Source organism: Achromobacter xylosoxidans A8 (assembly GCF_000165835.1).
Lineage (GTDB): Bacteria > Pseudomonadota > Gammaproteobacteria > Burkholderiales > Burkholderiaceae_B > Achromobacter > Achromobacter xylosoxidans_B.
Window position 1 is genome coordinate 3147147 of sequence record NC_014640.1, and the last position, 55767, is coordinate 3202913.

Below are 55767 nucleotides of genomic sequence, written 5' to 3' on the forward strand. Positions count from 1 at the left end.
GCCAGCGCCGCCAGGTAGGGACGCGCGTCGATCTCGGCCAGCAACTGGCCGCGCGCAACGGCCTCGCCTTCGGTGAAATGCAGCTTCAGCAGTTCGCCATCGATCTGGCTGCGCAACGTGACCTGCGCCAACGGTGTAATGGTTCCGAGCGCATGCAGATCGCGCTGCAGCGGACCGGCGGTGGCTGCCTCGATCGCGACGGCAACCGGAATCTGGCCGTACTCGGGGGGGCGCGCGGCGGGGGAACCCTTGGATCCGGCGTACCAGAACGCCAGGGTGGCCAGGGTTGCCAGCGCGAATGCAGCGGCAATCAGGACCAGGCGTTGACGTGGGGAAGCGGGGCCCGCGGAGGGGGGCTGGGACATCAGGACTGCCAAGCGTGGGGGTTACGGACAGTCGGAATTCTATATGAATAAAAACTATTCGCGTTTTTGCGTCAGGAGATCGTCAGGTTGCCGTGGGCCGCGAGTGATCGACCACGTGATGGCGGGGCCTCGCCCTGGCGCCTTGTGCCTACCTCTTGACCGAATCGCGATACGCGACGGCATACATCGTTGCCACCGCGAACGTAATCGGAATGCAAAGCAGCACGCTCGCCGCGCTCTGCGCCAGCCCGGTGGCCGTGTAGTCGTACGCGAGCATGCGCAAGCTGGAGCCGGCGTGGCCCGCCACCGCGACCAGCAGCAAGAGCGCGAGCATCAGCGGCCAGCGCTTGTAAGGCATCGCGCCCCGCGTGCCGCGAAAACCGTACTCGCCGGTCACTGCCGCGCGCGGCAGTCCCAGACCGTACACCGCAAGCGCGTACAGCACCGGCGCCCAGATCAACGCCAGCGAGGCGAACAGGGCGCCCCAGAACAGATTGTCGTTCGACCCGCCCAGCACCATGTAGATCACATAGGGCAGGTCCCCGGTGGCGCGGGCCACAGCCGTCGCCGCGATGACCAGCACGCCGAGCAGCGCCAGATGGCGGGCTTGCGCCGTGCCGCCGCGGGCGGCGGCGACGCCTGGCGAGGCTGGCAGAGCGACCACGCAATGCCAGGCGAACGTCATGCGCGCCAAGGCGATCAGATTGATCAGTGCCAAGGCGAGAAACAACCAGCCTCCGTACGGGAACAGGTTGGCAATCAACAAGGCGAAGGGCAGCGACAGGGTGAATACCGCCAAGGACCAAGGCGCGGCGGCCAGCATGGCGCGGCCCTGCTGGCGGATGGTGTCAGCCGTCGCTGCGAGGAAGCGGCGTGCTCCGGGTTTGCTCGACAAGGGGTCTGCGCCTTACTTGCTGCGGTAGTTGTTGGCTTCGCGCTCACCGGCCCATTTGCGCAGCGCGGCGATGAACTCGGGGCAGACGTTGCCGTCCACCTGGCTGTCGATGATGATGCTGTTCTGCATGCGCATCACCACGCTGCATTCATAGACCTTCGTGCGGCCGCTGTAGTAGCCGTGGTTGGTATTCTGGAACACGGGCGTGGCGGCGCTGGTCGAGGTGGCGGGAATCATGCCGACCACCTGCTGCGAGGTGCCGGTCGAAACCCATTCTGTATAGGGTGCGGTCTGGTAATCGGACCAGATCAGCTCCATGGTGTTGCCCACCCCGCGCTTTTTCGACGGCTCGCCCAGCGCCGTGATGGCGTCGGCCACCGGACGGCCCTTCATGTTCTTGGCCACGTTCACGCTGGGCGATAGCGACAGCCCCGACGAGAAGATATTGGTCAGCGACGGCAGCGTCGAGCTGCCTCCGGTGGGCATCGGCGCGCAGCCGCCCAAGGCAGCCAGGGCCAGCGACACCGGCAGGGCGCGGCCCAGCCACCAGGTCGAACGGAGTCGCGATGTATTCATGCTGAGCCCAAGCTCCCTCAAAGATCCGGCGTGCCGCAACATAATTCAGCGGCCGCAAGATTTTGTCTTGTTTTGGTTTCGTTTCGTGACGAGTCGTATCGCTCGGCCGCAACGCTGACAGGGCAGCGGAGAACGCGCAAGCGCCCGCGCAACGCTGCGCCGGAAGGGGCCGATGTTACCGAAAAAATAGTGGCACATCAGTTTTCAGGCGCCGCAAAATTGGTTACGTAATACCTGGAAACGCGCCAAACCGGCTCGCGGAAGACAAACTGTAACGTGCTACGATCCGCGCGTTCTGCGCCCCGGGGCGCCTTGGCGATCAGGCATCGCGGGGCTGCGCGGCGCCCTAACCACTGGATATTGCACACCCATGATGCTCGCGCGATTGCTGCTTCAGTTCCGTTCCACAGTGGCCGCACTGGCCGGCGCAGGCGCGCTGGCACTGGGCCTCGCCGCCGCGCCCGCAGCGCATGCCGATACGCTGTACGGCGCCGTGGCCACCGACGAAGCGCACGCCAAGCTGTATTGGGTCATGCCCGAAACCTCCACCAAGGAAGCGCAGGACGCCGCGCTGGCCAAGTGCAACAAAGCTGGCGGCAAGGGCTGCAAGAGCGTCACCTCGTTTTCGGACAGCTGCGTGGCGTTCTCGCGCAATTCGCGCAATGACCTGTTCTGGGGCACCAGCGTGTCGTCGGAAGTCGCCGCGAAGAAGGCGATCCGCACCTGCACCAACGACAGCGCCGACGGCAAGTGCAAGCTTGCCGTCATGCCCTTGTGCGCCGGTCCCGGCTACAGCGAAGCCGAACTGAAGGCGCCCGACACCGCCACGCCCGCCCAACTCGAAGCCCTGTCGGCCAAGCTGGATTCGCGTGGCTACTGGGGCTCCGTGGCCGAGAAGGAGTCGGGCCAACTGACCTACGCCGACGGCTATCCGAGCGAGAAGGAAGCGGTCGACGCCTTGCTCAAGTGGGAAGACTGCGTCGGCTGCCGCACGGTGCTCACCTACACCGACACCTGCGTCGGCATGGCCTGGGGCAAGGGCAGCGAGGGCCGCGGCACCAGCTTCACCGCGAAGAACCCGGACCCCGTGGCCGCGCGCAACGAAGCGCGCGCCATTTGCAACGCCAAGAGCGGCGGCCTGACCTGCGTGGCCTTCGTGCGCTGCTCGGGGCGCGCATATATCAGCGGGTACAAGGGCGAGGACGAGAAGGCCAACTGAAGGAGGCCTTCTGGCGACTCTCCGGCGTGGATTGCGCCTGTAGCATGGCCTGCTGTCGCGTAATGCGGGCCTTATGTAATTACGCCTCAGCAGGCAAAGACAGGTGGTTCAGGCGAGGGGCTCGGCGCTACACTGCAAGCTCCGGGGTCTCTCGCCACCGATGGAGCTTTTCATGAAAAAGTCCATATACCCCAGTACCGCGACGCTTCTTTCCCTGTTCTGCCTGTGCGCCGCCGCACAGACCGTCACTCCGCTCAAAGGGCAGTCGCCCCAAACCACCCAGCAAGACATCAGCGCATGCCAGGCTCTAGCAGGCAGCGGCGCCAGCGCCAGCACGGACGATCCTAAATCCGGCGGGCGCGTCCGTGGCGCAGCAGCCGGCGCGGCAGCGGGTGCGGCGGTAGCCGGCGCGCGCGGCAATCAGCACGAGGAGGTCTACGATCGGATGAGCGATGACGCCAAGCAGCAATACCGGCAGAATCAGGCCAAGGACGCGGCGGCGGCAGGGATGGTCGTGGGCGGTTCGCGGCAACGCCAGGACCGCCGTCAGGATCGAGCTGAAGCGTCGCAGCAGAATTCGGCAGCCGCCTCCACGTATAGCACTTGCATGCAGCAGCGCGGGTATCAAGTGGCGCCGTGATCCGCGAGGGTTGCAGGGCTGGCCGATGAACGGCGCGGGGCGGCTTTGATTTGCGATTGAGAATAGATCTCAGTACAATCCGGCCACTTTCAAACGACCTGCGCCGCATGAGCCGCAACCCTTTGCTGGCGTCCAACACGACGCCCGCATCCGCCGACGACACAAACGGGAACGCCAGCGCGATCGCCAAAGCCTACGCGCGCTGGCGGCTGCCGCTCATGCGTGGCCTGGCCCGGTTCAAGGGCAGCATTGGCAGCGCCGAAGATGCGCTGCACGATGGGGTCGTCAAATGGGTGGCGGCCAGTCCCGCGTTGGACTCCACGGATGAGCAGGGCGCCTACTTGCGCAGGACGGTGTTGAACGGCGTGGCCGACGAGTTCCGCGAACGCAAGGCGGGTCGGCGGCTGCAGACGGTGTCGTTCGACGAGGCCGAAGTGGGCGTGCAGGCGCTGGCGGCGGGCGATGCCTCATGTCCCATGCGCGCGGCGGCGCATCAACAGCGTCTGGAGCGGCTGGGCGCTGCCTTGCAGGAACTCCCCGAGCGCCAGCGCGAAGCCTTTGTGCTGAGCCGTTTCGATGGGCTGACCCAGGACGAAGTCGCCGCCCGCATGCAGATTTCGCGGCGCATGGTGGTCAAGCATCTGGCGCGCGCCATCGCCTACTGCGAGGTCCGGGTGCACTATGCTACGGTTGCGCAAATGCAGCAATTGCATCGGCCCGTCGGCGATGACGCCGGCCTGGACAATAACAACAATAGCGACTCCGCCTCGTCATGACCGATACGTCTTCCTCAGCCTCGCCGGATAGGCTCGCCTTGCATGAGGCGGCCGCCGAGTGGCTGGTGCGTCGCCAGGACGCCAGCTGGTCGGACGCGGATGAGCAGGAACTGCATGCCTGGCTTGCCGCCCGTCCCGCGCATCGGCAGGCGTATTCGCGGGTGTCGCGAACCTGGCAGGACTTGTCGCAGGCGCCGCGGCCTGCGCTGGCCTCCGACGGGCAGGCCACCGCAAGTCCAACCAGATCCTCGCCGCGAAAAGCGCCGGGAAATGCGTCCGGCCGCCGAGCCGTCCAGCCAGAATTCTGGGGGGCGTTGCTGGGGCAACCCGTCTTCTCGAAGGCTTTCGCCGCCGCCTGTGCGGCGCTGGTCGTGGGCGGCGGCTACGGCTGGTATCGCTGGGACAACACGCCCGGCTATGTGCTGAGCGTGAGCACGGCGGCGGGAGAGGTGCGTCAGCTGGACCTGCCCGACGGCTCCCATGTCGCGCTGAATTTCGGCAGCACGCTGGAGGTCCGCTACTATCCGCGGCGCCGCGAACTGGTGCTGAACCAGGGCGAAGGGTTCTTTGACGTGGCGCCGGACACAGGCCGGCCATTTACCGTCGATGCGCGCCAGAGCCGGATCACCGTGGTGGGCACGGCCTTCAATGTGCGCAACACGCCCGATGAAGTCATCGTCAAGGTGTCGCACGGCCGTGTGCGGGTGCAGCCCGATCGCGGCAAGGCTGGGTCGGAGTTGTCGCTGGGCGCGGAGCAAGGCGTGACCGTGGATGCGCGAAACGCCACCTATCAGGCGGTGGCCGCGGTGCCGGACGGCGTCGGCGGATGGCGCAATGGCCGTCTGGTGTACCGGCGCACGCCGTTGGGCGAGGTGGCCCAGGAAGTCGCGCAGTACCTGGGCAAGCCGGTTGCGCTGGCCAGCCCGGGCCTGAAATCCCTGCCCGTCTCGGGCTTCGCCGCGACCAACGCGCCCGCCGCATTCCTGGAAGCCTTGCCGGATTTGCTGCCGGTGCAGGTCAAGCGCGCGCCTGACGGCGGCTATCTCATCCTGGACCGCTGAGCGTCCGGAAATCTAGCTGAAAATTATTTTTGTTTATATGCGGTGCGCGGGTTCCCAATCCCGTCCCGGAATCCGTTTACTCCCGCAAGGCCGGTAGCGGCCAACAACAATGGGAGTGGGAATGGGACGGGGATTGTTGAAAGACGCGCTTGCTGGCGGCGCGTTGACGGCGGGCATGCAGCTCAGGGCCATGCCGGTGATGGTGGCGTGCGCGCTTGCCGTTCTGGCGTCGCCCGTCGCAGTGCAGGCGCAGCAGGCGCAGGCGGATTTCAGCATTCCGGCGCAGCCGCTGGAGCATGCCTTGAGACTGTTCTCCGAGCAATCCCGGCATCAGGTGCTGTTCGACGAGGCGGTGGTGGCGGGCAAGCGCGCCCCTGCGGTCAATGGCCGCTACACGCCGCGGGAAGCGCTCGACCAACTGCTGGCCGGCACGAATGTGCGCGTCAATAGCGCCAGGCCGAACGTGTACACCTTGACGGTGGTCGGGCAATCCTCGTCCGACGCGGTGATGCTGCAATCGGTGACGGTCACCGGCAGCGGCATGGGTGGTCCGACCACCGAAGGAACCGGCTCGTACACCAGCGATGCCATCACGATCAGCAAGATGACGCAGTCGGTCAGGGAGACGCCGCAGTCGGTCAGCGTGCTCACGCGCCAGTTGCTCACCGATAAAAACCTGACCACGCTGGACGAGGCGCTGGCGCAGACGACTGGCGTAACGAAGTCCGCAAGAAACTTTGGCAACCACAAGTTCTCGATACGCGGGTTCACGGTAGACGACAACAACTACCTGGTCGACGGCGTGGCCGGCGTGGTCTACGCCCCGGTGGGCTGGCTGCCCATCGATACCGCCGTTTTCGACCGGGTGGAAGTGTTGCGCGGCGCGGCGGGCTTGATGCTGGGCTCGGCAGATCCCAGCGGCGCGATCAACATGGTGCGCAAGCGTCCGCGCGGCGAAGGCCATTTCGAGGGATTCACGACGGTGGGTTCCTGGGATAACTACCGCATGGAACTCGACGGCGGCGGCCCGCTTAACGAGTCCGGCACGGTGCGCGGCCGCCTGGTCACCGCCTATCAGGACCGCCATTACTTCTACGACGGCACCAAGTCGAAATCGCCCCTGGTCTACGGCGTGATCGACGCCGATCTCGGGAGCGACACGACGCTGACGCTCGGCGCCCGCCACCAAGCCACCGACACGGATGGCTACTGGATTTTCGGCTTGCCGCGTTATACCGACGGCGGCGCGCTGGACGTTTCGCGTTCGACTTCGTTGCTCCAGGACTGGAACCGGCAGAAGGGCCAGGTGAATGAAGTGTTCGCCGAAGCCGAGCACCGGTTCAACCAGGACTGGAAGGCGCGCCTGTCGCTCAACCATACCGAGGTCGACCTGGATCAACGCGTGGCCATTCCGATCGGCGGCGTGGATCGGGCGACCGGCGTGGGCTCGCGCTTCTACACCATCTATTTCAACAATGCGCGCGTCAAGAACGATGGCATGGACCTGAACACCACGGGCAGTTTCCGGGCGTTGGGCGGCACGCACCAGATCCTGCTCGGCACCAGCTGGTCGCGCCAGCGCGTCAACCAGAAGACGGCGAATCTGGACACAGATACGCCCATCAACGTGTACGATCCTGACCATTCCTCCATCCCCGAACCGACGCGTCCGGCCTGGGACAGCAAGGAAACGTCGCGTCTGGAGCAGACCAGCGTGTACGGCAGCATGCGGTTGCAACTGGCGGACCCGCTGCACTTGCTGCTGGGCGGCAAGTTCAGCTGGCTGAAGTACCGGTCCAACGATGGGCTGACGGGCAGGATGACCCGGGACTATGAGCAGAAGCATGAATTTACGCCCTACGCCGGACTGGTCTATGACCTGGACCAGCAATGGTCCGTCTACACCAGCTATGCGGACACCTACCAGCCGCAGAGCACCTACGTAACGTCTTCGGGCAAGCCGCTGGACCCGTCGATCGGCGCCAACTACGAGGCGGGCGTGAAGGGCGAACTCTACGACGGACGCCTGAACGTGTCCGCGGCGGTGTTCGCTGTGAAGAAGTCCGGCATTGCGGTGGAAGACATGGCGGCCACGGGCAGCTGCCCGGGCTCGCTGGCTTCGCCCAATTGCTATCGCAACGGCGGCACGTTGCGTAGCAAGGGCTTTGAATTGGAAGCCAGCGGCGAACTGTCGCCGGGCTGGCAGGTAATGGCCGGCTACACCTACGTCACCAGCCGCGACGACGAGGGCGGGACGATCAGCGCGGAGACTCCGCGCCATCTGTTCCGCCTGTCCACCACGTACCAACTGCCGGGCCGCTGGAATGCCTTCAGCGTCGGCGGCGGCGTGTCGGCGCAAAGCGGCTACTCATACGATGCCTACGACGACGAGTCGGTGCGGATGGGCGCGCCCGGCCGCGCCGTATGGGATCTGCGCGCGGGCTATCGCATCAACAAGCATTGGTCCGCCAGCCTGAACGTGGCGAACGCGTTCGACAAGGACTATTACGGCATGGTCAGCCAGATCCGTCGCGGCAACCATTATGGCGAACCTCGCAACGTGATGCTGACCTTGCGGGGTACGCTGTGACCGGCCATGCGCGGGCCGGTGATTGCAGCGGCCAGCGGGCGTCGGCGTGAAGGGGGGATTCCGCCAGAGCATGTCCTGGCTGCACACCTGGTGCGGCCTGACCTGTGGCTGGCTGCTGTGCGCGATTTTCCTGACCGGCACGCTCAGCGTGTTCCGGGAGCCCATCACGCGCTGGATGGAAGCGGGGCCGCCGCCGGCTCCCGCCGCCGGGGCCGCCGACGCGCGACAGTGGCTGGCGCGCGCTACGCAGGAGCTGTCATCCCGGGCAGCGGCGGCTTCCGCCTGGGATATCTCTTTGCCGGCTCAGCCAGGCTGGTCCGTGCAGCTGTCCTGGCGCACGGGCGATGGCGTTCGTCATGAGGTCTGGCTGGACTCGCGGACGGGCGCGGTGCAGCCTGCGCCCCAGGTGCGCGAGACGGAGGGCGGCCGGCATTTCATGTCCTTCCACTACACCCTGCACGGCGGCCTCCCGGGCTACTGGCTGGTGGGCTGGATATCCATGTGCATGCTGGTCGCGCTGGTCTCCGGCGTGGTGGTGCACAAGCGCATCTTCAAGGACTTTTTCACCTTCCGGCCGGGCAAGGGACTGCGCAGCTGGCTGGACGCGCACAACGCCACGGCGGTGCTGACGCTGCCGTTCCTGTTCATGATCGGCTACACCGGGCTGGCGTTCTTCTACTCCAGCTACATGCCTTGGCCGCTGCATGCGGCGTATGGCGACGACGCCGGCGCCTATCGCCGCTACCAGGCGGAGCTTGCGCCCACGCCGCCGGCGCCTCGCATCGCCGGGCAGGGCGTTGGCGCAGTTCCGGATCTCTACCCCTTGCTGTCGCGAGCACGCGAGCTGACGGGACAGGACGCGGCGCGGATCACCATCGATCGTCCGGGCGACGCGCGCAGCGTTGTCCTGGTGTCCGGCCGCAAGCCCTTGGCCGGCGCCGCGCCGCGCCTGCTCACCGAGAGCAGCCGGGTCGCATTCGCTGCGGCCAGCGGAACGGTCTTGCAGCTTGTGCCCGCCCATCACGAGGAGCTGGCAGCGAAGCAGGTCCATGAGACGATCGAAGCCCTGCACAAGGCGGACTTCGGCGGATGGACCATCAAGTGGCTGTACTTCTTCAGCGGCCTGATAGGCACCGCCATGATCGCCATCGGTACGCTGCTGTTCTCCATCAAGCGGCGCAAGAAGAGCGAGCATGAGTTCGGCGAAGCCACGGCGCGAGTCTACCGCTGCGTCGAGGCCCTGAACGTCGCGGCGCTGGCGGGCATTGCCCTGGCAAGCATCGCCTACTTCTACGGCAACCGGCTGATTCCGGCCGCCTGGCCGGACCGCAGCGCCTGGGAGATCCGCTTCTTCTTCGCCGCGTGGGCGGCCACCTTGGTCCACGCGCTCTGGCGTGCGCCGCGCCTGGCCTGGATCGAGCAATTGGCCGCGGCGGCCGTGCTCTGCCTGGGGCTGCCGATATTGAACTGGGCTACGACGGGCCGTCATTTGTGGGCTTATGCCGTCAGTGGAGAGCAACTGCCGGCGGCTGTGGAGCTTACCGCGCTCGCATCCGGCCTGCTGCTGGCATACATGGTCCGCGCGTTGCGGCGGCACTGGAAGGATGGGCCGGCGGGTGTCGCGCAGCCGCCGCGAAAGGCGCAGGCCGCCAGTGGCGGCGCCGCGGCGCATCGATGGGGGATCGTCAGCCGCGTGGTGGCGGCGGCCGCAGGCGGCTATCTGCTTTCCGCCTTGGCCATGTCGGCGCTGGCGCTGACGTGGCCGGCGGCTGGCGCATCGCCGGCAGTCGGCGTGCTGGCTGCAACGCTCTTGAGCTTTGTCGTGTATACCGCGATCGGGGTGGGCGTATTCGGCGCCCGTAGCGCGGGACGGGCGTGGGCGCTGATCGCGGTGGCTTGCCTGATGTCTGGGGTGGTCGTGCTCGGTCTGCGCGCGTAGAGGCCAGTGGCGCTATCCGCAACCACGGAAGGGGGAAATGTCAAAAATCGTGTCATATCCCTTTCAATCGCGCCTGCATCAACTCCAGTAACCCCCGCACCCGCGCCGTCGCTGAATGCCGGTGGCTATAGGCCCCCAGCAATTGCAGCGGCGCGGGCTGCAGATCCAGCGGCACTTCCACCAGGCGGCCTGCCGCAAGGTCTTCCTGGCAGCCGAAGGCCGCCAGTATGGCGAAGCCTATGCCTTGCCGCGCGCCGGCGCCCGCGAGCTCGCCGCTATTGACGCGATAGCGGCTGCGGACCGGCACCTTGATGATCGCGCCGGCGGCGTCGACAAATTGCCAGGGCTGGCCTTTTAGCGCGTTCAGCGTGGTGATGCAGGGCAGGGACTTGAGTTCCCGCGCGTGGCGCGGCGTGCCGGTCTTGGCCAGCAAGCCAGGCGCGGCGACGACGACGCTGGGCAGGGTGGCCAGTTCGCGGGTGATGAAGGCGCTGTCGTCCTGGCGGCCCCGATGGAAAACGATGGCGAGATCCACGTCTTCCTCCCGCAGCGCCTCCAGGCCGTTCATGCGCGTGTCGCATTCCAGTTCCACGCCGGGGTGCAGGCTGCAGAATTCGGCCAGGATGGGAGCCAAGAGTCTTGGAGCTTCGCCGGGCATGCACATCTTCAGGGGGCCGCGCAGCTCGCGTTGCGCCGCACCCAGTTCTTCCTCGGTGGCGAGCAGGACGTCGAGCAAGGGCTTGGCGCGTTCGTACAGCAGCCTGCCGGCTTCGGTCATGCGCAGGTGGCGGGTGCTGCGTTCCAGCAGGCGCACGCCCAGCTTGCGTTCCAGGGAGGCGACGTGGCGGCTGACGTTGGACGAAGGCAGGGCCAGCAGCCGGGCAGCGCCGGCGAAGCTCTGTTCGTCGACGACCGCGGCATAGACGCGGACGGTGTTCAGGTCCAGGGCATCGCGCATGATTATCCCATTTGAGGTATTAAACCGCCCCATTTTCACACGCTAGTTCTCTTCAGTGGCGAAACCTAAGATGTTGTCATCGTTTGACGTGCCGCCGCCGGTGGTGCGTGCGGGCGGTCTTTACTGGAGCGCTGCAGCGTGGAAATCGGAATATTGGGGGGCGGCATTGCGGGCTTGAGCGTGGCGCTGGCTTTGCGCAAGCAGGGGCACATGCCGCGGGTCTACGAGCGCCGGGCAGGGCCGGCGACCATGGGGGCTGGCGTGACGCTCTGGCCCAATGCCGGCTTTGTGTTGGAGGAACTGGGGTTGCTGCAAGACATCGCGGCGGTGGGCGGGCGGCCGGTTGCGATGCGCCGCCAGGATGCGGCAGGCAATCCCTTGGGCGGCCTTGATATCGCGTTGCTGGACCGGATAATGGGATATCCCAGCCACACGATACTGCGCCGGGACCTGCTGGCAGTGCTGTTGGACCACGTGGCGCGCGCCGGCATCCCGGTGGAATATGGGCATCGGGCGCTGGCGATCGATCTGGACGACGATGGCCGGGCCGTGGCGCGGTTCGAGAATGGCCTGAGTATCCGTCCGGACCTGCTCATCGGCGCCGATGGCCGCATGGATTCGGTGGCTCGCCGATTCGTTGCGGGCGATAGCAAGCCGGTGTATCAGGGCTTCGTGAACTGGATAGGCGTGGCGCAGGCGGACAGCGCGCTGGTCGATGAAATCGCCATCCAGGACTATTGGGGCGCGGGCGAGCGCTTCGGCGCCGTGGCGGTGCGGCCGGGACTGGTCTATTGGGCGGGGGCGCAGGCGCGGCCCTTGCGCGCGGCGGCTTCTGCCGCGGACTTGCGCCAGGAGGTCGAGACCTTGTTTGGCGGTTGGCCCGAGCCTGTCGCCCGCATCATCCGCGCAACGCCGGCGCACGCCATCCACCTGATCGCCGTGCATGATCTGGAGCCCCTGAAAACCTGGAGCCGGGCCAATGTGCTGCTGGTGGGCGATGCGGCGCATGCGCCCTTGCCGACATCGGGGCAGGGCGCGTGCCAGGCGCTGGAGGATGCCTGGCATCTGGCCCGATGCCTGGACGGCGCGGACCAGGGGCTGGATGCAGCCCTGCGGGACTTTGCCCGGATACGCGTTCCCAAGACCACGCAGTTGATCGAACAGGCGCGGGGGTTTGCGCGCGGCCTGTTCGCCACCGATCCCGCAACCTGCCGCATGCGGGACGAGCGCGCCAAGGCGTCCGATCCCGTGCGCGACGCGCAAGCCCTGGCGCGAGGATGGGCTCAAGACTTGCCGATGCCCGGCGGTTTGGATGTATCGGCGGAAGAGGAAATGGGCTTCGGCAGCCTGTATCGCGTCTGAAGGGGACCGCGGGCACGCGGCTTGCTGAGTGTCATGTCCGGTTGGACTGGAACACCACCATGCCGAGCACCCGCATTTCCAAACGGCAGTCACCCGGTAAGCGATCGGAGCGCGCCGAAGGTACTGCTCGAGCCTCAGCCGGCCATGCCGCAGCCGGCCGCGCCAAAGCCGGCAGTGCCAAAGCTGGCAGTGCCAAAGCCCGCCGAGCCGTAGGCCGCCGCGCCTCAGCCGGCCACGCCTCAGCCGGCCGCACCTCAGCCGGCCGCACCTCAGCCGGCCGCGCCAATCCAATATCCCGCTTTTTCGATCATTTCGCCGCCCATGTGACAAGGTGGGCGGGGTCGCCGATCGCGTTCGGGCTGGCGCTCATCACGGTGATCATCTGGGGCGCATCCGGACCTGCGTTTGCCTATTCTGAAGTCTGGCAGTTGGTGATCAATACCGGGACGACCATTGTGACCTTCCTGATGGTTTTCCTTATCCAGCAAAGCCAGAACAAGGACAGCGAGGCGCTGCATCTGAAATTGGATGAACTGCTGATCGCGCTCAAGGGCGCGGACGAACGACTGGTCGACGCCGAGCGCCTGGACGAAGACAAGCTGCTGGCCCTGGCCGCCGCCTGCACGGCGCGCGCCAGGAAGGAACGGCGCCAGCGCATGCATAGCCGGAGAAAGCCATGACCGAAACCAAACCGATGGTGCGCAAGGGGCAATACGCAGGCCCGCTTACGCGCGAGGAGTTCCGCTTGCGCTTCATGCGGCGCTTCTACGATCCCGCCTTCCTGGTTGAGCGCGAGGCGCTGGAACGCCTGGAAACGATCGCCTGGAACGCCTATGAAGAGGGCCGCAAGTCGCCTGTCACCGTCAAGGCCGGGGCGGGCTACGCCGATCCCGACTACGACTTGTCGGTCGAATGGAAGGAAACGCGCGACCGGCTGGAGCGCGCCGCCGTGGCGCAGCGGGATCCAGGTACGGCATCGCGCGTCCTGGTCGTCGTCGGCGCCGCGCGCAATGATGGCACCTGTCCGGGCGAAGTCTCCAAGAGCTGGCGGCTGGCGGGCATCGTCCTGAGCGAATTGCAGACGGCTGGCATGCAGACCGACATGCTGGACCTCAGCCGCCTGACGTCCGAGTACCAATACCAGATCCATCCCTGCAAAGGCTGCGTGTCGACCGCGATGCCTTTATGCCATTGGCCGTGCAGCTGTTACCCGAACCACTCGCTGGGGCAGGACAACGACGCCATGGCCGGCATCTATGAGCAGTGGGTCGCGGCCCACGGCGTGATCCTGATTGCGCCCACCTACTGGTACCAATCGCCCAGCCCCTTGAAGCTGATGATAGACAGGCTGGTCTGCGCGGATGGCGGCAATCCCGATCCCACGCTGACCGGCGGCAAGGATCCGCTGAAGGCCAAGCAGGTCGAATTGGCCGGCTGGCCGTACCCCAAGCATCTGGCCGGCCGCGCCTACGGCCTGGTGGTGCACGGGGACGTGGCGGGGATCGAATCGCAGCGGCGCGCGCTCACCGACTGGCTGGACTGGATGGGGCTGATCGACGCGGGAGCGGCATCGCGCCTGGATCGCTACATCAGCTATTACCGCCCGTATGCCACCAGCCACGACGACCTGGACCAGGATCTGGCGGTGCAGCAGGAAGTGCGCAATGTGGCGCGGGCCATGGCCAATTTCCTGCCGCGCCTGCGGCAGGGCGAATGCGCGTCACAGGACCAGGGCATCCGCAATCCCCGCCCCAAGTAAACCGCAGTAGCATGAAAGCAGGAACAGACAGGAGGCCCCATGGAAAACGCCAAATGGGATTTCGAACTTGAGCGTCCGATCGAGGACCAGGGCAGCTGGAGCATAGGATACGTGCTGGTGCCACCGCTCGCGGGTGCGCCGCAAGAGCGGATAGCCATCGAGGAGCGCTTCGTTTCGGCCCAGGTGGCCATCGATGAAGCGACGCGGCTGGCGCAGATTCACGTGGCGGACCTGAACGGCGACACGGCGTCGTTCGAGAAACCGACGGATACGGAAGTGCCGTTCGGCAAGAATCCGCGCTTCTGAAGCCTCTTGCGCAGGCTTGGTGGCATGGCGCTTGCTGATTCCCGGCTGCGGCGGATTTCGCCGCACTTCCTGATAGGTGCTGCGATGCCCCAGATCCAATTCGAGTTGGCCTTGCATCCGATAACGATGGCGTCCGTGCCGCCACCCGGGACTGCGGCCCATCGTCCGCCGCCGGTGAACCCGGACGATGCCAGCGACAGCGCTCAGGGCGACGAAGTGCCAGACGAGGACATCGAGCCCGCCGACACGACGTCCGAGGACAACGCCGCCGAAGGCTCGGCTGACCGATAGCCTCGAGACCCGGACTGCGCGCCCGCGCAAAGCCGGCGCGCAGGAGCGGCAGCAGTCGCGAGGGCGCATGCCCGGGCCAAGGCAACGAGGCATCGAGGCCTCGGCAGGCGCTGCCGCGTCTAAAATGGCGCTCCGATCATTTCGAGGCGCCCATGGCGCCGCCTGCCCAGGTTCCCCATGCAAGAAAACACGTCCGCCGCGCAGCCGGCATCCGGAACGCCGCAACGCCAGAGATTCGAGTCGCTCACGCAGACGCTGGAGGCGCAGCGCGCCCGCCTGCGCCGGTGGCAGACCGTACAGCCGGAATACCAGAAGAAGTACGAGGACGCGCTGGCGCCGCTGGAGACGGACGAGGTCGAACTGAAGGCCAGGCTGGTGGCCTGCTTTGACCATGCCTGCAAACAGAAGGAACTGACCAAGGCGGAACGCGCCCTGGCGTCCGAGATCGCGGCGCAGCTGGCAGAGGAGACGCTCGACGCCATCGTGCTGGACGGCACGCCGGCAGAATGCGACGTGGAGAGGTTGAAGGCCCTGTATCTCAAGCATGGCGGCTCGGACTACGACGCCGGGCTGGAGGATGAAGAGGACGAGGAAGGCGTAGCGGCGCTGCGCGGACCGGCGGCCGCCGCGCCAACTCCCGAGACGCTCGCGGAAATCGATGCGCTGGTGGCTGCCGGCCCCGATCGGCTGGCCGAAATCGGTGAGGACCGCTACGCGCAGTACAACCAGGCGCTGGAAGCGCAGCTCGCCATCCTGGCCGGCGACATCGCGGCCGAGGAAGATGGCTTCAAAGCCCGGTACCACTTCGATCCCGCGCAATCCATCGACCCGGCCGACCTGATGGAAGACCTGGACGCGGAGATCGCCGACGCCCAGGAATACATAGGCGAACTCGAATTCGAACTATCGCAGTTCGCGGACATGCAGCAGGTCAAGGCCTGGCTCAAGGCCATGAAGCAGCAGCTGGCCGCCACGCGTCGCCGCGAAGGGCGCGGCTAAAGTAAGGATCAGGCCGCCGGACGCCGCGCGACGGGCACCACCTTCATCACCGGCGCGGCGCTCTTGCCCGCATCGGCGCGCGGCCGGATCATCATCGGGAAGAAGCGCCACAGGTATAGCCCGAACGCCAGCGCCCAGGCCGTCGCCGAGGCATGTAGCAAGCCGATGGTGGCGGCGGTCGGGAGCAGGGCGGCCAGGCGCAGCAATGCCGCCAATATCATCAGCGCATAGCTCAAGACCATGCTGCGGTCGGTCCGCAGCGGCCGCCCCAGGTGGCCGAGCGCGGTGCGCGTGACCATGCCCAGGATCAACACCGAGAAACCGGCCACGCCGATCACGTGCGCGGGCCAGGCCGGCCGCAGCACATAGCCGGCCAGTTGCGCCGCGCCCACCAACAGGCCTATGCCCAGGCCGCCATAACCCGCGTACAGGATCCATAGCAGCGGCACCTTTCGCACCGCCCAGGGCTTCCACGATATCCATTGCGCCAGGGCGATCAGTCCGGTGGCGGCCAGCGCCAGCGCGGCCGCCTGCGGCTGGCCCGCCAGCAGGCAGGCGATGGCGACTATGCCGGTACCCAACTGCCAATGGCCGCTGCGGGTGTGGGGCGGAATGTCCAGCCCGGCCACCGCGCGCTTGGCGAAGAAGGGGATGACGCGGCGCGCGATCAGCAGCGTCAGCACCGCCATGCACAGCAGGCCGGCATTGAAGTAGCGCATCAGCGCGAAGTAGTCGCCCTGGACCGAGGCCCAGAGATAGAGCGCGTTGGTCGCGGCCAGGCCCAGCAGCAGAAAGGGAATGCCGTAATTGCGCTGGTTGCGCGTGACGGCAACGGCGCGGCCCAGCGCGCCCGCGGCCCACAGGAAGAACAGCAGGTCCGCCGCAGCGGCCACCACGAAGGCCGTGCGTCCGGGCACGAGATAGCCCGCGCGCGCCACGATCCAGACCGCGCACAGCGCCGCCAGGGGCGTGCCCCGCAAGGGGTTCTTGCCGGTCCAGTTGGCGCCCGCCGTCAGCAGGAATCCCACGGCGATGGTGGCGACGAAGCCCCACAGCATCTCGTGCGCATGCCAGAACATGCCATTCAACACGCCCGTCAGGCGGGCAGGGGCATGCACCCACAACAGCACGGACGCCAGCGCCCAGAAACAGCCGGCCAGGTACAGCGGCCGGAAGCCCATTTCCGTGAAGGCGCGCCATTGGGGGCGCGGACGGCTTGGGACCGCGGCGGGTTCTTCGATGCTAAGCAGCGTGCTCATGAGGTCTGCGCGGTGCCGTTTCGGCATGCGTTTAAAGGTGTATTTGAAATACATATTAATGCGTCCAGCGCGTCCCCGCCAGCGCGGCGGCTTGATCCAGCGCAAGCCGGGCCGGCAAGAAAGGGGTGACTAGTCACATCGGCAAGGGGCTTCTGGTCGGCTGGCGAATGGTCCGCAAGGCTCGCGATGCCTAGGCTAGCCACATGTCTTCGTGAGTAAAGCGAGAGTAACCATGGCAGCAAGTCATTCCTCGGCCGGCGCGCCGATGCGGGTCCTGATTTCAAGCACATTCGCCTTCACCATCTGTTTCGCGGTGTGGATGATCTTCGCGGTGCTGGGCATACCCATCAAGCAGCAGTTGGGCCTGTCCGAAACCGAGTTCGGCCTGCTGGCCGCCATGCCGGTGCTGACCGGTTCGCTGGTGCGGGTGCCGCTGGGCATCTGGACCGACCGCTACGGCGGCCGGCCGGTGTTCTTCATCCTGATGCTGCTGGCCGTGGTGCCGATCTGGCTGCTGTCCTATGCCACCGAGTATTGGCAGTTCCTGGTACTGGCGCTGTTCGTCGGCCTGACGGGCGGTTCGTTCTCGGTCGGTACGCCCTATGTGGCGCGCTGGTTCCCGCGCAACAAGCAGGGTCTGGCGATGGGCGTGTTCGGCGCGGGCAATTCGGGCTCGGCCATCACCAAGTTCGTGGCCCCGGCGTTGATCGCGGCGGCGGGTGGCGCCTGGGTCATCGTGCCCCAGGTCTATGCCGTGGCGCTGTTGGTCACCGCGATTCTGTTCTGGCTGTTCTCTGCTTCCGACCCGGCGCACCGCGTGAAGAGCGGCGCCAGCCTGTCGGCGCAGATGGCCATGCTGAAGGATCCCCGCGTCTGGCGCTATTGCCAGTACTACTCGGTGGTGTTCGGCGGCTACGTGGCGCTGGCGCTGTGGATGACCAAGTACTACATCGGCGAATACGGCTTCGACATGAAGCTGGCGGCGCTGTTGGCGGCTTGCTTCTCACTGCCTGGCGGCGTGCTGCGGGCCCTCGGCGGCTGGATCTCCGACCGCTACGGCGCCTACAAGACCACCTGGTGGGTGATGTGGGTGTGCTGGGTGGCGTTCTTCCTGCTGAGCTATCCGCAAACGGAATTCACCGTCGCGACCGCCAACGGCCCGCGCAGCTTCGGCATCGCGCTGGGACCGGTCGCCTTCACCGTGCTGCTGTTCGTGGTCGGCATCGCCATGGCCATCGGCAAGGCCTCGGTCTTCAAGTTCATCTCGGACGAGTTCGGCGAAAACATCGGCGCGGTTTCCGGCATCGTCGGCCTGGCCGGCGGCCTGGGCGGCTTCGTGCTGCCGATCATGTTCGGCATCCTGCTGGACCTGACGGGCGTGCGCTCCAGCGCCTTCATGCTGCTGTACGGCACCGTCTGCGTCTCCCTCATCTTCATGCACTTCAGTTTCCGGCCGGAAAGCGCGGCCGTCGCCCGGCAACACGCTGCCGCTCCTTCCACCACCTCCTGAGAGTATCCCTATGTCTTCCACTCAAGTCCTTGCGCGCTGGGAGCCGGATAATCCCGGCTTCTGGAAGCAGACCGGCGCCCGCGTCGCCAACCGCAATCTCTGGATCTCGATTCCTGCGCTGATGCTGGCGTTCAGCATCTGGATGCTCTGGAGCGTGGTGGTGGTCAACCTGGACCGCGCCGGTTTCATGCTGTCCAAGAACCAGATGTTCTGGCTGACGGCGCTGCCGGCGCTGTCGGGCGCGACCCTGCGCATCTTCTACTCCTTCCTGGTGCCGGTCTTCGGCGGGCGCAAGTGGACGGCCATTTCCACCGCCTCGCTGCTGATTCCGGCGCTGGGCATGGGTTTTGCCCTGCGCGACCCGACCACCACCTTTCCGACCCTGCTGATCCTGGCGCTGCTGTGCGGCCTGGGCGGCGGCAACTTCAGCTCCAGCATGGCCAACATCAGCTTCTTCTTTCCCAAGGAAAAGAAGGGCCTGGCCACCGGGCTGAACGCCGGCATCGGCAACCTGGGCGTGTCCCTGGTGCAGTTCGTGGTGCCGGTGGTGATTTCCATCGGCGTGTTCGGCGTGGCGGGCGGCGAGCCCCAGGTCATCACCGTCAATGGCGCGCAGCAGAACCTGTGGCTGCAGAACGCCGGCTTCATCTGGGTGATCCCCATCGCGCTGGCGTCCATCGCGGCCTGGTTCGGCATGAACGACATCGCCGACGCCCGCGCCTCGTTCGCGGACCAGGCCGTCATCTTCAAGCGCAAGCACAACTGGCTGATGTGCTGGCTGTACGTGGGCACCTTCGGCTCGTTCATCGGCTTTTCGGCAGGCTTCGCCATGCTGACCAAGACGCTGTTCCCGCAGGTCGACCCCATGGCCTATGCCTTCCTCGGCCCGCTGCTGGGCTCGCTGACGCGGCCGTTCGGCGGCTGGGTTTCGGACAAGCTGGGCGGCGCGCGGGTCACGCTGTTCACCTTTGCGGCCATGATCGCGGCGGTGCTGGGCGTGGTGACGTTCCTGCCGGTGGCCGGACAGACCGGGAATTTCACCGGCTTCCTGACCATGTTCATCGTCTTGTTCGCGCTGACCGGCGTGGGCAATGGCTCGACCTTCCGCATGATTCCCGTGATCTTCCTGCGCGAACGCACGCAGGCGGCCGAGGGCAAGGGCGCCGCGGCGCAGAAGCAGGCCCAGGCGGACGCCGCCAAGGAATCGGCCGCGGTGCTGGGCTTCTCGGGCGCGATCGGCGCGTACGGCGGCTTTTTCATCCCGCGCAGCTTCGGCACCTCGCTGGAGATGACGGGCAGCGTGCAGGCCGCTCTCTATTGCTTCATCGGTTTCTACGCCACCTGCATGGTTATCACCTGGTGGTACTACGCCCGCCGCAATGCGCCGGTGCCTTGCTAGCGCAAAACGGACGCGGTCGGAGTGACTAGTCATTCTGCCGCGCCCCGCCTGTGCCACCGGCGAATGGTCCGGCGGGCGGGCCGCGCCCACAATGGATTCAACAGCATTGATCGCAGTACGCGCCGGCCGGACCGGCGCTCTTGGAGAATAGAGAATGAGCCATTTCCTGGACCGCTTGAAGTTCATGTCGCGAGTGAAGTCCACCTTCGCGGACGGTCACGGCGTAACGGTCAACGAGGACCGCAAGTGGGAAAACGCCTACCGCGCCCGCTGGCAGCACGACAAGGTGGTGCGTTCGACGCACGGCGTCAACTGCACCGGCTCCTGCTCGTGGAAGGTCTACGTCAAGAACGGCCTGATCACCTGGGAAACCCAGCAGACCGACTACCCGCGCACGCGGCCCGACCTGCCCAACCATGAACCCCGCGGCTGTCCGCGAGGCGCTTCGTACAGCTGGTACGTGTATTCGGCGCAGCGCGTGAAGTACCCGATGATCCGCGGCCGTCTCATGGAAATGTGGCGCGAGGCCCGCAAGACCATGGACCCGATCGCGGCCTGGGAATGGATCAGCCAGGATCCCACGCGCGCCAAACGCTACAAGGCGGTGCGCGGCCTGGGCGGCTTCGTGCGCGCCGACTGGGACACGGCGATGGAGATCATCGCCGCCGCCAATGCGCTGACGATCAAGAAGTTCGGTCCCGACCGCGTGATCGGATTTTCGCCGATTCCGGCCATGTCCATGGTCAGCTACGCCGCCGGCGCGCGCTACCTCAGCCTGCTGGGCGGAGCCTGCCTGAGCTTCTACGACTGGTACTGCGACCTGCCGCCGGCCAGCCCGCAGATCTGGGGTGAACAGACCGACGTGCCCGAATCGGCCGACTGGTACAACTCGACCTACCTGATGGTGTGGGGCTCCAACGTGCCCCAGACCCGCACGCCGGACGCGCACTTCTACACCGAGGTCCGCTACAAGGGCACCAAGACGGTGGCCGTGTCCAGCGACTTCGGCGAAATGGTCAAGTTCGGCGATATCTGGCTGGCGCCCAAGCAGGGCACCGATGCCGCGCTGGCCATGGCCATGGGCCATGTGATCCTGAAGGAATTCCACCTGTCGGGCGCTTCGGACTACTTCCGCGACTACGTGCGGCGCTATACCGACATGCCCATGCTGGTGCTGCTGCAGGAGCGCGACGGCTTTTATGCGCCCGACCACTTCCTGCGCGCCTCGCATCTGGACGGCGCCCTGGGCGAGCAGAACAACCCCGATTGGAAGACGCTGGTGCTGGACGCCAAGAGCGGCGACCTGGTTGCGCCCAACGGCAGCATCGGCTTTCGCTGGGGCGAGGGCGCGGTCAACGGCGGCGAAAAGGTCGGCCGTTGGAACCTGGAGTCCAAGGACGGCGGCAGCGGCCGCGAGATCGAGCCCACGCTCAGTCTGCTGGACCAGTCCGACGCCGTGATCGGCGTGGGCTTCCCGTACTTCGGCAGCGAGCATGGTGAACTGCAGGTGCGCAACGTGCCGGCGCGCCGCATCCGCCTGGCCGACGGCAGCGAGGCCCTGGTGGCCACGGTGTACGACCTGCAAATGGCCAACTATGGCCTGGACCGCGGCCTGGGTGGCGGCAACGTCGCCAGTTCCTATGACGACGACGTGCCGTACACGCCCGCCTGGCAGGAAAAGCACACCGGCGTGCCGCGCGCGCAGGTGATCCAGGTGGCGCGCGAGTTCGCGCAGAACGCCCATGACACCGAAGGCAAGTCCATGGTGATCGTCGGCGCCGGCCTGAACCACTGGTACCACATGGACATGATCTACCGCGGCATCATCAACATGCTGATGATGTGCGGCTGCGTCGGCAAGAGCGGCGGCGGCTGGGCCCACTATGTGGGCCAGGAAAAGCTGCGGCCGCAATTCGGCTGGGCGCCGCTGGCCTTCGCTTCGGACTGGGTCCGCCCGCCGCGCCAGATGAACGGCACTTCCTTCTTCTACGCCCATACCAGCCAGTGGCGCCACGAGAAGCTGAACGTCCAGGAAATCCTGGGGCCGACGGCGGATCGCGGCCGCTACGGCGACCTCAGCATGATCGACCTGAACGCCCGCGCCGAGCGCATGGGCTGGCTGCCGTCGGCGCCGCAACTGCGCACCAACCCGCTGGACGTGGTGGCGCAGGCGGAAAGCCAGGGCAAGGACCCGGTCGCCTATGTGGCAGAACAGCTCAAGTCGGGCGAATTGCGCATGTCTTGCGAGGACCCGGACGATCCGGCCAACTTCCCGCGCAATATGTTCGTGTGGCGCTCCAATATCCTCGGCTCCAGCGGCAAGGGGCACGAGTACTTCCTGAAGTACCTCCTGGGCACGCAGAACGCGGTCTTCGGCGACGAAGCCGATGCGATCAAGCCTACCGAGGTGACCTATCAGGAAGACGCTGCCGAAGGCAAGCTGGACCTGCTGACCGTGCTGGACTTCCGCATGAGCACCACCTGCCTGTACGGCGACATCGTGCTGCCCACGGCCACCTGGTACGAAAAGGATGACCTCAACACCTCGGACATGCACCCGTTCATCCATCCGCTGAGCGAAGCCGTGCAGCCCTTGTGGGAAAGCAAGACCGACTGGGAGATCTACAAGCTGCTGGCCAAGAAGTTCAGCGAAATCGGCGGCCCCTACCTGGGCAAGCGCCGCGACGTGGTGCTGACGCCGCTGATGCACGACACCCCGGGAGAGCTGGGCCAGGCTTTCGAGCCCAAGGACTGGAAGCTGGGCGAATGCGATCTGGTGCCGGGGAAGACCGCGCCCAACATGACCGTGGTCGAACGCGACTACAACGACATCTATCGCAAGTTCACCTCGGTGGGACCGCTGCTGGACAAGCTGGGCAATGGCGGCAAGGGCATCAACTGGAACACCGAGCACGAAGTGCACGAGCTGGCCGGCATCAACGAGGCCGTGAGCGAGCCGGGCGTGAGCCAGGGCCGGCCCAAGCTGGACACCGCCATCGACGCGGCCGAGATGATCCTGACCTTCGCGCCCGAGACCAATGGCCACGTGTCGGTCAAGGCCTGGGAAGCCCTGAGCAAGATCACGGGGCGTGAGCACGCGCACCTGGCCATCGGCCGCGAGCACGACAAGATCCGCTTCCGCGACATCCAGGCGCAGCCGCGCAAGATCATTTCCGCGCCCACCTGGTCGGGCCTGGAAAGCGAAGAGGTCAGCTACAACGCCGGCTATACCAACGTGCATGAACTGATCCCATGGCGCACCCTGACGGGCCGCCAGCAGTTCTACCAGGACCATCGCTGGATGCTGGACTTCGGCGAAGGCTCCTGCGTGTACAAGCCCGCCATCGACACCAAGACGGTCGCGCCCATGCTGGGCCGCTACCCGAACGGCGAGAAGGAACTGGTCCTGAACTGGCTGACGCCGCACCAGAAGTGGGGCATCCACAGCACGTACTCGGACAACCTGCGCATGCTGACGCTGAGCCGCGGCGGTCCCCACGTGTGGATCTCGGAGGCCGAGGCCAAGCAGGCCGGGCTGGTCGACAACGACTGGGTCGAAGTGTTCAACGTCAACGGCACCCTGACGGCGCGGGTGGTGGTCAGCCAGCGCGTGCCGGTCGGCATGTGCCTGATGTACCACGCGCAGGAAAAGATCGTGAACGTGCCTGGCGCGGAAACCAGCGGCAAGCGCGGCGGCATCCATAACTCGGTCACGCGCACGGTGCTCAAGCCCACGCACATGATCGGCGGCTACGCCCAGCAGGCCTACGGCTTCAATTACTACGGCACGGTGGGCGCCAACCGCGATGAATTCGTGGTGCTGCGCAAGATGAAGAAGGTGGACTGGCTGGAAGGTCCGCTGGTCGAAACGCAACAAGAAGAGAAGCAATCATGAGGATACGCGCCCAAATCGGCATGGTGCTGAACCTGGACAAGTGCATAGGCTGCCACACTTGCTCGGTCACCTGCAAGAACGTCTGGACCAGCCGCGACGGTGTCGAATACGCCTGGTTCAACAACGTGGAAACCAAGCCCGGCATCGGCTATCCCAAGGAATGGGAGAACCAGGAAAAGTGGAAGGGCGGCTGGAAGCGTACCGCTGCCGGCAAGCTGGAACCGCGCCAGGGCGGCAAGCTGCGCATCCTGGCCAACCTGTTCGCCAACCCGAACCTGCCGCAGATCGACGACTACTACGAGCCGTTCACCTTCGACTACGAGCATCTGCAGAAGGCGCCGCTGTCGCAGACGCCGCCGACCGCGCGTCCGGTGTCGGTGCTGACCGGCAAGAAGATGGACAAGATCCATTGGGGCCCGAACTGGGAAGACGACCTGGGCGGCGAGTTCAGCGCGCGCAGCCGCGACGCCTTGTTCGAGGGCGTGCAGAAGGAGATGTACTCGACCTTCGAGAACACCTTCATGATGTACCTGCCGCGCCTGTGCGAACACTGCCTGAACCCGGCCTGTGTCGCCAGCTGCCCGTCCGGTTCCATCTACAAGCGTGAAGACGACGGCATCGTGCTGGTCGACCAGGACAAGTGCCGCGGCTGGCGCATGTGCATCTCCGGCTGCCCGTACAAGAAGATCTACTACAACTGGAGCAGCGGCAAGGCCGAGAAGTGCACCTTCTGCTATCCGCGCATCGAGGCCGGCCAGCCGACCGTGTGCTCGGAAACCTGCGTGGGCCGCATCCGCTACCTGGGCGTGATGCTGTACGACGCCGACCAGATCGAGCACGCCGCGTCCACCGCCAACGAGCAGGACCTGTACCAGTCGCAGCTCGACCTGTTCCTGGATCCGCATTCGCCCGAGGTGATCGCCGCCGCGCGCGAACAGGGCATTCCCGAATCCTGGCTGGAAGCCGCCCGCAAGTCGCCGGTCTACAAGATGGCGATGGAATGGCGCGTCGCCTTCCCGCTGCATCCGGAATACCGCACCTTGCCCATGGTCTGGTACATCCCGCCGCTGTCGCCCATCCAGACGGCCGCCGAGTCCGGCCAGATGCCGCAGCGCACGGTGGGCAAGAGCGCCATGATCCCGGACGTCTCCAGCCTGCGCATCCCGGTGCGCTACCTGGCCAACCTCTTGACGGCGGGCAAGGAAGCGCCGGTGGTGCAGGCGCTGGAACGCATGCTGGCCATGCGCGCCTACAAGCGCTCGGAAACCGTGCACGGCGAACGCGACACGGCGCTGCTGGAGCAGGTCGGCCTGACCGAGGCGACCGTGCAGGACATGTACAAGATCATGGCCATCGCCGACTACGAGGACCGCTTCGTGGTGCCCAGCAGCCACAAGGAAGTGGTCGAGGACAGCTTCAACGAGAAGGGCAGCTGCGGTTTCACCTTCGGCAACGGCTGCTCGGGCGGGGTGTCGGAAGGCACTTTGTTCGGACGCAAGCCCCAGGGCAGCGAGATCTTCATCGAGATGCCGAAATCGCGCAAGAAGGCCGCCACGGCCTAGGAAAGGAGAATAACCATGAGTCTGTACCGCCTGCTTTCCGCCTTGCTGTGCTACCCCGAGCCCGAGCTGCTGGACGCGCTGGGCGAGGTCGAAGCCGCCTTGTCCGACTATCCCGACGCTGAGGAAACCCTGCAGCCGCTGGTCGCCTACCTGGCCACCAACGATCTCATCGCGCTGCAGGAAAACTACGTCGCCACCTTTGACCGCAACCGCTCGCATTCGCTGCACCTGTTCGAGCACGTGCACGGCGAAAGCCGCGACCGCGGCCAGGCTATGGTGGACCTGCTGGATACCTACCGCGAGCATGGCTTTGAACCGGTGGTGTCCGAGCTGCCGGACCATGTGCCGCTGTTCCTGGAATTCCTGGGCGTGATCGACCCCGCCCAGGCGCAGGACCTGCTCGACGAGGCGATCCACGTGCTGGCCGCCATCGGCGCGCGCCTGGCCAAGGGCGAAAGCCCCTACGCCTGCATCTTCGCGGTGTTGCGTGCGCAGTCCCGCGTGATTCCGCGCGAGCAGACCGAGGCGCCCGTGCGCGACATGGACGAGGCGATGGAGACCTTCGGCACCGGACCGGATGGCGTGGAACCGCTGCTGCGGCCGTTTTCGGGCGATGGCGCGCAGACCGTGCGCTTCTATCCCCGTGCGCCCGCGGCTCATTAATCTTCAGGACGACGCATCATGAACTCCCTGAATCAGTTTCTTTTCGGCATTTATCCCTACATCGCGCTGACCATCTTCCTGTTGGGCAGCCTGGTGCGCTTCGAGCGCGAGCAATACACCTGGAAGACGGACAGCTCGCAGCTGCTGCACCGCGGGCAACTGCGCCTGGGCAACATCCTGTTCCACGTCGGCATCCTGGGCCTGTTCTTCGGCCATCTGGCCGGCCTCTTGACGCCGGTGGTGGTGTGGGACACGTTGGGCGTATCGCACACGCTCAAGCAGACCGTGGCCATGGTGGCCGGCGGCGTCATGGGCGGCCTGTGCCTGATCGGCCTCTTGATCCTGATCCATCGCCGCCTGAGCGATCCGCGCATCCGCGCCACCACGCGGCCGGGCGACAAGCTGTTGCTGCTGTGGATCCTGGTCACCTTGCTGCTGGGGCTGTCCACCATCGTGCTGTCGGCCGGCCACATGGACGGCGAGATGATGGTGCGCCTGATGACCTGGGCACAGCACATCGTCACCTTCCAGGGCGACGCGGCCAGCCATATCGCCGACGTGCCGCTGCTGTTCAAGGCGCACCTGTTCATGGGCCTGACGCTGTTCGTGATCTTCCCGTTCACCCGCCTGGTGCACGTCTGGAGCGGCTTCGCCTCGGTCGGCTACCTGGGCCGCGCCTGGCAGCTGGTCCGCCCGCGCTGATTCCACGCACCAGGACTAGGAGCCGAACATGCCTGTCATCGTCAATGGCGTCGAACTGAACGACGCGGATCTGGAACGCGAACTGCCGCCGCATGCCGAGGCCGGCAATCCCATGCGCGAAGCGATCACCGCCCTGGTGCTGCGCCGCGTGCTGCTGGACGAGGCCGGCCGGCTGGGCCTGGACGCCGCGGACGAGGAGGGCGCCATCGGCGCCTTGCTGGCCCGCGAGGCACCCGCGCCCGAGGCCGACGAGGCCGCCTGCCGCCGCTACTACCAGATGCATCCGCAACGCTTCATGGCGGGCGAGCTGATCGAGGCCGACCACATCCTGTTCCAGGTCACGCCCGGCGTGAACCTGGACATGCTGCGGGCGCACGCCAATGTGGTGCTGGCCGAATTGCTCGAGGATCCCTCGCGCTTCGCCGAGGTGGCGCGGGAGCAATCGAACTGCCCCTCGGCCGCCCTGGGCGGCAGCCTGGGCCAGCTGGGCCGCGGCGACACGGTGCCGGAATTCGAGCGCGCGGTGTTCGCGCTGCCCGCTGGCGGCCTGCTGCCGCAATTGCTGGAAACCCGTCACGGCCTGCACATCGTGCGGGTGACGCGGCGCATAGAAGGCCGCATGCAACCCTACGAGCACGTGGCCGCGCAGATCGCCACGGCGCTGTCGTCCATGAGCCGCGATACCGCCTGGCGCCAGTACGCCAAGCTGCTGGTCGAGCGCGCCGACATCCAGGGCATAGACCTGCAGGGCGGGGAGCCGGAGCGCGTCTACAGCGGGAGCGCCGCATGATGGACGAGCCGGCTGCGGGACCCCTGGTGGACGGCCATGGCCGTCGCATCGATTATCTGCGCGTGTCCGTCACGGACCGCTGCGACCTGCGTTGCAGCTACTGCCTGCCCAAGGATTTCAAGGGATTCGAGACACCCGCCAACTGGCTGCGCCACGAGGAAATGGCGCGGCTGGTGGGACTATTCGTTGGCCTGGGCGTCAGCAAGGTCCGGCTGACCGGCGGCGAGCCGCTGCTGCGCCGCGGCCTGGCCGGTCTGGCGGGCGTCATCGCCGCCATGCCTGGCTTGAAAGACCTGTCCGTGTCCACCAACGGCACTCAGCTGGCGCGCCACGCGCAGGACCTGCGCGCCGCCGGCGTGGACCGTCTGAACATCAGCCTGGACACGCTGGACGCCGCCGCCTTCAGCCAGATCACCGGGCGGGATTGCCTGGAATCGGTGTTGGCGGGCCTGACCGCGGCCAAGGGCGCGGGCTTTGCGCCCATCAAGCTCAACAGCGTGGTGCACGCGGCCACGCCCGAGGCCGAGGTGCGCAGGCTGCTGGACTATGCGGTGCGGCAGGGCTTCGTGCTGCGCCTGATCGAACCCATGCCCATGGGCAGCTGCGGCCAGGGTTACGCCCATACCGATCTGAACGCCATGGGCGCGCGGCTGGCGGCCGACGCCGGCCTGCTGCCGGCCTTGGGCGGGACGGGAGCGGGGCCGGCGCGCTACTGGACCACGGGCCACGGAACACCCGTGCTGGGCGTGATCACGCCCATGTCGCGCCACTTCTGCGCCGCCTGCAACCGCGTCAGACTGGGCGTGGACGGAACCCTGTACCTGTGCCTGGGCCAGGAAGACCAGGTGCCGCTGGGCCGCCTGCTGCGCGCGGGCGCCAGCGATGCCGATCTGATCCAGGCGATCCAGGCCGGCATCGCCGCCAAGCCGGAGCGCCACGATTTCGTGGCTCGTCCGGAACGCATCGTGCGCTTCATGGCGCAGACGGGAGGCTGAGATGCGCGACATCGAACGTCTGGTCGACGGCTTCCAACGCTTCCAGCAGCAGTACTACGAAGACGCGCCGTCGCTCTACCGCAATCTTTGCGAAGGCCAGCACCCCAGCACTTTGCTGGTGGGCTGCTGCGATTCGCGGGTGGATCCGGCCATGCTGCTGGGCTGCGACCCCGGCGACATCTTCACCGTGCGCAACGTCGCCAACCTGGTGCCGCCGGCCAGCACCGACCGTGGCTTGCAGGGCGTGCTGGCCGCGATACAGTTCGCGGTCGAGCAGTTGCAGGTCAGCCGCGTCATCGTGCTGGGCCACGCCCATTGCGGCGGTATTCGCGCCCTGATGGACCGGCGCACCCGGGGCGACGGCGAGACCGACTACCTGGAACGCTGGATGGACATCGCCGAACCTGCGCGCAAGCAGGTGTTGCAGCAGATGCCAGAGGCGACGGCCGCCGAGCGCAGGCGGGCTTGCGAGCAGGCGTCCATCCTGATTTCGCTGCGCAACCTGGAGGAACTGCCCTTCGTGCGGCGCGCGGTGGAGGCGGGCAGCCTGACCCTGCATGGCTGGTATTTCGACCTGGTGGCGGGCGCTTTGCTGGCATACTCGGCGCGGGCGGATGCCTTCCTGCCCATCGTATGCCCTTTGTTCACGGAGCTTGCATGACCCCAGTTTTTGGCATCGCCGGCCGTTCCGGCAGCGGCAAGACCACCCTGATCGAGGCCATGCTGCCCTTGTTGGCCGCGCGCGGCCTGCGGGTCAGCGTCATCAAGCACAGTCACCACGATTTCCAGATGGAGCCCCCCGGCAAGGACAGCGCCCGCTTCCGCCAGGCGGGCGCGCTGGAGGTGATGGTGGCGTCGCCGTTCCGCTACGCCATCGTCCACGAGCTGCGCGACGCGCCCGAACCCACGCTGGAGGACCAATTGGCGCGCCTGTCGCCGGCCGACCTGGTGCTGGTAGAAGGCTTCAAACAGGCCGCGATCCCGCGCATCGAGGTGTACCGGCCCGCCCTGGGCAAGCCGTCCCTGCATGCGGAGGACAGCAGTTTCCTGGCGGTAGCCACCGACGCGCCGCTGGCCACTGGCCTGCCTTGCCTGCCGGTCAACGAGCCGGCGCAAGTCGCGGATTTCATTTGCCGCAGCCTTGGGCTGGCTTGACGGCCCGCGGCCGGCGCTGGAGGCGCAGCGGCTACACTGGAACCCGCCGCATTCCTCAAGCAAGACCGCGTTGAAAGCCATGAAGCCTACCGATACCGCCGCCGCCGGACCCGACGGCCTGCCTTCGCCCTGGCATCGCCTGTCCACGCGCATCGTCATCAGTTCCCTGGTGGCGCTGGTGGTGGTGCTGTCCATGGTCAGCTGGACGCTGTGGCTGTCCTGGCAGCTGGAAGGCGCGGGCGCGGCCATCAACGACACGGGCAGCCTGCGCATGAGGGCCAATCGCGTGGCGGTGGAACTGATGCGTCCGCAGGCAGGGCGCGAGTTCCGCACCAATGAGCAGGTCCAGCTGATGGACGACACCATCGCCCGGCTGGCGCGCGGCAATCCGGCGCGCCCGCTATTCATTCCCAACGACGAGGCGATCCGCAAGCAATGGCATGACGTGGCCGCCTACTGGTACGACATCATGAAGCCGGCCGCCAAGCGCGCCCTGGCGCAGCCGGACGCCGCGACCTATCTGGAAACCTTGCCGGAGTTCGTGGCCCGGGCGGATACGCTGGTGCGCATGATCGAACAGGACAACGCCGGTAAGACCACCTCGCTGCGCCTGTCGCAGGGCGTGCTGGCCGCGATTGCCAGCGCCGGCACGCTGGCGATGATCTACCTGCTGTATCTCTGGATCATTTCGCCGGTGCTGCGGCTGCGCGACGGCCTGCAACGCATGGCTGCCAGGGAATTCAGCACCCGGCTGCCGGTGGAAAGCCAGGACGAGTTCGGTGTGTTGGCGCGCGGCTACAACCGCATGGCCGATGAGTTGCAGGATCTGTACACCGGCCTGGAACGGCGCGTCGAAGAGAAGACCGCCCAGCTGGCCGCGCAGAACCGCGATATCGGCGCGCTCTATGACATGGCCGCCTTCCTGAACCAGCCCAACGAGATCGAAGCGCTGTGCGACGGCTTTCTGCGGCGCGTGATGCTGCAATTCGACGCCGAGGGCGGCAGCATCCGGGCGCTGGACCCCAACAACGAGAAGCTCAATCTGATGGTGTCGGTCGGGCTGTCGGACGAGCTGGTCGAATCCGAGCATTGCATGCGGGTGAACGACTGCTATTGCGGCGTCGCCACGCGGCAGGCCGGGGTCATCGTCATCCAGGATTTCCGCGAGTCGCCGCCGGCGATGGAACTGAACTGCCAGCGCGACGGTTTTGCCAGCGTGGCCGTGTTCCGCATCGTCACGCGCGACGAGGTGCTGGGGTCGTACTCCCTGCATTTCCGCCAGCAACGCCGCCTGTCACCGGCCGAATCGCAGCTGCTGGAAACGCTGGGCCAGCATCTGGGCGTGGCCCTGGACAACCGCCGCCTGAGCGCCCAGGCGCGGCAGCTGGCGGTGGTGCGCGAGCGCGGGCTGGTGGCGCAGGGGCTGCACGACAGCCTGGCCCAGGGCCTGAACTTCCTGAACCTGCAGTTGCAGATGTTGGACGCCGCCGTCAAGCGCGGCGACCAGGCGGAAATCGACGAGATCCTGCCGTTGCTGCGCACTGGCGTGGACGAAAGCTACCAGGACGTGCGCGAGCTGCTGACCAACTTCCGCACCAAGCTGTCGCAGGGCGACCTGCAAGCCGCCATCGAAGACACCGTGGCGCGTTTCCGGCGCCAGACCGGGATCGAGACCGAATTGCGCTTCGGACGGGGCGAGGGCGCGCCGTTGCCGCCTGACGAGCAGTTGCAGGTGCTGTTCATCCTGCAAGAGGCGCTGTCCAATGTGCGCAAGCATTCCGAAGCCAGCCATGTGCGCATCGATGTCGCCAATGACCGCGACTTCAGCCTGGTCATCGCCGACGACGGCCAGGGCTACGATCCCGCCGAGGTCGCGGAGCGCGGCGAATCGCATGTGGGCCTGCATATCATGCGCGAGCGCGCTGCACGCATGCGCGCCGTGATAAAACTTGAATCGCAGCCCGGCGCCGGCACGCGCGTCGCGCTGACCCTGCCCGGCAGCGAACGCCAGGCCGCCTGAACCTTCCGACCATGCCCATCCGTATCCTCCTCGTCGACGACCACACCCTGTTCCGCTCGGGCGTGCGCCTGCTGCTGCAACGCCAGCCCGATTTCGAGGTCGTGGCCGAGGCCGGCGACGGCGTCGAAGGCCTGAAGCGCGCCAAGGAACTCAAGCCCGACGTGGTCCTGCTGGACCTCAACCTGCCGGGCCTGTCCGGACTGGAAACCCTGCAGCTGCTGACCCAGGAATTGCCTGCCTGTGCGGTCATCATCCTGACGGTGTCGGAAGAGGCCGACGAACTGGGCCAGGCGCTGCGCGACGGCGCGCGCGGCTACCTGGTCAAGAACATCGATGCCGACGCGTTGACGGCCGCGATCCGCCGCGCCGCGGGCGGCGAGCCGGTCATTGCCGAGAGCATGACCGCCAAGCTGGTGGAGCAGTTCCGGGGCCAAGCCAGCCTGGCGGCGCAGGCGCCGCAGGCGGCAGGCAGCGCCGAGCGCCATCGCCTGACCGCGCGCGAGACCCAGATCGTGCAATGGCTGGCGCGCGGCGCCAGCAACAAGGTCATTGCGCGCGAACTCGACGTGAGCGAAAGCACGGTCAAGATCCACGTGCAGAACGTGCTGAAGAAACTGAACCTGACCAGCCGCGTGCAGGTCGCGGTGTACGCCGTGGAGCACGGGCTGTACACCGAAGAGTAGGGCGGCTGTCACCGGGCAGAGTCAGGAGGCCGGGCCGGGGTCTGGCGGCCTAGTTCTTTTCTATGCCGGCGATATCAACCGCCTTGCCCCAAAGCACGTAGTCGTCCTGAATGATCCTGGAGAATCCGGCGGCGTCAGTCGGCGCCAGTTGCAGGCCGATTTGGCTCAGGCGTTCTTTCAGGCCAGGAGTGCTCGCAGCCTCCTGCAATGCCGCCTCAAGCTTTTTGACGACCTCGGCGGGCAGGCCAGCCGGTCCTGCCAGACCTACCCAGCCCTGAGTTGCCAGAGGGATGCCTGCCTCCCGGAACGTGGGCGCATCCGGGAACAACGGGGATCTCGCCGCCTGGGGGACGGCGAGCACCCTGGCTTTGCCGTCGTGGACCAGCAGCGCCGCCAGTCCGTCGCCCAGAATCGCCATGTCGACTTCCTTGCGCAGCAAGCCGACGCGGGCTTCGGAGGTGCCCTTGTAGGGCACGTGGACGATGCTGAGGCCGGCTGCGGCGTTCAGCATTTCCCCTGCCAGATGGCCGCCGCTACCGACGCCGAACGAGGCGAACGTCAGTTTTCCCGGCTCGGCGCGGGCTTTGGCGATAAGCTGGTCAAAGGACTTGAAGGGCGAGTCTTCCGGGACCACGACGGCGATGCCCAGGCTGCCGAAACGGCCGATCGGCGTGAAATCCGTCCGAGGATCGTAGGGCGGCGTCTTGCGGATATGCGGAACCAAGGTCAGCGCCGCTTGAAACGGGGCGGCCAGGGTATAGCCGTCCGGTTTGGCGGTAGCCACGTACTTCATCGCGATCTGGCCGCCAGCGCCGACGCGATTCTCGACCACGACCGGCTGTTTCAGGCTGCGTCCCAGCCCGTCCGCCATCAGGCGGGCGATGGTGTCGGTATCGCTGCCTGCGGGCAAGGGCACGACCAGCGTGATCGGGCGCGCCGGGTATTCGGATTCGGCTTGGGCAGGCCCGGGTCCAAGCAGAGTTGCGCTCAAGATGGCCGGGGCCAGAATGCGGGTGAACGTTGCCGTCGACATTTTCTCTCCTCCTGTTGCTCAGGTCTGGCCTGAATCAGCTGCCTGACTGGATCAGGCGTGCGGCTTTTTCCCCGATCATCATCGAGGGCGCATTGGTGTTGGCCGAACACATCGTCGGCATGATTGACGCGTCCGCCACCCGCAGCGAGGAAACACCCTTGACCCGAAGGCTGGCGTCCACCACGGCTTGCGCATCCGACCCCATCCTGCAGGTGCCCACGGGATGGTATGAGGTCTGACCTATGGTTCTTGCATAGTCCAGCAGATCGGATCCTTTCAACCGCAGGGGGCCGGGGCGGGTTTCCCTGACGACGAAAGGGGCGAGCGCGGGCTGCGTCGCCACTTTGCGCGCGAATTCGATTGCCGCCACGGTGACGCGCTGGTCCTCGTCGCTGGAGAGATAGTTGGCATGGATAGTCGGCGCTTCGCCCGGTTCGCGCGATCGGATGTGCACCGAGCCGCGTGACGTCGGCCGCAAGGGGAAGGTTCCGATGGAGAAGCCGGGAAAGTCGTCCAGCACGAGCTTCTTGGGGTCGCGCGCATCCGGGCTGGATAGCCAGTGCAGCTGCAGTTTGACGTCCGGTTGCGCCAGCGCCGGGTCGGACTTGGCCAGCGCATGCGCGACTGCGCTGGCGCAGCTCATCATGCCGCGTCCGCGCAGCGCGAAATCGGCCGCCATCCAGGCTTTGCGCAGCGGATTGCGCATGATCTGGTTCAGGGTGACGGCGTTGCGGCATTCGTAGGTCACCCGCGTGTGGAGATGGTCCTGCAGATTTTCGCCAACCGCTGGCGCATCGTGCAGGACCGGGATGCCAAACTTTTCCAGCAAGCCGCGCTGGCCGATGCCGGACAGTTCCAGGATCTGGGGCGACTGGATCGCGCCGGCGCAGAGGATGACCTCGCGGCTGGCGTTGGCCCTGACGAGCTGGCCCCCATGACGGTATTCGACGCCCGTGGCCGTGGTTCCGTCAAACAGGATCCTGGACACCAGCGCGCCCGTTTGCAGGCGCAGGTTCGCGTTCTGCGCCAAGGGACGGATGAATGCTTCGCGGCTGCTCCAGCGCCACCCTTTGCGGATGTTGTGCTGGATGTAGCCCACACCCTCGTAGTCGGCGCCGTTGTAATCGGGATTGCGCGGGATGCCAGCGGAAACGCAGGAATCGACGAAGGCGTCCATCAGCGGATGGCGCGACCGGAACTCAGTCACTGAAACCGGCCCGCTGCGCCCGCGCACGGCGGGATCGCCGCCCGCATAGCCTTCGATCTCACGAAAAATCGGTTTCAGGTCATCGTAGCCCCAGCCGGTCGCGCCGAATTCGTCGCGCCAGCGGTCGAATTCGGCCGGGTCGCCATGCACCCAGATCATGCCATTGACCGAAGACGATCCTCCCACGACTTTGCCACGCGGCCAGAAGATGCTGCGGTTGTTCATATGCCTTTCGGCTTCGGTGTGGAACCGGCGCAGCCCGCGTTCGCCGCGAAGTATGTATGCAACGCCCGCGGGTATGCGTATCCAGATCCACCGGTCATCCTCGCCCGCTTCCAGCAGCAGTACCGAGCGGCCGCTCGCGGCCAGCCTGGCAGCCAGCGCGCAACCGGCCGAGCCTGCGCCCACGACGATGTACTCATAGTTCTCGGGCCGATTCACGAGTCTGCTCCCAATTGCTCGCGCAGTCGCGCGGCTTCGTCGCCCATGCGCTGGAAGCGCTTGTCCGGTTGTTCCGGAAAGGGATTGTCTTTCCCCAGGACGGGGGGGCAGGGCGTGATAGCCAGTTCCACCAAGACAGGCGAAGCGGCGGCCATGATGTCAGGCAACGAGGTCGCCAACTCCCGCGCGTCGCCGATGTGGAATGCGGCGGCATAGCCCGCGGCCATCGCCGCGGCGGCGAAGTCGACCCTGCCGCCACCGGGCATGCCGAGATTGGCGTTGCCGTTGAATTGCACGCCATTGGCAAATACGAAGTGGATATAGCGACGCGGCGCGGCGCCCGCCACGGTGGCCAGGACTCCCAGTTCCATGAGCAGGCTGGCGTCGCCATCCAGGACAAGGACGGCGCGCGCCGGCTGCGCCAGCGCGATGCCTAGCGCCAGCCCCGCCGCTCCGCCCATCAGCGGGACGGACGACAAGGCGAGAGGCGCGCCCGGAGCGACCTCGTCCATGGCCTTCATGGCGCTCATGGTGCTTACCACGACGGCGTCGCCGCGGGCCGCGTGGATGGCGCGGCAGGCTTCCAATGTAGTCATAGGCATATGCGGTTCAATCCCATTCGGTGTGGCGGCCGACAATGACGGCAGCGGGTGTATGCGAGCGTTTTGCGTGGGTCCACGCTGTTTCGACCACGCCCAGGTCCGCCTCGGTCTCGATGTTCCAATGGGCGATGGTCAGCGCGTCCAGTACCGGCTCCAGCAAACTCACCATGTGGCGGCGGGACGCCCGCATCTCCTGGCCGAAGTTGCTGAACTCCCGTCCGAACTGGCCAATCATCAGGAGCAGAGGGATCCGCGCGTCCAGTCCGCAGGCCCTCAATGAATTGACGCAGTTATAGAGCCCCTGGTTTTGCATCATGATCACCGGCTGGCGGCCGCCGATGTACAAGCCGGAGGCGACGTGCAATGCCTGATTCTCATTGGCGCAGTAGGTGACGTCGATGCGGCCGCGGTCGGCATCCAGGTATTGATGGGTGGCGATCTGCACGAAGTCGGGCACGACGGTCGCGGAATCGATGCCACAGTCCGACAGGGCACGCGCGATGGCGCTGCCCTTGACTGCAGGCGGAATTGAGGAAGGCATGGCTGGTCTCCTGATTGTTCGTTTGATGTCGGTCCGCCGCCATTGCTTCGGCAGGGTGCGAGTTCGGCATCCAGCTGTAGCGCCGAACTCGCTATTCCCGAGCTATGCGAAGAAGTGTAGGCTTGCGATTGATCCGGTATTAGTCATTTGTTTTTATCAATCGATACGTTTTAGGTATTGCCATGAACATGCCCACTTCACTTGTCCGCCGTCTGCGCGCACGCCATCTGGAGTTGTTGCAGATCCTCGGAGAAGTCTCTACGGTTCACGCGGCCGCCAAGCAGATGAACCTGTCGCAGCCGGCGACCACGCGCATGCTCCGCGAAGTGGAAGAGATGTTCGGTGGCCAGCTGTTTGAAAGGAGCGCGCGAGGCATTGCGGCGAACCGGTCGGGAGCCGCGCTGATCGCGCGCGCGGCGATACTGATGCGCGAACTGGCGACGATCGAAAAGGAAGTTGAGCTTGAGCGCCAAGGGCAGCAGGGGCTGCTGCGTGTCGGCGCTCTAAGCGGCAACCTCAATGCGACGCTCGCCGTGGCCCAGCTGCTCAAGCAGGCCCCGGCGGTGCAAGTGTCGATCCGGGAAGGGCAGATCAATCTTCTGATTGCGGCCTTGCTCGGAGGAGAGCTGGATTGCGTGGTAGGTCCCATCACCGACGAAGAGCTGCGCAATCCGCGCATCGATGAGCTGCGTCTGGAGCGGCTGGTTGAGGATTCGATGGCGGTGGTCGCGTCGCCGAAAAGCCCCTGGTGCAAGCGTCGGCGCATCAAATGGGGCGATCTCAGTGGCGAACGCTGGATACTCCCTCCGCCGGAGTCGGTGTTGCGGCGGGCTTTCATGCGGGTCTATCTGGAGCTTGGCATGAGTCCGCCCGAGCACCGCGTGGAAGCCCTGTCGCCTTTGACTACCCGCTCGCTGATCACTCAGAACACCGTCGAATTGGGATTGTTGCGCATGGCGCACGCCAAGGAAGAAGCGAGGCTGGGAGGCCTGAAAGTCCTGTCCATGGTTTCCGAGCCGAAATTGCCTCCACTGGCCTTGCTGGCGCGGCGGGCGCCGAGCTTGAGGCCCATGCTGCTCGATCGCTTCATCAAGTTGCTGAAGGACTCGTCCGCCGCGATCAATGGCGGCTAGGGTGATGTCGCCGTTTGATCTGCGACAAGGCCAGGGGCGTGGCGGCCCCATAGACTGGCCGGCATGGAAACTCGAACCTCTCCCATGGAGCTCGTGGCCCCCGCCGGCAGCCTGGCCGCGCTGAAGGCCGCCATCGACGCCGGCGCCGACACCGTCTACCTCGGGCTCAAGAACGCCACCAACGCCCGCAACTTCGCCGGGCTCAACTTCACCGAAAGCGACATCCGCGCAGGCGTGGAGCTGGCCCACAGCCGCGGGCGCCAAGTGCTGTTCGCGATCAATACGTTTGTGCAGGCGGGCAGGGCGCCGGAGTGGCGCGCCGCCGTGGATGCGGCCCACGGGCTGGGCGCCGATGCCGTCATCATGGCCGACGCCGGGTTGCTGGCCTACGCCAGCGACCGCTATCCCGACCTGCGCCTGCATCTGTCGGTGCAAGGTTCCGCCACCCACGCCGACGCCATCGAGCTGATGAAGGAACAGTTCGGCATCCGCCGCGTGGTGCTGCCGCGCGTGTTGACCCTGGCCGAGATCGCGCGCATCTGCGCCAACGTCAGCGTCGAGGTCGAGGTGTTCGGCTTCGGCAGCCTGTGCGTCATGGCTGAGGGCCGTTGCCTGTTGTCGTCCTACGCCACCGGCGATTCCCCCAACAACAAGGGCGTCTGTTCGCCCGCGCATGCGGTGCGCTGGTCGGAAGAGAACGGCCGCATGGACGCGCGCCTGAACGGCATCCTGATCGACCGCTACGAGCCGGGCGAACCGGCGGCCTATCCCACCCTGTGCAAGGGCCGTTTCGATGTGGACGGCCAGGCCGACCACGCGCTGGAGGAGCCCACCAGCTTGAACGCCATCGGCCTCTTGCCGCGCCTGGCGGAGATGGGCGTGTCGGCCATCAAGATCGAAGGACGGCAGCGCAGCCCGGCCTATGTCACCCAGGTGGTGTCGACGCTGCGCGCGGCCTTGGATGGCGCGCACGCGGACGCCTCCCGTTTTTCGCCCCGTCCCGAATGGAACGCCATGCTGGCGCGCCATTCCGAGGGTTCCCAAGTCACGCAAGGCGCATTCGAACGTCCATGGAAATGAAACCTAGCGCATACCAGATATCGGTTGCACCGCTGCAGTACTACTGGCCGCGCCAGCACACGCTGGATTTCTACGCGGCCTTGGCCGACAGCCCCGCCGACATCATCTACGTGGGCGAAACCGTCTGCAGCCGCAGGCACGAGCTGCGCGCCGAGGACTGGCTGGAGCTGGCGCGCGACCTGCGCGACGCGGGCAAGACGGTGGTGCTGTCGGGCCGCACCCTGATCGAGACCGGCGCGGAAGCCAGCGCGCTGAAGAAGCTTTGCGGACAGGACGACTTCATGGTCGAGGCTGGCGAACTGGGCGCGGTGCGGCACCTGAACGGCCGCTTCTTCGTGGCTGGTCCCCATATCAATGCCTATCACGGCGGCACCCTGGAATGGCTGGCCGAGCGCGGAGCGGCACGGTTCGTCGCGCCGCTGGAAATGGACAGCAAGACGCTGGCCCGCCTGATGGCCGAAAAGCCCGCCGGCCTGGAAGCGGAAGTCATGGTGTGGGGCCGCATGGCGCTGGCGTTCTCGGCGCGCTGCTTCACGGCGCGGCATTTCCGCCTGAAGAAGGACGATTGCGGCTTTCGCTGCATCGAACATCCGGACGGGCTGGACATGCGTACGCGGGAATCGCGCGATTTCCTGGCGATCAACGGCATCCAGGTGCAGTCGGGCGCCTGTCTGGATCTGCTGTCGCAGGCGCCGGAGCTTGCTGCCATGGGGGTGCAGGTGCTGCGGGTGAGCCCGCAATCGGCCGGCACGCTGGAAGCGATCGCCGCGCTCGATGCGACGCGGCGCGGCCTGGCGCCGACAGAGGTGCAACCGCCTGCGGGCATGGCCCGCTGCAACGGTTATTTCCACGGCAAGCCCGGCATCGATCTGTTGGAGGCCGCCGCATGAGCGCCGCGATCCAAGTGCCCGGCGTGTTCGCCAGGCTGGGCCGGCGCTTACCCGCGCCGTTCGTCTCGCTGCATTTCACCACGGGGCTGGAACTGGCGCGGCGGCTGAAGTGGCTGACGCCGCCCGCAGAACTGGAGGGCCGCAGCTTCGCCATCACCGTCGAGGACCTGGGCCTGCGCAGCAGCTTCGCCGTGCGCCAGGGCGCCTTTCGCCCGGTATGGAACGGCGCGGCCGCTGAGCTGGAACTGGGCGCCAGGCTGGCCGATCTGCTGGCCTTGATGCGTTCCGAGACGGACGCCGATACCTTGTTCTTCCAACGCCGGCTGCGGATCTCGGGCGATACCGAGCTGGGCCTGATCGTCAAGAACTGGCTGGATGCCGCGCCGCGGCCGGCGTGGCTGCAAGGCGCGATGCGCTAGCGGCGAGCATTGTCCGCCAACGCCTGCGGGCATTGCGGGAATCCACCACGGATCGTGCTATACCGGGCGTCTTTGCTGCGGGAAGCGTTGCCGCATTCCCGGGCGCGATCGAACGGAGGTAGCAATGCGGGTCATGGTTGTGGGCGCCAGCAAGGGGCTGGGCAGGGCATTCGTCGAGGGGCTGGGCCAGGATGCCTCGCTGATCGTGGGCGTGGCCCGCCGCGCGCCGTCGGACATTGTCGTCCCGCCGGGCTGCGAACTGCGCTGGATCGAAGCGGACCTGTCGCAGCCCGAGGCCGCCGTCGAGCAGATCGCCGCGCAAGCCCCGGATGAACTGGACGCCGTCCTCTACAACCTGGGCGTGTGGGAAGAGCATGCGTTCAGCGAGGACTACGACTTTCTGGCGGATACGCCGACAGAGATCGCGCGGATGGTCGACATCAACGTCACCGCGACCATCCTGTTGCTGCAACGCCTGATACCGCGTGTCCTGGGCGCGCGCAGGCCGCAGCTCGTCCTGACCGGCTCGACCTCCGCGCTGGCCGGCAGCGGCCGCCCCGAGGTTACGTTCGGCGCGTCCAAGCACGCGCTGCGCGGCATCGCCGACGCTTTGCGCGAAAGCTTCAGGTCGCGCCGGCTGGCGGTGACCTGCCTGCAATTAGGCTACCTGAACACGCAAGACGGCCTGGACGTGCCGCGCGACGCGGCCAGCATGCGGGGAGAGGGCGGCTTGATACCGGTGCACGACGTGGTGGCGATGACGCGCGCGCTGCTGAATCTGTCCGATGCCTCGTTCGTGCGGGAGATCGTGATGCCGGCGCTGATGGACGAGCGGTTCTGATGCGCCGCGCGGTGATATGGTTATGAGCCCCGAGCGGTATCCATATTCCGCCCGCATAACTACAATCCGGCCTGGACTGCATACCTCGCCATCAGCATCAACAAGGAGACACGCGTGACCCAATCGAATAAGCCGTGGCGGCTAGAGACCATTGCCGTGCATGGCGGCTATCGCCCCGATCCGACCACGCGCGCCGTGGCCGTGCCCATCTACCAGACCGTGGCCTATGCGTTCGACGACACGCAGCATGGCGCCGATCTGTTCGACCTCAAGGTGCCGGGCAATATCTACACCCGCATCATGAACCCGACCACCGACGTGCTGGAGCAGCGCGTGGCGGCGCTGGAAGGCGGCATCGCCGCGCTGGCGCTGGCCTCGGGCCAGGCCGCGGTGACCTATGCCATCCTGACCATCGCCGAAGCGGGCGACAACATCGTCTCGTCCAGCACGCTGTACGGCGGCACCTACAACCTGTTCGCGCACACGCTGCCGCAGTACGGCATCACCACGCGTTTCGCCAATCCGTCCGATCTGGCCGCCTTCGAGGCCCAGATCGACGACCGCACCAAGGCCATCTTCGCGGAATCCGTCGGCAACCCGCTGGGCAACATCACCGATATCGCCGCACTGGCCGAACTGGCGCACCGCCACGGCCTGCCGCTGATCGTCGACAACACCGTGCCGTCGCCTTACCTGCTGCGCCCCATCGAGCACGGCGCCGACATCGTGGTGCAGTCGCTGACCAAGTACCTGGGCGGCCACGGCACCAGCCTGGGCGGAGCCATCATCGACTCGGGCAAGTTCCCCTGGGGCGAGCACAAAGAGCGCTTCAAGCGCCTGAACACGCCGGACGTCAGCTACCACGGCGTGGTCTATACCGAAGCCTTCGGTCCGGCCGCCTACATCGGCCGCGCCCGCGTGGTGCCGCTGCGCAATACCGGCGCGGCGATCTCGCCTTTCAACTCGTTCCAGATCCTGCAAGGCATCGAGACCCTGGCGTTGCGCGTGGACCGCATCGTCGAGAACACCGTCAAGATCGCCAACTACCTGCGCGAACATCCGAAGGTGGAATGGGTCAACTATGCGGGCCTGCCGGACCATCCCGACCACGCCTTGGCGCAGAAGTACCTGGGCGGCAAGGCGCCTGGCCTGTTCACCTTCGGCGTGAAGGGCGGCCGCGAGGCCGGCGCGCGCTTCCAGGACGCGCTGCAGCTGTTCACCCGCTTGGTCAACATCGGCGACTCCAAGTCGCTGGCCACGCACCCCGCGTCCACCACGCACCGCCAGCTCAATCCCGAAGAGCTGCAGAAGGCCGGCGTGCGCGAGGAGACCGTGCGCCTGTCCATCGGCATCGAGCACATCGACGACCTGTTGGCCGATCTGGATCAGGCTCTGGCGCAAGTGTGACCGGCCTGGCCATGTGCTGAAGCCGGCCGCGGGACTGCCCGCGCCGGTGGCGCCTTACTTGCGCGCGCCTTTGCCATTGGCCGGGCAAACCATCTCGCGCAGCTTGCGCTGCACGGGGTCTTGCGCGATCGGCGCATTGCGGATGGTGGGCGGGGGCAGCGACTCCACAATGGGGCCGGTCGCGTTCTCGCCTGCATGGTGCACGACCTGGCTGGCGGTATAGGTGCCGGCGGTGCAGTTCATGGTGACCGGCTGGGTCACGGAGCGGTAGGGTTGCCCATTGGCCGCGGAGATCTTGGGCTGGGCGTAGAACCAGGCCACGTTCACGGCCATGACGGCCGGACGCTCCGATACCACTTTGATCGATGCGCTGTCGTAGAACACGCCCGGCATGGCTTGCGGGTCTACGGGCAGCCAGTCGGGTTCGGCGGACAGCATGCCGCCGGGGCCGGGATCGCGCGGCACGATGTTCACGGCGCAGGCGTCGGCGGGCACGGGATCGCCTTCGCGCACCGTAATGGTTGCGCAGGCGTCGGGCGGGGCCGCCTGCGCGGGGTGGACCCAGGCGGTCACGGCCAGGGCGATCAGGGTTGCGTGCCTTGCGGTCATTGGTGTTTTCCGGTGGTGGCGCGGCGCGCCGTCGCCAAGCTTGTGGCCATGGCGTGTACCCGATCATACCGGGCAGGGCGGGTACGCGCGGCGCGCAAATGCCTTAGGGGCGACGCCTCCTAAGGCGTCAGCACATATTCTGGATAGCGCTTGCAGATCTCGGCCACCTGGCTGAGGGTGCCCGAAAGGTGTTCGCGCAGTACCTGTTGGGCGCGCTGTGGATCCTGCGCGGCGATGGCGTCCAGCAGGCGCTGGTGATCGTCCAGGATGCGCTCGGCTTTGCCGGCTTCGGGCAGGTGCAGGCGGCGCAGGCGATCCAGGTGGCCGCTGTAGCGCTGCGCCAGTTCCCACAGCCGGATCACGCCCGCTGCCTCGTGCATGTCGCGGTGGAAGGCCTGGTCGGCGTCGATGAAACGCTGGTACTGGGCGCTGGCATGGCTGGCGCGCTGCAGGTCGATGCTGGCTTGCAGGCGCTGGAACAGCTGCGGGTCCGGACGCTGCGCCAGCATCTGCACGATCTCCAGTTCCAGCGAGCGGCGCAGGAAATGCGCCTCGCGGGCGGCGGCCACGTCGATGCGGCTGACTACCGTGGTGTGCTGCGGGTAGATCTCGACCAGCGCCTCCTCGGCCAGGCGCATCAGTGCGTCGCGGATCGGGGTCTGGCTCAGGCCGTAGGTTTCCGCCAGCGTGATGCGCGACAGCGGCGCGCCGGGCGCGAGTTCCAGCGACAAGATCTGTTCGCGTAGGTGTTCGAAGACCTGTGGCGCGGCGTGGCGCGAGCGGTCCAGTCTGAGCTTGGTGCTTTGCATCGGGTCGCGTGCGGAGTGGGGCCTGAAGAGTAACGGAGTTTAGCGGGTTTTTACCTAGCTGACGCACTAATGTATTAGTGTTTAAATGGCCGGGTCGCCATCACGAAACACCTTCACGCCCCTATGAAACGCTCCTACGAAAGCCTGCGCAGCGCCGCCTGGATGGCCAAGGACGACCTGCGCTCCTTCGGCCATCGCTCCCGCATGATGCAGATGGGGTACGGCCCCGACGACTGGGCGGGCCGCCCCATCATTGCCATCATCAATACCTGGTCGGACCTGAATCCCTGCCACAGCCACTTCAAGCAGCGCGTCGAGGACGTGAAGCGCGGCGTGTTCCAGGCGGGCGGCTTTCCGGTGGAATTGCCGGCGATTTCAGTGTCGGAATCCTTCGTCAAGCCGACCACCATGCTGTACCGCAACTTCCTGGCCATGGAAACCGAGGAACTGCTGCGCAGCCATCCGGTGGATGGCGCCGTGCTCATGGGCGGTTGCGACAAGACCACGCCAGGCCTGCTCATGGGCGCGGTCAGCGCCGGGCTGCCCTGTGTCTACGTGCCGGCCGGCCCCATGCTGCGCGGCAACTGGAAGGGCAAGATCCTGGGGTCCGGGTCGGATGCCTGGAAACTCTGGGACGAGCGCCGCGCCGGCAAGATCACGCAGGAGCAATGGACCGAGGTCGAAGGCGGCATCGCCCGCAGCTACGGCACCTGCATGACCATGGGCACGGCCAGCACCATGACCGCCATCGCCGAAGCCATAGGCATGACGCTGCCGGGCGCGTCCTCGATCCCGGCAGCGGACGTCAACCACATGCGCATGTCGGCCGAATGCGGCCGGCGCGTGGTGGAGATGGTCTGGGAAGACCTGACGCCGCAACGCATCCTGAGCCTGGCGTCCTTCAAGAACGCCATCAACGTGGCCATGGCCATGGGCTGTTCGACCAACGCCATCGTGCACCTGGTCGCCATGTCGCGCCGCGCCGGCTGCGCCGTGGGCCTGGACGACTTCGACGCCGCCAGCCGCAAGGTGCCGGTCATCGCGAACATCCGGCCCAGCGGCGACACCTATCTGATGGAAGACTTCTTCTACGCGGGCGGACTGCCGGCGCTGATGTCGCGCTTGCACGACCATCTGGACAGGTCCGCCATGACCGTCACCGGCAAGACGCTGGGCGAGAACATCGCCGGCGCCGAGGTCTACAACGACGACGTGATCCGTCCGCTGGACCGGGCCATCTACGACGAAGGCGCACTGGCCGTGCTGCGCGGGAATATCGCGCCGGACGGTTGCGTCATCAAGCCCAGCGCCTGCGCGCCGCAGTACTTGCGCCATACCGGCCCGGCCCTGGTGTTCGACGACTACCCCAGCATGAAGGCGGCAGTGGACGACGAAGACCTGGACGTCACCGCCGACCACATCATGATCCTGCGCAACGCCGGTCCGCAAGGCGGCCCCGGCATGCCGGAATGGGGCATGCTGCCGATCCCGACCAAGCTGGTGAAGCAGGGCGTGCGCGACATGCTGCGCCTGTCGGACGCGCGCATGAGCGGCACCAGCTACGGCGCCTGCATCCTGCACGTGGCGCCGGAAAGTTATATCGGCGGCCCGTTGGCCCTGGTGCAGACGGGCGACCTGATCACCGTGGACGTGCCCGCGCGCAGCATCCACCTGAACGTCAGCGACGACGAGCTGGCCGCGCGCCGCGCCGCCTGGACGCCGCCGCCCAAGCGCTACGAGCGCGGCTATGGCTGGATGTATTCAAAGCACATCCTGCAAGCCAACGACGGCTGCGATTTCGATTTCCTGGAAACCGGCTTCGGCGCGCCCGTGCCCGAGCCCGAGATCTTCTAGGCGCCGCGCGCGCCTCATCCCCACAGTCTTCAGCCCCCCGGAGCCACCGTGTCCCCAATGAATCCCGAAACCCGCGCCCGCCTGGCTGGCGTCAGCACCGCCACCCTGTGCACGGCCTTGTTCAAGCGCGGTTTGCGCAACCAGTTCATCCAGGACGTGCGTCCGCTGAACGCCACGCTGCCCAATATGGTCGGCCCGGCTTTCACCCTGCGCTACATCCCCGCCCGCGAGGACCTGAACACCATCAAGGTGTTCGAGGACCGCGCCCATCCGCAGCGCGTTGCGGTCGAGACCTGCCCGCAAGGCGCGGTGCTGGTGATGGACAGCCGCAAGGACGCGCGCGCGGCTTCCGCGGGCTCCATTCTGGTCACGCGGCTGATGAAGCGCGGCGTGGCTGGCGTGGTGACGGACGGCGGTTTCCGCGATTCGCCCGAGATCGCCGAAATGGGCTATGCCGCCTATCACCAGCGGCCTTCGGCTCCCACCAACCTGACCCTGCATCAAGCCTTGGACATCAACGCGCCCATCGGCTGCGGCGACGTGGCGGTGTGGCCGGGCGACATCGTGGTGGGCGACCGCGAGGGCGTGGTGGTGATACCCGCCGGCCTGGCCGACGAGATCGCCATCGAGGCCGTGGAAATGACGGCCTTCGAGGACTTCGTGACCAGCGAGGTGCAGCAGGGCGCATCCATCCTGGGGCTGTATCCGCCTACGGATCCGGGCACCAAGGACAAATTCGCCGCGTGGCGCAAGCAACAGGGCCGCTGAGCCTTGCCGCCGGCGCAGCCGGCAACCCCATAAGCCAAACAAGAGGCAGGAGACAACCATGAATACGCAACGACGCGGCGCGCTGGCCGCGCTGCTGGCCGCCGCCACGCTGGGCACGCTGGCAGCGCCCGTCCAGGCCGCCGATTGGCCCGCGCAGAAGCCGATTTCCTATGTGGTGCCGTTCACCGTGGGCGGCTCGACCGACGTGGTGGGCCGAGTGCTGGCCCAGAAGCTGGGCGACCGCCTGCACCAGAACGTCATCGTCGAAAACAAGCCTGGCGCGGCGGGCGGCATCGGCGCGACCTATGTGGCCAAGGCTCCGCCCGATGGCTATACCCTGTTCGGCGGCACCATCAGCACGCACGCCATCAACGCCAGCCTGTACAAGAACCTGAAGTACGACCCGGTCAAGGATTTCGAGCCGGTCTCGCTGATCGCCTACCTGCCCAACGTGCTGCTGGTGGATCCCAACCTGGGCGTGAATTCCGTGGCCGACCTGATCGCCCTGTTGAAACGCGACCCGAGCAAGCGCACCTTCGCGTCCTCGGGCGCGGGCACCTCCACGCACCTGGCCGGGGAATTGTTCTCCAGCATGATAGGCGTGCCGCTGACGCATGTTCCTTACAAGGGCACGCCGCCCGCCATGGTCGACGTATCCTCCGGCGCGGTGACTTTCATGTTCGACCAGATGACGGCTGCCCTGCCTTTGCTGCAGACCGGCAAGCTCAAGCTGTTGGCCGTAACCACCAAGGACCGCATCGCGCTGGCGCCCGAGGTGCCGACCATGCAGGAGGCCGGGGTGCCCGGTTTCCAGATGGCGTCCTGGCAGGCCGTGTACGCGCCCAAGGGCACGCCCAAGCCCATTCTCGACAAGCTGGCGCAGGAAATCGCGGTAATCCTGAAAGAGCCTGACGTGCAGGAAAAGCTGGGCAAGACCATGGGGATGGAACTGGTCGGCAGCACGCCGGATCAGTTGCGCGAGCTGATGGCGACCGAGATTCCGCGTTGGGCGGAAGTGGTGAAGAAGTCGGGCGCGACGGTCGAGTAGACGGGCCGGGCTTGCGGGGCGCGGTGCATTGCGACCGCGCCCGCAGCCGTTCAGGGATTCAAACTCAGGGCTTCAGATTCAGCTTCGGCACCAGCGCCTTGAACGCCTCCTCCTGGCGCGCCACGTCGGCCGTGAACTGCGGCAGGTCGGCATACGAAGGCGTCAGGTTCTGCTTGCGCATCAGCGCCTGGAAGTCCTGCGATTGCGCCACCTGGCGAGCCGCGGCCCGCCATTTCTCCACCGCGTCCGCGGGCGTGGCCTTGGGCAGTCCGATGCCGCGCCAGACGCTGAATTGCAGGTCCGCGCCTTTCTCCTTCATGGTCGGCACGGCGGGCAGGTTGTCCAGGCGCTTGGGCGCCATGACGGCCAGGGTGCGCAGCTTGCCGGTCTCGACATGCTGCTGCAGTTCGGCGTAGGCGACCGTGGTGGCCTGCACGTCGCCTGCCAGCAAGCCCATGATGGCCGGGGCCGAGCCCTGGTAGGGCACGTGCACGAACTTCACGCCGGCCTGCTCGCCCAGCGCCGCCGCCGCCATGTGCGGCACGGTACCTATGCCGGCGTTGGACACCGCCACGCGCTCGGGATTCTTCTTCGCGTCCGCCAGGAATTCCTCCACCGTCTTCCAGGGCGCATCGGCGCGCACCGTGACCGACGAGGGATCGTCGGTGAAGCGCGCGATGGGCTGGAAGTCGCCGACCGTGGTCTTGCCTATGCCCATCAAGGGAACCACCAGCATTTCAGGCGTCATCAGCACCAGCCGGTAGCCGTCGGGCTGCGCATTGGCGACGTAGGCCCAGCCGATGGAGCCGCTGGCGCCGGGCTTGTTGATCACCACCGTGGGCTGCGCCAGCAGCGGCGGGCGCACCGCCTCGGCGATGGCGCGCGCGGTGTTGTCGCTGCCGCCGCCAGGCTGGTAGGCGACCACCAGTTCCATCGAGCGGGCGGGGTAGTCCGCGGCATGCGCGGCGGACAGGACGGAAACTGCGGACAGGGCGCTGATGGCCAGCGCGGACAGGCGGTAGGGGCGCATGGTGGCGGCTCCGGTATCAGTAGCCCAGGGCGGAAAGGTCCGCGAGCGTCTGCTTGGTGATGGCGATGGTGCGTTCGCGTTCGGCCCCGGCCAGGTCCAGGCGCGGCGGCTTGACGGTTTCGGCGCTGCCGGTGATGAGGTGTTCTGCCAGCTTGATGTGCTGCACCAGCTTGACGACGGTGTCCAGGTGGAACAGCGGCGTCAGCGCGGCATAGAGCTTGCGGGCCCGCACGAAATCGCCCTCGACGGCCAGCTTCAGCAGGTCGACGGACGCCTTGGGCACCGCATTGGCCATGCCCGATACCCAGGCGGTCACGCCCAGCGCGGCGCTTTCCAGGATCAGGTCGTCCACGCCGCAGATCACGGCCAGCCGGTCGCCAAAGCGCGTGATCAGGTCGGTCACGCGGGTGGTGTCGTAGGACTCCTCCTTGATGGCGACGATGGTCGGCTCTTCCAGCAGTTCAGCCACCAGGTCCGGGGTCAGGTCCACGCCGTAGCCGCGCGGGTTGTTGTAGAGCAGGATGGGCAGGGCGCTGGCCCGCGCCACCGTGCGGTAGAAGGCCACGGTTTCGCGGCCGTCGGATTTGTAGGTCAGGCCGGGGAACACCATCAGGCCGTTCACGCCGATGCGCGCGGCTTCCTGGGCGAAGGCGGCGGCGCGCGCCGTGCCGGTTTCCGCCACGCCCGAGACCACCGGCACCCGGCCGCGCACGGTGTCCACGGCGGTGCGCAGCACCTGTAACTTCTCTTCGGGCGAGAGCTGGGCGTTTTCGCCCACCATGCCCATCATCACCACGCCGCCCACGCCGTTCTCGATCAGGCGTTCCAGTCCCTGGCGGATAGCCTCCAGGTCCAGCGAAAAATCGGGTTTCAGCTTGGTGGTGACGGCGGGGAATACGCCTTGCCATTGAATGCTCATGCTGCGGCTCCTGATGCGTGGTCCATCCAGCTGGTTCCGGTTGGATGTTGGTTATTGGATATTGGATCCAAAAATATGGGGTTTAAAAAAACGAGGCTGGGGCCTCGGACCGTCGCTCAGGGAGTGGCGGCTTGAACTGGATCATGGATCCAATATACTCACATTAAACGGGCTGCGGGCACCGGCTGTCTCTCGGGGTTTTCCTGGGCATGGACGGTCCGGTTCCGGCAATCCGACGCCGTGCGGCACCCGCCCGGCGGCTCAACCAGGCAGGTTATACGTGTCCCAGAATTCGCCGCTTTCCGCTCCTCCGCAGTCCCGTCCCCAGGCCGCTACCGCTGGCCGCCTCGTGCGCAAGACCGCCGTCGAACTGGTGGTCGACGAACTGCGCGACCGCATCCTGTCGGGCGCGATTCCTCCCGGCTCCGCGCTGCGCCAGGAATTGTTCGCCGAGGAACTGGGCGTGAGCCGCCTGCCGGTGCGCGAGGCCATCCGCCAGCTCAGCGCCGAAGGGCTGATCGACATGATTCCGCACCGCGGCGCCTATGTGTCCATGCTGTCGCGCGCCGAGGTGCAGGAGTTCTTCGATATCCGCCTGCGGCTGGAGCCGTGGCTGTTCCGGCTGGCCGTGCAGCAGCGCGAGGTCCAGGATCTGGACCTGGCCAGCCAGGTGGTGGCGCAGATGGACGCCGCCGAGCCCGAGCAATGGGGCCGCCTGAACTGGCAGCTGCATGAATTGCTGTACCGCTCGGCGCAACGGCCCGCGGCGCTGGCCATGGTGCGCGCGCTGCACGAAAAATCCGAACGCTACTTCCGCTTCCAGATCGTCAACGCGCCGATCCGCCAACAGGCCCATGACGAACACAGCGAACTGATCACGCTCGCCCGCCAGGGCCGGGCGGAAGAGGCCGAGGCCGCGCTGGAGCGGCACATCGCCGAGGCCGCCGAGCAGATACTCGCCATCGTCGATCATCTGCTGGATGCGTCGGCCTTGCAGGAACCGGCCTGACGCTTAAACGTCCAGTTCCAGCGTGCCGCAGCCGCGCGACACGCAGACCATCATGCTGCGGTTGGCGGCGCGTTCTTCGTCGCTGAGCACGTAGTCGCGGTGATCCACCGCGCCGGACAGCACGCCGGCTTCGCAGCTGCGGCACAGGCCTTCGCGGCAGGAGTATGGCCAGGCGACGCCGGCCGCTTCCAGTACATCCAGCACAGACTTGTCCGCGGGCACTTCATGACAGCCGCCGCTGCGCGCCAGCCGTACCGTGAAGGCCGCGCCGGGCTCGGGCGCGGCGGCCGTGGCGGCGCTGAAGCGTTCGAAATGCACGCGGGCCGCGGCGATGCCGGCGCGTTCGCAGGCGGCGGCCACGGCGTCCATCAGCGGTCCGGGTCCGCAGCAATAGATATGCTGGCCCGGTTCCCGTTGCCCGCCCAGGTAGGCGTCCAGGTCGCAGCGCGCGCCGCCTTGTTCGCGGTCGACGTGCAGCGCCACGCGCTCGCCGTGCATGGCAAGTTCAGACAGGTAGGCGGCCGCGTCGCGGTCGCGCACGCAGTACAGCAGCCGCCAGGGCTCGCCGCGCCTTACGCACGCATGGATCATGCTGAGGATGGGCGTGATGCCTATGCCGCCCGCGATGAAGACATGGCTGGCGGCCTGCGCGTGCAGTCCGAACAATTGTCTGGGCTCGCCGATATCCACCAGGTCGCCTGCGCGCAGCTGATCATGGACGTAGCGCGAACCGCCGCGCGAGTCGGGCGCCAGGCCGACGCCCAGCCGGTAGACGTCCCGCTCTGCCGGATCGCCACATAGGGAGTACTGCCTGAGCAGCCCATTGCCCAGCGCCACATCCACATGCGCGCCGGCTTCGAAGGCTGGCAGCATGGCGCCGTCGGGGCTGCGCAGGTGCAGGCCAAGCACGCCACTCGCTTCGCGCACGATGCGGCTGACGATCAAGCGCCGCATCTCAGGCCACCGCCTGCGCCGCGCGCACGCCGGACCCGCCAGCCGCGGCCTGCTGCTGCTCTTCCTCGACGCGGCGCGCCACCACCCAGCGGAACTGGGACAGCGCGGCGTCGATGGACAGCGGCACCATCTTGAAGTCGGGCGCCAGGGATAAGGAGCGCTGCTGCGCGGTGATGATGTCGCGGTCTTCGTCGAACGCTTCCACCACGCTCTGGTGGATGGATGCGGTGACCTCGGGCTGGTCGATGGAGAAGTTGTGCGGATGCGCGAAGAAGTAGTGCGTCGAGGTGGCGGTTTCGGGCGTCAGCGCCTGGCAGCCACGGAATTCGATGGCGCCTGCGCGATTGCCTTCCTGCGCGCCGTTGCCGGCCGGGGCCATGCCCGAGTCCATCAGCAGGATGCCGGGCAGCGTGAAGTTGTAGATGTTCCAGCGGTCCACCAGGCCCGGCCATTCGCGGACCTTCCTTGCGAAGGGTGGCGCTTCGGTATTGAGCGTCCAGCGCGTGATGCGCACGCCGTCGGGCAGCCGGTCGACCTTGGGCGATACCGCGGCATAGTCTTCGCTGCCGCCCAGGGTGGTCGGATGCACGAAGGGCAGATGCGAGAAATCGAGCAGATTGTCGGCGATCAGCAGATAGTTGACGTCGTAATGGATGTAGCCGTCCAGGCTGCGCCAGTCGGGATGATCCAGCCATTGCGTGTCGGGGATGAGGGCCGGGTCGGCGCGTTCCGGATCGCCCATCCAGATCCAGATCCAGCGGTGCCGCTCCACCACCGGGAAGGTGCGTACCCTGGCCTGCGGCGGAATGCGCGCCTGCGCCGGCGCCTCGACACAGGCGCCGGTCGGGTCGAACTTCAGGCCGTGGTACATGCAGCGCACGCAATCGCCTTCGCGCCGGCCCACCGACAAGGGCGCGCCGCGGTGGCAGCAGCGGTCTTCCAGCGCCACCAGCCGGCCCGCAGCGTCGCGGTACATGAGCACGGGCACGCCGATGATGGTGCGCGAGAACAGGCCGTTGGCGCCGACTTCCTGGTCCCATGCCGCGACGTACCAGGTGTTTTTGATGAACATGGGTTTGCTCCTGTGTTTACTTGACGTAGCGCCAGGCGCCGTCCTTGATCTGCACCATGACAGCGGCGCGTTCGTCATAGCCCACGTGATCGGTGGGCGACATGGTGGACACGCCCTGCGAGGTGACGGCGTCGCGCGTGGCTTCCAGCGCATCGCGCAGGCCCGCCCTGAACTCCGGCGTGCCCGGCTTGGCCTTGGGCAAGGTGGTCTTCAATGCCTGCTGCAACACGATGCCGGCGTCCCAGGCGTTGGCCGCGAACACCGACATCGAATCCTTGCCGTGGGCCGCTTCATAGCGCTGCGTCAGGTCCATGGCGACCGCGCGTATGGGATTGGCTGCGTCCAGCTGGCTGGCGACCACGACCGGGCCCACCGCGAATAGCGCGCCTTCGGCGTCCTTGCCGGCGATGCGCAGGAACTCGCGGTTGGCGATGCCGTAGGTCTGGTAGATGCGGCCGGCATAGCCGCGCTCGCGCAGCGATTTCTGCGGCAGCGCCCCGGGCGTGCCGGACGCCGCCACGATGACCGCGTCCGGCTTCGCGGCCAGCAGCTTCAGGGTCTGCGCCGTGACGCTGGTGTCGGTCTTCACGTAGCGTTCGGTGGCGACCAGCTTGATGCCGGCGCGCGCAGCCTGCGCGGAGACTTCGGCCAGCCAGCTGTCGCCGTAGGCGTCGGCGAAGCCGATGTAGCCCAGCGACTTCACGCCGGCGGCCTGCATGTGCGCAATGGTGCTGGCCACCATCAGGTTCTCGTTTTGCACCACCTTGAATACCCAGTGGCGTTGCGCGTCCATGGGTTCGACCAGCTTGGCCCCGGCCGCCAGGCTCATCAAGGGCACCTTCTTCTCCTGCGCGATGGGCAGCAGGGTCAGGGTGGCGGGGGTGACCGAGGTGCCCAGCACCACGTCCACGTTGTGCTCGTCGACCAGCCGCCGGAAGGCGCGGGCCGCACCTGTGGCGTCGGACGCGTCGTCCAGCACGATGTAGCGCACCGCCTCGCCCGCGACTTCGCGTGGCAGCAGGTCTATTGCATTTTTGGCGGGGCCGCCCAGCGACGCGGCCGGGCCGGTGAGCGACAGGATGACGCCTACGCCGACATCGGCCGAGGCGGCGCTACAGGACAGCAGGGCGCACGAAACCAGCACCGCGCGCACGGGGTGTAGAAGGGGCTTCAAGATTTTGTCTCCTTGTGGAAACGCCGGTCTGCGCGGCGTTTGACAAGACGATAGATAGCGGCGGAATATGCGTCAATATCATGAACCTGATTCTAGAAATGCACGTTATGCATAACGAGAAACTGGACCTCAACCTGCTCGCGGTCTTCGACAGCCTGATGCGCGAACGCAGCGTGACCCGCGCCGGCGAACAGCTGGGCCTGTCGCAAAGCGCCATGAGCCATGCCGTGAACCGCTTGCGCGCGTTCTTCGACGATCCGCTGTTCGTGAAGACCGGCCAGGGCATGCTGCCCACGCCGAAATCAGAGAGCCTGGCGCCGACCATCCTGGCGCTGATGGCGACCATACGCGGACAGGTGCTGTCGCAGGCGCAGTTCGATCCGGCCTCGGCCATGCGCGTCTTCACCCTGTGCATGACGGACATGGGCGAGCTGGTGTTCCTGCCGCCGCTGATCAAGCGCCTGCGCGAACTGGCGCCGCACTGCACCCTGCGCACGCGCCAGGTGCCGCTGCAGCAGGTCGAGCCGCTGCTGGCCTCGGGCGAGGTGGACCTGGTGCTGGGATCGCTGCGCGCGGCGCCGCAGGGCCTGTTCCAGCAGCAGCTGTTCATGCATCGCTTCGTGACGCTGGTCAGCGTGAAGAACAAGGAGGTGGGCGACGAGCTGACGCTGGAACAGTTCCAGCGCATGCCGCAGATCGTGGTGACGTTGGCGGGGCGTTCGTCCGAAGCCTATGACAGCGCGCTGGAGGAGCAGGGCGTCAAGCGCAACATCTTCCTGTCCACGCCGCACTTCCTGGTGGTGCCGCTGTTGCTGGACCAGCACCCGGACCTGATCGCCACGGTGCCGCAGGAGCTGGGCAATGTGTTCGGCGGCTATGGGGTGGTCAAGGTGCTGGAGCCGCCATTGCCGCTGCCGTCCTTCGCGCTGAGGCAGCATTGGCATCCGCGCTTTCACCAGGATCCGGCGATCATCTGGCTGCGGGAGCTGGTGAAGGATACGTTCGATGGGTATCCGTGGGACGGGGCGAGGCCGAAGCGGCGGCGGGTTGACTAGAGGTCCGCGTAGCGCGGCAGCAGATCCTGGTCCACCAGACGCATTTCGATGCGGTTCGCCAATTCGACGTGGCTGGCGTTGTCCAGCGAAAACACTTCGTTCGCGACGCTGACGATGATGGTGCCGGTCTGTTTCTTTCCGGCAGCAGGAACGGGAATCAGAGCCTGGGCTTCCGGGACTTGCTCGGCGGTGATCACTTGCGGAAGGTATAGCATCCAGCCGACGCCGGGTTTGTCGTCGAAAACCTGCTTCTCGTAGTAATAGCGTGGAGAGACAGTTACATACTGCGTGACAAAGAGCTCGGCGATCGCGGCGACGATATCTTTTACCGAGGCGGCGCCGCCAAAGCGGTCGTCGCGCCGCTTATGGTAAGAGATGGTCAGAGTGCACGGACCGCCTTTATTGTTGCCTTGCAACTCAAGAACTACGCCATCGCGTTGTTCTTCAGCGCCATTCCAAATAGAGATGGCAGTAAATGACCTGTCAAGCCGATATTCGTTGTTCAACACGGCAAGGAACGCATTCGAGGGTTCGTCGCCCTCGAAGGCAGGATACAACCTGGCTTCGTCAATCGACTCACCCTGCGAGAACCATTCCGTCAATCCGTCGGACTTGCCTGCCAGCAACGCTGTGATCGCGCGCAGCCGACGAAGCATTTCCGGAAAATCTCCGGACTGATGTGTTGGGTCTTTAAATTGGCATGTGATAAGCATGTCTTTCTCGTCAGGGAACTACAACGGATTCCGCGCCCAGGCTGTTCAGCAGCTGCCGCAGCAGTGCCTGCGTTCTTGGAGTTTGGAAATACCATCTTAATCTTGCGGGAGGGTTGGTACGAACCGCGCCTGCCTGGCGGCTGGCTTGTAAGCGCATGGTCTTGAAGCCGCCAAACCAACCGGCTTGCTCTCCGTCTTCATCGATGAAACTGCCGTAGTTTCCTTTCGTCTCCTGCAGCAGGCACTCCGTCGACACGAAGCCGTCAAAGTCGATGTCAAACTCGCTACCGAGAGTGAGAACCTTCCAGTTCCATTCATCGCTCCACAAACAATACTCGGTGTCGTAGTCGAACCCGGTAATCCGGGCTTGATATGCATAGGCGTTCCAATTTTCCCCATGCCTGCGCCTGACTTTCATCCCCAGGTCCGGCGGGCATTTTTTGCAAGGTTCTTCGGTCCTGGGCAAGGCACGGTCGGTTGGTTTGGCTTCGCTGTCTTCCCGAGGCGTATCGCCTGGCAAAGTGGCCACGCCTCCCAGCACTGCACCTGCCGCGGCGCTTGCTGCCGCCCGAGCGAACGCGGCTGCTATGGCTTCCGCCACCCATCCTGCGATTGGTATTGCGAGAGGTCCAGGCATTTCCCTTAAGCACCATGGGTGGGATGAATCCTGATGAGTTCGCCGTTGCGTTGCGCCAGCCAATCGTGGACGGGGGCAAAGAACGCGGCTCGTTGCTCGGGGGTTAGCAGCGCAGCGATGTCGTTCGCGAGTCTTGCGTCGTAATAGCGCAGC

54 protein-coding genes (2 of these 54 running past the window's edge) are annotated in these 55767 nt (G+C 66.3%); 35 read left to right on the top strand and 19 right to left on the bottom strand.

Features of this window, described 5'->3' with window-relative positions; genetic code table 11:
• The 3 genes from AXYL_RS14605 to AXYL_RS14615 all read right to left on the bottom strand — a co-directional run.
• A protein-coding gene (locus AXYL_RS14605; RefSeq protein ID WP_013393574.1) for an efflux RND transporter periplasmic adaptor subunit crosses the window boundary here: on the bottom strand, positions 1 to 365 show its 5' portion. The gene continues 808 nt to the left of window position 1, outside the view; 365 of the gene's 1173 nt are visible here — the first part of the coding sequence; its start codon is at positions 363 to 365; its stop codon lies off the left edge, out of view.
• 148 nt (positions 366 to 513) lie between these two features.
• Positions 514 to 1260, bottom strand: coding sequence for a hypothetical protein (locus AXYL_RS14610; RefSeq protein ID WP_013393575.1), 747 nt, complete (start codon positions 1258 to 1260; stop codon positions 514 to 516).
• A gap of 12 nt (positions 1261 to 1272) precedes the next feature.
• On the bottom strand, positions 1273 to 1836 hold the full coding sequence (locus tag AXYL_RS14615) for a hypothetical protein (protein ID WP_013393576.1): 564 nt from the start codon (positions 1834 to 1836) through the stop codon (positions 1273 to 1275).
• 370 nt (positions 1837 to 2206) lie between these two features.
• Here AXYL_RS14615 and AXYL_RS14620 point away from each other — a divergent pair, with 370 nt between their 5' ends.
• The 6 genes from AXYL_RS14620 (at position 2207) to AXYL_RS14645 (ending at position 10061) form a co-directional block, all read left to right on the top strand.
• Positions 2207 to 3055 carry a DUF4189 domain-containing protein gene (locus AXYL_RS14620; RefSeq protein WP_013393577.1) on the top strand — a complete coding sequence of 283 codons (849 nt, stop codon included), beginning with the start codon at positions 2207 to 2209 and terminating at the stop codon, positions 3053 to 3055.
• A gap of 172 nt (positions 3056 to 3227) precedes the next feature.
• Positions 3228 to 3695: a YMGG-like glycine zipper-containing protein gene (locus AXYL_RS14625; protein ID WP_013393578.1), complete on the top strand. Its 468-nt coding sequence runs from the start codon at positions 3228 to 3230 to the stop codon at positions 3693 to 3695.
• 107 nt (positions 3696 to 3802) lie between these two features.
• Positions 3803 to 4471 (top strand): RNA polymerase sigma factor, encoded by a 669-nt coding sequence (locus AXYL_RS14630; RefSeq protein WP_013393579.1) that lies wholly within the window; start codon positions 3803 to 3805, stop codon positions 4469 to 4471.
• A gap of 38 nt (positions 4472 to 4509) precedes the next feature.
• Entirely contained in the window at positions 4510 to 5532 is a 1023-nt protein-coding gene (locus tag AXYL_RS14635; RefSeq protein WP_237710006.1) for a FecR family protein, read from the top strand.
• A 136-nt stretch (positions 5533 to 5668) separates the two neighbouring features.
• Complete coding sequence (locus AXYL_RS14640) at positions 5669 to 8122, top strand: TonB-dependent siderophore receptor (protein ID WP_237710007.1); 2454 nt, start codon at positions 5669 to 5671, stop codon at positions 8120 to 8122.
• A gap of 70 nt (positions 8123 to 8192) precedes the next feature.
• Positions 8193 to 10061, top strand: coding sequence for a PepSY-associated TM helix domain-containing protein (locus AXYL_RS14645; protein WP_013393582.1), 1869 nt, complete (start codon positions 8193 to 8195; stop codon positions 10059 to 10061).
• Between the two features lie 52 nt (positions 10062 to 10113).
• Here AXYL_RS14645 and AXYL_RS14650 read toward each other — a convergent pair whose 3' ends face one another.
• The gene (locus AXYL_RS14650) at positions 10114 to 11019 is read right to left on the bottom strand and encodes a LysR family transcriptional regulator (protein WP_013393583.1); all 906 of its coding nucleotides are present in this window, start codon (positions 11017 to 11019) and stop codon (positions 10114 to 10116) included.
• Positions 11020 to 11157: 138 nt separating this feature from the next.
• On the opposite strand from AXYL_RS14650, the gene AXYL_RS14655 reads away from it, so the two are divergent.
• The 6 genes from AXYL_RS14655 (at position 11158) to AXYL_RS14680 (ending at position 15736) form a co-directional block, all read left to right on the top strand.
• Positions 11158 to 12381: an FAD-dependent monooxygenase gene (locus AXYL_RS14655; protein ID WP_013393584.1), complete on the top strand. Its 1224-nt coding sequence runs from the start codon at positions 11158 to 11160 to the stop codon at positions 12379 to 12381.
• Positions 12382 to 12440: 59 nt separating this feature from the next.
• The gene (locus AXYL_RS35465; RefSeq protein WP_413772868.1) at positions 12441 to 13061 is read left to right on the top strand and encodes a low affinity iron permease family protein; all 621 of its coding nucleotides are present in this window, start codon (positions 12441 to 12443) and stop codon (positions 13059 to 13061) included.
• Complete coding sequence (locus tag AXYL_RS14665) at positions 13058 to 14140, top strand: flavodoxin family protein (protein ID WP_013393586.1); 1083 nt, start codon at positions 13058 to 13060, stop codon at positions 14138 to 14140. Before AXYL_RS35465 ends, AXYL_RS14665 begins: the two co-directional genes overlap by 4 nt.
• A gap of 39 nt (positions 14141 to 14179) precedes the next feature.
• Positions 14180 to 14446, top strand: a complete 267-nt coding sequence (locus AXYL_RS14670; protein WP_013393587.1) for a hypothetical protein — start codon at positions 14180 to 14182, stop codon at positions 14444 to 14446.
• A gap of 84 nt (positions 14447 to 14530) precedes the next feature.
• Positions 14531 to 14737 carry a hypothetical protein gene (locus AXYL_RS14675; protein ID WP_013393588.1) on the top strand — a complete coding sequence of 69 codons (207 nt, stop codon included), beginning with the start codon at positions 14531 to 14533 and terminating at the stop codon, positions 14735 to 14737.
• A gap of 177 nt (positions 14738 to 14914) precedes the next feature.
• Entirely contained in the window at positions 14915 to 15736 is an 822-nt protein-coding gene (locus tag AXYL_RS14680) for a hypothetical protein (RefSeq protein ID WP_013393589.1), read from the top strand.
• 8 nt (positions 15737 to 15744) lie between these two features.
• Here AXYL_RS14680 and AXYL_RS14685 read toward each other — a convergent pair whose 3' ends face one another.
• A complete protein-coding gene (locus AXYL_RS14685; protein ID WP_041653492.1) occupies positions 15745 to 16995 on the bottom strand; it encodes an NnrS family protein in 1251 nt (416 codons plus the stop codon).
• Between the two features lie 232 nt (positions 16996 to 17227).
• On the opposite strand from AXYL_RS14685, the gene AXYL_RS14690 reads away from it, so the two are divergent.
• The 12 genes from AXYL_RS14690 (at position 17228) to AXYL_RS14745 (ending at position 32369) form a co-directional block, all read left to right on the top strand.
• Positions 17228 to 18505 (top strand): MFS transporter, encoded by a 1278-nt coding sequence (locus AXYL_RS14690; RefSeq protein WP_013393591.1) that lies wholly within the window; start codon positions 17228 to 17230, stop codon positions 18503 to 18505.
• Between the two features lie 10 nt (positions 18506 to 18515).
• Positions 18516 to 19904 carry a NarK family nitrate/nitrite MFS transporter gene (locus tag AXYL_RS14695; protein WP_013393592.1) on the top strand — a complete coding sequence of 463 codons (1389 nt, stop codon included), beginning with the start codon at positions 18516 to 18518 and terminating at the stop codon, positions 19902 to 19904.
• Between the two features lie 154 nt (positions 19905 to 20058).
• A complete protein-coding gene (locus AXYL_RS14700; protein ID WP_013393593.1) occupies positions 20059 to 23799 on the top strand; it encodes a nitrate reductase subunit alpha in 3741 nt (1246 codons plus the stop codon).
• Entirely contained in the window at positions 23796 to 25361 is a 1566-nt protein-coding gene (gene narH / locus AXYL_RS14705; protein WP_013393594.1) for a nitrate reductase subunit beta, read from the top strand. Before AXYL_RS14700 ends, narH begins: the two co-directional genes overlap by 4 nt.
• Positions 25362 to 25376: 15 nt before the next feature.
• The gene (gene narJ / locus AXYL_RS14710; protein ID WP_013393595.1) at positions 25377 to 26024 is read left to right on the top strand and encodes a nitrate reductase molybdenum cofactor assembly chaperone; all 648 of its coding nucleotides are present in this window, start codon (positions 25377 to 25379) and stop codon (positions 26022 to 26024) included.
• An 18-nt stretch (positions 26025 to 26042) separates the two neighbouring features.
• The gene (narI, locus tag AXYL_RS14715) at positions 26043 to 26726 is read left to right on the top strand and encodes a respiratory nitrate reductase subunit gamma (RefSeq protein ID WP_013393596.1); all 684 of its coding nucleotides are present in this window, start codon (positions 26043 to 26045) and stop codon (positions 26724 to 26726) included.
• Between the two features lie 28 nt (positions 26727 to 26754).
• Complete coding sequence (locus AXYL_RS14720; protein WP_013393597.1) at positions 26755 to 27516, top strand: peptidylprolyl isomerase; 762 nt, start codon at positions 26755 to 26757, stop codon at positions 27514 to 27516.
• Positions 27513 to 28511: a GTP 3',8-cyclase MoaA gene (gene moaA, locus AXYL_RS14725; protein ID WP_013393598.1), complete on the top strand. Its 999-nt coding sequence runs from the start codon at positions 27513 to 27515 to the stop codon at positions 28509 to 28511. Before AXYL_RS14720 ends, moaA begins: the two co-directional genes overlap by 4 nt.
• Position 28512: 1 nt before the next feature.
• Positions 28513 to 29172: a carbonic anhydrase gene (locus AXYL_RS14730; protein WP_013393599.1), complete on the top strand. Its 660-nt coding sequence runs from the start codon at positions 28513 to 28515 to the stop codon at positions 29170 to 29172.
• On the top strand, positions 29169 to 29666 hold the full coding sequence (gene mobB, locus AXYL_RS14735; protein ID WP_013393600.1) for a molybdopterin-guanine dinucleotide biosynthesis protein B: 498 nt from the start codon (positions 29169 to 29171) through the stop codon (positions 29664 to 29666). Before AXYL_RS14730 ends, mobB begins: the two co-directional genes overlap by 4 nt.
• Positions 29667 to 29745: 79 nt before the next feature.
• Positions 29746 to 31686 carry a type IV pili methyl-accepting chemotaxis transducer N-terminal domain-containing protein gene (locus AXYL_RS14740; RefSeq protein WP_013393601.1) on the top strand — a complete coding sequence of 647 codons (1941 nt, stop codon included), beginning with the start codon at positions 29746 to 29748 and terminating at the stop codon, positions 31684 to 31686.
• Between the two features lie 11 nt (positions 31687 to 31697).
• Complete coding sequence (locus AXYL_RS14745; RefSeq protein ID WP_013393602.1) at positions 31698 to 32369, top strand: response regulator; 672 nt, start codon at positions 31698 to 31700, stop codon at positions 32367 to 32369.
• Positions 32370 to 32418: 49 nt separating this feature from the next.
• Here AXYL_RS14745 and AXYL_RS14750 read toward each other — a convergent pair whose 3' ends face one another.
• Genes AXYL_RS14750 through AXYL_RS14765 form a run of 4 tightly spaced genes read right to left on the bottom strand, consistent with a single transcriptional unit; the run spans position 32419 to position 36193 of the window.
• On the bottom strand, positions 32419 to 33402 hold the full coding sequence (locus AXYL_RS14750) for a Bug family tripartite tricarboxylate transporter substrate binding protein (RefSeq protein ID WP_013393603.1): 984 nt from the start codon (positions 33400 to 33402) through the stop codon (positions 32419 to 32421).
• A 34-nt stretch (positions 33403 to 33436) separates the two neighbouring features.
• Positions 33437 to 35050: a GMC family oxidoreductase gene (locus AXYL_RS14755; RefSeq protein WP_013393604.1), complete on the bottom strand. Its 1614-nt coding sequence runs from the start codon at positions 35048 to 35050 to the stop codon at positions 33437 to 33439.
• Positions 35047 to 35646: a thiamine pyrophosphate-dependent enzyme gene (locus AXYL_RS14760; RefSeq protein WP_237710008.1), complete on the bottom strand. Its 600-nt coding sequence runs from the start codon at positions 35644 to 35646 to the stop codon at positions 35047 to 35049. The genes AXYL_RS14755 and AXYL_RS14760 overlap by 4 nt, the downstream gene beginning before the upstream one ends.
• Positions 35647 to 35659: 13 nt before the next feature.
• Positions 35660 to 36193 (bottom strand): thiamine pyrophosphate-binding protein, encoded by a 534-nt coding sequence (locus AXYL_RS14765; RefSeq protein WP_013393606.1) that lies wholly within the window; start codon positions 36191 to 36193, stop codon positions 35660 to 35662.
• Positions 36194 to 36375: 182 nt separating this feature from the next.
• On the opposite strand from AXYL_RS14765, the gene AXYL_RS14770 reads away from it, so the two are divergent.
• The 6 genes from AXYL_RS14770 to AXYL_RS14795 all read left to right on the top strand — a co-directional run bounded on the left by AXYL_RS14770 (position 36376) and on the right by AXYL_RS14795 (position 41963).
• A complete protein-coding gene (locus tag AXYL_RS14770; protein ID WP_013393607.1) occupies positions 36376 to 37326 on the top strand; it encodes a LysR family transcriptional regulator in 951 nt (316 codons plus the stop codon).
• A 63-nt stretch (positions 37327 to 37389) separates the two neighbouring features.
• Positions 37390 to 38406, top strand: coding sequence for a ubiquinone anaerobic biosynthesis protein UbiU (gene ubiU / locus AXYL_RS14775; protein ID WP_041653498.1), 1017 nt, complete (start codon positions 37390 to 37392; stop codon positions 38404 to 38406).
• A complete protein-coding gene (locus tag AXYL_RS14780; protein WP_013393609.1) occupies positions 38403 to 39296 on the top strand; it encodes a U32 family peptidase in 894 nt (297 codons plus the stop codon). The genes ubiU and AXYL_RS14780 overlap by 4 nt, the downstream gene beginning before the upstream one ends.
• Positions 39293 to 39715 (top strand): ubiquinone anaerobic biosynthesis accessory factor UbiT, encoded by a 423-nt coding sequence (gene ubiT / locus AXYL_RS14785; RefSeq protein WP_013393610.1) that lies wholly within the window; start codon positions 39293 to 39295, stop codon positions 39713 to 39715. The genes AXYL_RS14780 and ubiT overlap by 4 nt, the downstream gene beginning before the upstream one ends.
• 124 nt (positions 39716 to 39839) lie before the next feature.
• On the top strand, positions 39840 to 40556 hold the full coding sequence (locus AXYL_RS14790) for an SDR family NAD(P)-dependent oxidoreductase (RefSeq protein ID WP_013393611.1): 717 nt from the start codon (positions 39840 to 39842) through the stop codon (positions 40554 to 40556).
• A 114-nt stretch (positions 40557 to 40670) separates the two neighbouring features.
• Complete coding sequence (locus tag AXYL_RS14795) at positions 40671 to 41963, top strand: O-acetylhomoserine aminocarboxypropyltransferase/cysteine synthase family protein (RefSeq protein WP_013393612.1); 1293 nt, start codon at positions 40671 to 40673, stop codon at positions 41961 to 41963.
• A gap of 54 nt (positions 41964 to 42017) precedes the next feature.
• On the opposite strand, the gene AXYL_RS14800 is transcribed toward AXYL_RS14795, so the two are convergent.
• Both AXYL_RS14800 and AXYL_RS14805 read right to left on the bottom strand, forming a co-directional pair.
• On the bottom strand, positions 42018 to 42572 hold the full coding sequence (locus tag AXYL_RS14800) for a surface-adhesin E family protein (RefSeq protein WP_013393613.1): 555 nt from the start codon (positions 42570 to 42572) through the stop codon (positions 42018 to 42020).
• Positions 42573 to 42691: 119 nt separating this feature from the next.
• The gene (locus tag AXYL_RS14805) at positions 42692 to 43381 is read right to left on the bottom strand and encodes a GntR family transcriptional regulator (RefSeq protein WP_013393614.1); all 690 of its coding nucleotides are present in this window, start codon (positions 43379 to 43381) and stop codon (positions 42692 to 42694) included.
• A gap of 123 nt (positions 43382 to 43504) precedes the next feature.
• On the opposite strand from AXYL_RS14805, the gene araD reads away from it, so the two are divergent.
• Genes araD through AXYL_RS14820 form a run of 3 tightly spaced genes read left to right on the top strand, consistent with a single transcriptional unit; the run spans position 43505 to position 47051 of the window.
• Positions 43505 to 45235, top strand: coding sequence for an L-arabinonate dehydratase (araD, locus tag AXYL_RS14810; RefSeq protein ID WP_013393615.1), 1731 nt, complete (start codon positions 43505 to 43507; stop codon positions 45233 to 45235).
• A 57-nt stretch (positions 45236 to 45292) separates the two neighbouring features.
• Positions 45293 to 46003 carry a ribonuclease activity regulator RraA gene (locus AXYL_RS14815; protein WP_013393616.1) on the top strand — a complete coding sequence of 237 codons (711 nt, stop codon included), beginning with the start codon at positions 45293 to 45295 and terminating at the stop codon, positions 46001 to 46003.
• Between the two features lie 58 nt (positions 46004 to 46061).
• On the top strand, positions 46062 to 47051 hold the full coding sequence (locus tag AXYL_RS14820; RefSeq protein WP_013393617.1) for a Bug family tripartite tricarboxylate transporter substrate binding protein: 990 nt from the start codon (positions 46062 to 46064) through the stop codon (positions 47049 to 47051).
• A gap of 64 nt (positions 47052 to 47115) precedes the next feature.
• Here the strand turns inward: AXYL_RS14820 and AXYL_RS14825 are convergent, their stop codons facing one another.
• Together AXYL_RS14825 and AXYL_RS14830 are read right to left on the bottom strand one after the other, a co-directional pair.
• Positions 47116 to 48081 carry a Bug family tripartite tricarboxylate transporter substrate binding protein gene (locus AXYL_RS14825; RefSeq protein WP_013393618.1) on the bottom strand — a complete coding sequence of 322 codons (966 nt, stop codon included), beginning with the start codon at positions 48079 to 48081 and terminating at the stop codon, positions 47116 to 47118.
• A 16-nt stretch (positions 48082 to 48097) separates the two neighbouring features.
• Entirely contained in the window at positions 48098 to 49000 is a 903-nt protein-coding gene (locus tag AXYL_RS14830) for a dihydrodipicolinate synthase family protein (RefSeq protein WP_013393619.1), read from the bottom strand.
• Positions 49001 to 49280: 280 nt separating this feature from the next.
• On the opposite strand from AXYL_RS14830, the gene AXYL_RS14835 reads away from it, so the two are divergent.
• Complete coding sequence (locus AXYL_RS14835; RefSeq protein WP_080551064.1) at positions 49281 to 50009, top strand: GntR family transcriptional regulator; 729 nt, start codon at positions 49281 to 49283, stop codon at positions 50007 to 50009.
• Positions 50010 to 50012: 3 nt separating this feature from the next.
• On the opposite strand, the gene AXYL_RS14840 is transcribed toward AXYL_RS14835, so the two are convergent.
• From AXYL_RS14840 to AXYL_RS14850, 3 genes are read right to left on the bottom strand one after another with little or no spacing between them, the layout of a single operon-like run.
• The gene (locus AXYL_RS14840) at positions 50013 to 50963 is read right to left on the bottom strand and encodes a PDR/VanB family oxidoreductase (RefSeq protein WP_013393621.1); all 951 of its coding nucleotides are present in this window, start codon (positions 50961 to 50963) and stop codon (positions 50013 to 50015) included.
• 1 nt (position 50964) lies between these two features.
• Positions 50965 to 52035, bottom strand: a complete 1071-nt coding sequence (locus AXYL_RS14845) for an aromatic ring-hydroxylating dioxygenase subunit alpha (protein WP_013393622.1) — start codon at positions 52033 to 52035, stop codon at positions 50965 to 50967.
• 16 nt (positions 52036 to 52051) lie between these two features.
• Entirely contained in the window at positions 52052 to 53209 is a 1158-nt protein-coding gene (locus AXYL_RS14850; RefSeq protein ID WP_013393623.1) for an ABC transporter substrate-binding protein, read from the bottom strand.
• A 107-nt stretch (positions 53210 to 53316) separates the two neighbouring features.
• On the opposite strand from AXYL_RS14850, the gene AXYL_RS14855 reads away from it, so the two are divergent.
• A complete protein-coding gene (locus AXYL_RS14855; RefSeq protein ID WP_041653503.1) occupies positions 53317 to 54264 on the top strand; it encodes a LysR family transcriptional regulator in 948 nt (315 codons plus the stop codon).
• Here AXYL_RS14855 and AXYL_RS14860 read toward each other — a convergent pair.
• The 3 genes in view from AXYL_RS14860 to AXYL_RS34325 are tightly spaced (at most 10 nt apart) and all read right to left on the bottom strand, a layout consistent with a single transcriptional unit that may run on beyond the window.
• Positions 54261 to 54977, bottom strand: coding sequence for an immunity 52 family protein (locus AXYL_RS14860; protein WP_041653506.1), 717 nt, complete (start codon positions 54975 to 54977; stop codon positions 54261 to 54263). The genes AXYL_RS14855 and AXYL_RS14860 overlap by 4 nt on opposite strands.
• A gap of 10 nt (positions 54978 to 54987) precedes the next feature.
• On the bottom strand, positions 54988 to 55614 hold the full coding sequence (locus AXYL_RS14865; RefSeq protein WP_080551065.1) for a restriction endonuclease fold toxin 5 domain-containing protein: 627 nt from the start codon (positions 55612 to 55614) through the stop codon (positions 54988 to 54990).
• Positions 55615 to 55619: 5 nt separating this feature from the next.
• Positions 55620 to 55767, bottom strand: the end of a protein-coding gene (locus tag AXYL_RS34325) for a DUF4123 domain-containing protein (RefSeq protein WP_080551066.1). 275 nt of this gene lie beyond the right edge of the window; the window shows 148 of its 423 coding nt (coding positions 276–423); its start codon lies beyond the right edge, outside the window; it ends in the stop codon at positions 55620 to 55622.

What these genes read in the sequence shown, in the direction of transcription:
- AXYL_RS14615 (WP_013393576.1), bottom strand. Translation starts at nt 1,836, where the DNA reads ATGAATACATCGCGACTCCGTTCGACCTGGTGGCTGGGCCGCGCCCTG.
- AXYL_RS14620 (WP_013393577.1), top strand. Translation starts at nt 2,207, where the DNA reads ATGATGCTCGCGCGATTGCTGCTTCAGTTCCGTTCCACAGTGGCCGCA.
- AXYL_RS14625 (WP_013393578.1), top strand. Translation starts at nt 3,228, where the DNA reads ATGAAAAAGTCCATATACCCCAGTACCGCGACGCTTCTTTCCCTGTTC.
- AXYL_RS14630 (WP_013393579.1), top strand. Translation starts at nt 3,803, where the DNA reads ATGAGCCGCAACCCTTTGCTGGCGTCCAACACGACGCCCGCATCCGCC.
- AXYL_RS14645 (WP_013393582.1), top strand. Translation starts at nt 8,193, where the DNA reads ATGTCCTGGCTGCACACCTGGTGCGGCCTGACCTGTGGCTGGCTGCTG.
- AXYL_RS14650 (WP_013393583.1), bottom strand. Translation starts at nt 11,019, where the DNA reads ATGCGCGATGCCCTGGACCTGAACACCGTCCGCGTCTATGCCGCGGTC.
- AXYL_RS35465 (WP_413772868.1), top strand. Translation starts at nt 12,441, where the DNA reads ATGCCGAGCACCCGCATTTCCAAACGGCAGTCACCCGGTAAGCGATCG.
- AXYL_RS14665 (WP_013393586.1), top strand. Translation starts at nt 13,058, where the DNA reads ATGACCGAAACCAAACCGATGGTGCGCAAGGGGCAATACGCAGGCCCG.
- AXYL_RS14670 (WP_013393587.1), top strand. Translation starts at nt 14,180, where the DNA reads ATGGAAAACGCCAAATGGGATTTCGAACTTGAGCGTCCGATCGAGGAC.
- AXYL_RS14675 (WP_013393588.1), top strand. Translation starts at nt 14,531, where the DNA reads ATGCCCCAGATCCAATTCGAGTTGGCCTTGCATCCGATAACGATGGCG.
- AXYL_RS14680 (WP_013393589.1), top strand. Translation starts at nt 14,915, where the DNA reads ATGCAAGAAAACACGTCCGCCGCGCAGCCGGCATCCGGAACGCCGCAA.
- AXYL_RS14685 (WP_041653492.1), bottom strand. Translation starts at nt 16,995, where the DNA reads ATGAGCACGCTGCTTAGCATCGAAGAACCCGCCGCGGTCCCAAGCCGT.
- AXYL_RS14690 (WP_013393591.1), top strand. Translation starts at nt 17,228, where the DNA reads ATGGCAGCAAGTCATTCCTCGGCCGGCGCGCCGATGCGGGTCCTGATT.
- AXYL_RS14695 (WP_013393592.1), top strand. Translation starts at nt 18,516, where the DNA reads ATGTCTTCCACTCAAGTCCTTGCGCGCTGGGAGCCGGATAATCCCGGC.
- AXYL_RS14700 (WP_013393593.1), top strand. Translation starts at nt 20,059, where the DNA reads ATGAGCCATTTCCTGGACCGCTTGAAGTTCATGTCGCGAGTGAAGTCC.
- narH (WP_013393594.1), top strand. Translation starts at nt 23,796, where the DNA reads ATGAGGATACGCGCCCAAATCGGCATGGTGCTGAACCTGGACAAGTGC.
- narJ (WP_013393595.1), top strand. Translation starts at nt 25,377, where the DNA reads ATGAGTCTGTACCGCCTGCTTTCCGCCTTGCTGTGCTACCCCGAGCCC.
- narI (WP_013393596.1), top strand. Translation starts at nt 26,043, where the DNA reads ATGAACTCCCTGAATCAGTTTCTTTTCGGCATTTATCCCTACATCGCG.
- AXYL_RS14720 (WP_013393597.1), top strand. Translation starts at nt 26,755, where the DNA reads ATGCCTGTCATCGTCAATGGCGTCGAACTGAACGACGCGGATCTGGAA.
- moaA (WP_013393598.1), top strand. Translation starts at nt 27,513, where the DNA reads ATGATGGACGAGCCGGCTGCGGGACCCCTGGTGGACGGCCATGGCCGT.
- AXYL_RS14730 (WP_013393599.1), top strand. Translation starts at nt 28,513, where the DNA reads ATGCGCGACATCGAACGTCTGGTCGACGGCTTCCAACGCTTCCAGCAG.
- mobB (WP_013393600.1), top strand. Translation starts at nt 29,169, where the DNA reads ATGACCCCAGTTTTTGGCATCGCCGGCCGTTCCGGCAGCGGCAAGACC.
- AXYL_RS14740 (WP_013393601.1), top strand. Translation starts at nt 29,746, where the DNA reads ATGAAGCCTACCGATACCGCCGCCGCCGGACCCGACGGCCTGCCTTCG.
- AXYL_RS14745 (WP_013393602.1), top strand. Translation starts at nt 31,698, where the DNA reads ATGCCCATCCGTATCCTCCTCGTCGACGACCACACCCTGTTCCGCTCG.
- AXYL_RS14750 (WP_013393603.1), bottom strand. Translation starts at nt 33,402, where the DNA reads ATGTCGACGGCAACGTTCACCCGCATTCTGGCCCCGGCCATCTTGAGC.
- AXYL_RS14760 (WP_237710008.1), bottom strand. Translation starts at nt 35,646, where the DNA reads ATGACTACATTGGAAGCCTGCCGCGCCATCCACGCGGCCCGCGGCGAC.
- AXYL_RS14765 (WP_013393606.1), bottom strand. Translation starts at nt 36,193, where the DNA reads ATGCCTTCCTCAATTCCGCCTGCAGTCAAGGGCAGCGCCATCGCGCGT.
- AXYL_RS14770 (WP_013393607.1), top strand. Translation starts at nt 36,376, where the DNA reads ATGAACATGCCCACTTCACTTGTCCGCCGTCTGCGCGCACGCCATCTG.
- ubiU (WP_041653498.1), top strand. Translation starts at nt 37,390, where the DNA reads ATGGAAACTCGAACCTCTCCCATGGAGCTCGTGGCCCCCGCCGGCAGC.
- AXYL_RS14780 (WP_013393609.1), top strand. Translation starts at nt 38,403, where the DNA reads ATGAAACCTAGCGCATACCAGATATCGGTTGCACCGCTGCAGTACTAC.
- ubiT (WP_013393610.1), top strand. Translation starts at nt 39,293, where the DNA reads ATGAGCGCCGCGATCCAAGTGCCCGGCGTGTTCGCCAGGCTGGGCCGG.
- AXYL_RS14790 (WP_013393611.1), top strand. Translation starts at nt 39,840, where the DNA reads ATGCGGGTCATGGTTGTGGGCGCCAGCAAGGGGCTGGGCAGGGCATTC.
- AXYL_RS14800 (WP_013393613.1), bottom strand. Translation starts at nt 42,572, where the DNA reads ATGACCGCAAGGCACGCAACCCTGATCGCCCTGGCCGTGACCGCCTGG.
- AXYL_RS14805 (WP_013393614.1), bottom strand. Translation starts at nt 43,381, where the DNA reads ATGCAAAGCACCAAGCTCAGACTGGACCGCTCGCGCCACGCCGCGCCA.
- araD (WP_013393615.1), top strand. Translation starts at nt 43,505, where the DNA reads ATGAAACGCTCCTACGAAAGCCTGCGCAGCGCCGCCTGGATGGCCAAG.
- AXYL_RS14815 (WP_013393616.1), top strand. Translation starts at nt 45,293, where the DNA reads ATGAATCCCGAAACCCGCGCCCGCCTGGCTGGCGTCAGCACCGCCACC.
- AXYL_RS14820 (WP_013393617.1), top strand. Translation starts at nt 46,062, where the DNA reads ATGAATACGCAACGACGCGGCGCGCTGGCCGCGCTGCTGGCCGCCGCC.
- AXYL_RS14825 (WP_013393618.1), bottom strand. Translation starts at nt 48,081, where the DNA reads ATGCGCCCCTACCGCCTGTCCGCGCTGGCCATCAGCGCCCTGTCCGCA.
- AXYL_RS14830 (WP_013393619.1), bottom strand. Translation starts at nt 49,000, where the DNA reads ATGAGCATTCAATGGCAAGGCGTATTCCCCGCCGTCACCACCAAGCTG.
- AXYL_RS14840 (WP_013393621.1), bottom strand. Translation starts at nt 50,963, where the DNA reads ATGCGGCGCTTGATCGTCAGCCGCATCGTGCGCGAAGCGAGTGGCGTG.
- AXYL_RS14845 (WP_013393622.1), bottom strand. Translation starts at nt 52,035, where the DNA reads ATGTTCATCAAAAACACCTGGTACGTCGCGGCATGGGACCAGGAAGTC.
- AXYL_RS14855 (WP_041653503.1), top strand. Translation starts at nt 53,317, where the DNA reads ATGCATAACGAGAAACTGGACCTCAACCTGCTCGCGGTCTTCGACAGC.
- AXYL_RS14860 (WP_041653506.1), bottom strand. Translation starts at nt 54,977, where the DNA reads ATGCTTATCACATGCCAATTTAAAGACCCAACACATCAGTCCGGAGAT.
- AXYL_RS14865 (WP_080551065.1), bottom strand. Translation starts at nt 55,614, where the DNA reads ATGCCTGGACCTCTCGCAATACCAATCGCAGGATGGGTGGCGGAAGCC.